General features: G+C 60.7%; 48 protein-coding genes and 2 tRNA genes. 29 read left to right on the forward strand and 21 right to left on the reverse strand.

Annotation, left to right across the window (positions count from 1 at the left end):
• Positions 1-18: 18 nt before the first annotated feature.
• Positions 19-94 (reverse strand) — tRNA-His (locus ACYYKW_RS20235).
• Between the two features lie 32 nt (positions 95-126).
• Positions 127-203: transfer RNA gene (locus ACYYKW_RS20240), tRNA-Arg, on the reverse strand.
• A 275-nt stretch (positions 204-478) separates the two neighbouring features.
• Here ACYYKW_RS20240 and folD point away from each other — a divergent pair.
• Positions 479-1,333: a bifunctional methylenetetrahydrofolate dehydrogenase/methenyltetrahydrofolate cyclohydrolase FolD gene (gene folD / locus ACYYKW_RS20245; protein WP_090284495.1), complete on the forward strand. Its 855-nt coding sequence runs from the start codon at positions 479-481 to the stop codon at positions 1,331-1,333.
• A 229-nt stretch (positions 1,334-1,562) separates the two neighbouring features.
• A complete protein-coding gene (gene pbpG, locus ACYYKW_RS20250; RefSeq protein ID WP_090284497.1) occupies positions 1,563-2,501 on the forward strand; it encodes a D-alanyl-D-alanine endopeptidase in 939 nt (312 codons plus the stop codon).
• A 53-nt stretch (positions 2,502-2,554) separates the two neighbouring features.
• Here pbpG and ACYYKW_RS20255 read toward each other — a convergent pair whose 3' ends face one another.
• The 3 genes from ACYYKW_RS20255 to ACYYKW_RS20265 all read right to left on the reverse strand — a co-directional run bounded on the left by ACYYKW_RS20255 (position 2,555) and on the right by ACYYKW_RS20265 (position 3,738).
• A complete protein-coding gene (locus tag ACYYKW_RS20255; protein WP_464990962.1) occupies positions 2,555-2,761 on the reverse strand; it encodes a hypothetical protein in 207 nt (68 codons plus the stop codon).
• A gap of 11 nt (positions 2,762-2,772) precedes the next feature.
• A complete protein-coding gene (locus ACYYKW_RS20260; protein WP_090284500.1) occupies positions 2,773-2,976 on the reverse strand; it encodes a DUF6021 family protein in 204 nt (67 codons plus the stop codon).
• A 90-nt stretch (positions 2,977-3,066) separates the two neighbouring features.
• Complete coding sequence (locus ACYYKW_RS20265) at positions 3,067-3,738, reverse strand: peptidase C39 family protein (RefSeq protein WP_464990963.1); 672 nt, start codon at positions 3,736-3,738, stop codon at positions 3,067-3,069.
• Between the two features lie 232 nt (positions 3,739-3,970).
• Between ACYYKW_RS20265 and ACYYKW_RS20270 the strand changes: the two genes are divergently transcribed.
• On the forward strand, positions 3,971-4,138 hold the full coding sequence (locus ACYYKW_RS20270) for a hypothetical protein (RefSeq protein WP_172833265.1): 168 nt from the start codon (positions 3,971-3,973) through the stop codon (positions 4,136-4,138).
• Between the two features lie 240 nt (positions 4,139-4,378).
• Here the strand turns inward: ACYYKW_RS20270 and ACYYKW_RS20275 are convergent, their stop codons facing one another.
• Positions 4,379-5,128 carry a TerC family protein gene (locus ACYYKW_RS20275; RefSeq protein ID WP_093100192.1) on the reverse strand — a complete coding sequence of 250 codons (750 nt, stop codon included), beginning with the start codon at positions 5,126-5,128 and terminating at the stop codon, positions 4,379-4,381.
• A gap of 30 nt (positions 5,129-5,158) precedes the next feature.
• Positions 5,159-5,401, reverse strand: a complete 243-nt coding sequence (locus ACYYKW_RS20280; protein ID WP_090284505.1) for a hypothetical protein — start codon at positions 5,399-5,401, stop codon at positions 5,159-5,161.
• A 133-nt stretch (positions 5,402-5,534) separates the two neighbouring features.
• Between ACYYKW_RS20280 and nhaR the strand changes: the two genes are divergently transcribed.
• Positions 5,535-6,434, forward strand: coding sequence for a transcriptional activator NhaR (gene nhaR, locus ACYYKW_RS20285; protein ID WP_090284507.1), 900 nt, complete (start codon positions 5,535-5,537; stop codon positions 6,432-6,434).
• Here the strand turns inward: nhaR and ACYYKW_RS20290 are convergent.
• The gene (locus ACYYKW_RS20290; protein ID WP_093100186.1) at positions 6,429-7,586 is read right to left on the reverse strand and encodes an MFS transporter; all 1,158 of its coding nucleotides are present in this window, start codon (positions 7,584-7,586) and stop codon (positions 6,429-6,431) included. The two genes, nhaR and ACYYKW_RS20290, sit on opposite strands and share 6 nt — an antisense overlap.
• Positions 7,587-7,897: 311 nt before the next feature.
• On the opposite strand from ACYYKW_RS20290, the gene sstT reads away from it, so the two are divergent.
• The gene (gene sstT, locus ACYYKW_RS20295) at positions 7,898-9,130 is read left to right on the forward strand and encodes a serine/threonine transporter SstT (protein ID WP_464990964.1); all 1,233 of its coding nucleotides are present in this window, start codon (positions 7,898-7,900) and stop codon (positions 9,128-9,130) included.
• A gap of 256 nt (positions 9,131-9,386) precedes the next feature.
• Here the strand turns inward: sstT and ACYYKW_RS20300 are convergent, their stop codons facing one another.
• Positions 9,387-9,896, reverse strand: a complete 510-nt coding sequence (locus tag ACYYKW_RS20300; protein ID WP_336355973.1) for a DUF1993 domain-containing protein — start codon at positions 9,894-9,896, stop codon at positions 9,387-9,389.
• 125 nt (positions 9,897-10,021) lie between these two features.
• Between ACYYKW_RS20300 and ACYYKW_RS20305 the strand changes: the two genes are divergently transcribed.
• On the forward strand, positions 10,022-10,666 hold the full coding sequence (locus ACYYKW_RS20305) for a YceH family protein (protein ID WP_093100177.1): 645 nt from the start codon (positions 10,022-10,024) through the stop codon (positions 10,664-10,666).
• 45 nt (positions 10,667-10,711) lie between these two features.
• Here the strand turns inward: ACYYKW_RS20305 and ACYYKW_RS20310 are convergent, their stop codons facing one another.
• Both ACYYKW_RS20310 and ACYYKW_RS20315 read right to left on the reverse strand, forming a co-directional pair.
• A complete protein-coding gene (locus ACYYKW_RS20310; RefSeq protein WP_336355975.1) occupies positions 10,712-11,230 on the reverse strand; it encodes a cupin domain-containing protein in 519 nt (172 codons plus the stop codon).
• Between the two features lie 211 nt (positions 11,231-11,441).
• A complete protein-coding gene (locus ACYYKW_RS20315; RefSeq protein WP_090284517.1) occupies positions 11,442-12,260 on the reverse strand; it encodes a shikimate 5-dehydrogenase in 819 nt (272 codons plus the stop codon).
• A 255-nt stretch (positions 12,261-12,515) separates the two neighbouring features.
• On the opposite strand from ACYYKW_RS20315, the gene ACYYKW_RS20320 reads away from it, so the two are divergent.
• The 3 genes from ACYYKW_RS20320 (at position 12,516) to ACYYKW_RS20330 (ending at position 13,828) form a co-directional block, all read left to right on the forward strand.
• Positions 12,516-12,872: a hypothetical protein gene (locus ACYYKW_RS20320; RefSeq protein WP_090284519.1), complete on the forward strand. Its 357-nt coding sequence runs from the start codon at positions 12,516-12,518 to the stop codon at positions 12,870-12,872.
• A gap of 476 nt (positions 12,873-13,348) precedes the next feature.
• Entirely contained in the window at positions 13,349-13,543 is a 195-nt protein-coding gene (locus ACYYKW_RS20325; protein ID WP_016984641.1) for a hypothetical protein, read from the forward strand.
• 102 nt (positions 13,544-13,645) lie between these two features.
• On the forward strand, positions 13,646-13,828 hold the full coding sequence (locus tag ACYYKW_RS20330) for a hypothetical protein (RefSeq protein WP_090284520.1): 183 nt from the start codon (positions 13,646-13,648) through the stop codon (positions 13,826-13,828).
• Here ACYYKW_RS20330 and ACYYKW_RS20335 read toward each other — a convergent pair.
• Entirely contained in the window at positions 13,825-14,886 is a 1,062-nt protein-coding gene (locus ACYYKW_RS20335; RefSeq protein WP_464990965.1) for an AI-2E family transporter, read from the reverse strand. The genes ACYYKW_RS20330 and ACYYKW_RS20335 overlap by 4 nt on opposite strands.
• A gap of 152 nt (positions 14,887-15,038) precedes the next feature.
• Here ACYYKW_RS20335 and trhP point away from each other — a divergent pair, with 152 nt between their 5' ends.
• Positions 15,039-16,370: a prephenate-dependent tRNA uridine(34) hydroxylase TrhP gene (trhP, locus tag ACYYKW_RS20340; protein ID WP_464990966.1), complete on the forward strand. Its 1,332-nt coding sequence runs from the start codon at positions 15,039-15,041 to the stop codon at positions 16,368-16,370.
• Between the two features lie 81 nt (positions 16,371-16,451).
• On the opposite strand, the gene ACYYKW_RS20345 is transcribed toward trhP, so the two are convergent.
• Both ACYYKW_RS20345 and ACYYKW_RS20350 read right to left on the reverse strand, forming a co-directional pair.
• Positions 16,452-16,682, reverse strand: coding sequence for a hypothetical protein (locus tag ACYYKW_RS20345; protein WP_464990967.1), 231 nt, complete (start codon positions 16,680-16,682; stop codon positions 16,452-16,454).
• A gap of 94 nt (positions 16,683-16,776) precedes the next feature.
• Positions 16,777-17,490 carry a FadR/GntR family transcriptional regulator gene (locus ACYYKW_RS20350; protein WP_093100159.1) on the reverse strand — a complete coding sequence of 238 codons (714 nt, stop codon included), beginning with the start codon at positions 17,488-17,490 and terminating at the stop codon, positions 16,777-16,779.
• 355 nt (positions 17,491-17,845) lie between these two features.
• On the opposite strand from ACYYKW_RS20350, the gene ACYYKW_RS20355 reads away from it, so the two are divergent.
• Both ACYYKW_RS20355 and gudD read left to right on the forward strand, forming a co-directional pair.
• Entirely contained in the window at positions 17,846-19,192 is a 1,347-nt protein-coding gene (locus ACYYKW_RS20355; RefSeq protein WP_464990968.1) for an MFS transporter, read from the forward strand.
• A 24-nt stretch (positions 19,193-19,216) separates the two neighbouring features.
• The gene (gudD, locus tag ACYYKW_RS20360) at positions 19,217-20,560 is read left to right on the forward strand and encodes a glucarate dehydratase (RefSeq protein ID WP_464990969.1); all 1,344 of its coding nucleotides are present in this window, start codon (positions 19,217-19,219) and stop codon (positions 20,558-20,560) included.
• A gap of 151 nt (positions 20,561-20,711) precedes the next feature.
• On the opposite strand, the gene ACYYKW_RS20365 is transcribed toward gudD, so the two are convergent.
• Entirely contained in the window at positions 20,712-21,584 is an 873-nt protein-coding gene (locus tag ACYYKW_RS20365; RefSeq protein ID WP_464990970.1) for a LysR family transcriptional regulator, read from the reverse strand.
• 160 nt (positions 21,585-21,744) lie between these two features.
• Between ACYYKW_RS20365 and ampC the strand changes: the two genes are divergently transcribed.
• Complete coding sequence (gene ampC, locus ACYYKW_RS20370) at positions 21,745-22,911, forward strand: class C beta-lactamase (protein WP_464990971.1); 1,167 nt, start codon at positions 21,745-21,747, stop codon at positions 22,909-22,911.
• A 134-nt stretch (positions 22,912-23,045) separates the two neighbouring features.
• Here ampC and ACYYKW_RS20375 read toward each other — a convergent pair whose 3' ends face one another.
• The 4 genes from ACYYKW_RS20375 to ACYYKW_RS20390 all read right to left on the reverse strand — a co-directional run bounded on the left by ACYYKW_RS20375 (position 23,046) and on the right by ACYYKW_RS20390 (position 26,911).
• Complete coding sequence (locus ACYYKW_RS20375) at positions 23,046-23,612, reverse strand: DUF4174 domain-containing protein (RefSeq protein ID WP_332769434.1); 567 nt, start codon at positions 23,610-23,612, stop codon at positions 23,046-23,048.
• 126 nt (positions 23,613-23,738) lie between these two features.
• A complete protein-coding gene (locus tag ACYYKW_RS20380) occupies positions 23,739-24,524 on the reverse strand; it encodes a sulfite exporter TauE/SafE family protein (protein ID WP_093100145.1) in 786 nt (261 codons plus the stop codon).
• Between the two features lie 229 nt (positions 24,525-24,753).
• Positions 24,754-25,968 carry an MFS transporter gene (locus tag ACYYKW_RS20385; RefSeq protein WP_464990972.1) on the reverse strand — a complete coding sequence of 405 codons (1,215 nt, stop codon included), beginning with the start codon at positions 25,966-25,968 and terminating at the stop codon, positions 24,754-24,756.
• A gap of 193 nt (positions 25,969-26,161) precedes the next feature.
• Positions 26,162-26,911 carry a hypothetical protein gene (locus ACYYKW_RS20390; protein ID WP_464990973.1) on the reverse strand — a complete coding sequence of 250 codons (750 nt, stop codon included), beginning with the start codon at positions 26,909-26,911 and terminating at the stop codon, positions 26,162-26,164.
• Between the two features lie 245 nt (positions 26,912-27,156).
• Between ACYYKW_RS20390 and ACYYKW_RS20395 the strand changes: the two genes are divergently transcribed.
• The 3 genes from ACYYKW_RS20395 (at position 27,157) to ACYYKW_RS20405 (ending at position 29,776) form a co-directional block, all read left to right on the forward strand.
• The gene (locus ACYYKW_RS20395) at positions 27,157-28,305 is read left to right on the forward strand and encodes an aldose epimerase family protein (RefSeq protein WP_464990974.1); all 1,149 of its coding nucleotides are present in this window, start codon (positions 27,157-27,159) and stop codon (positions 28,303-28,305) included.
• 150 nt (positions 28,306-28,455) lie between these two features.
• A complete protein-coding gene (locus ACYYKW_RS20400) occupies positions 28,456-29,277 on the forward strand; it encodes an aldo/keto reductase (RefSeq protein ID WP_434710159.1) in 822 nt (273 codons plus the stop codon).
• A gap of 28 nt (positions 29,278-29,305) precedes the next feature.
• Positions 29,306-29,776: a DUF1810 domain-containing protein gene (locus ACYYKW_RS20405; RefSeq protein ID WP_464990975.1), complete on the forward strand. Its 471-nt coding sequence runs from the start codon at positions 29,306-29,308 to the stop codon at positions 29,774-29,776.
• Here ACYYKW_RS20405 and ACYYKW_RS20410 read toward each other — a convergent pair.
• On the reverse strand, positions 29,741-32,101 hold the full coding sequence (locus ACYYKW_RS20410) for a DNA polymerase II (RefSeq protein ID WP_464990976.1): 2,361 nt from the start codon (positions 32,099-32,101) through the stop codon (positions 29,741-29,743). The genes ACYYKW_RS20405 and ACYYKW_RS20410 overlap by 36 nt on opposite strands.
• A gap of 198 nt (positions 32,102-32,299) precedes the next feature.
• Here ACYYKW_RS20410 and ACYYKW_RS20415 point away from each other — a divergent pair, with 198 nt between their 5' ends.
• Positions 32,300-32,740 carry a CBS domain-containing protein gene (locus ACYYKW_RS20415; protein ID WP_093100130.1) on the forward strand — a complete coding sequence of 147 codons (441 nt, stop codon included), beginning with the start codon at positions 32,300-32,302 and terminating at the stop codon, positions 32,738-32,740.
• 126 nt (positions 32,741-32,866) lie between these two features.
• Here ACYYKW_RS20415 and ACYYKW_RS20420 read toward each other — a convergent pair whose 3' ends face one another.
• Entirely contained in the window at positions 32,867-33,490 is a 624-nt protein-coding gene (locus tag ACYYKW_RS20420) for a glutathione S-transferase N-terminal domain-containing protein (protein WP_203418704.1), read from the reverse strand.
• A gap of 1,091 nt (positions 33,491-34,581) precedes the next feature.
• Between ACYYKW_RS20420 and ACYYKW_RS20425 the strand changes: the two genes are divergently transcribed.
• The 12 genes from ACYYKW_RS20425 to ACYYKW_RS20480 form a co-directional block, all read left to right on the forward strand.
• Entirely contained in the window at positions 34,582-35,406 is an 825-nt protein-coding gene (locus tag ACYYKW_RS20425; RefSeq protein WP_464990977.1) for an energy transducer TonB, read from the forward strand.
• Between the two features lie 63 nt (positions 35,407-35,469).
• Positions 35,470-36,156: a MotA/TolQ/ExbB proton channel family protein gene (locus ACYYKW_RS20430; RefSeq protein WP_394508129.1), complete on the forward strand. Its 687-nt coding sequence runs from the start codon at positions 35,470-35,472 to the stop codon at positions 36,154-36,156.
• Entirely contained in the window at positions 36,156-36,557 is a 402-nt protein-coding gene (locus tag ACYYKW_RS20435) for an ExbD/TolR family protein (protein ID WP_041477201.1), read from the forward strand. Before ACYYKW_RS20430 ends, ACYYKW_RS20435 begins: the two co-directional genes overlap by 1 nt.
• 209 nt (positions 36,558-36,766) lie before the next feature.
• On the forward strand, positions 36,767-39,478 hold the full coding sequence (locus tag ACYYKW_RS20440) for a TonB-dependent receptor (protein WP_464990978.1): 2,712 nt from the start codon (positions 36,767-36,769) through the stop codon (positions 39,476-39,478).
• Positions 39,479-39,628: 150 nt separating this feature from the next.
• On the forward strand, positions 39,629-41,494 hold the full coding sequence (locus ACYYKW_RS20445; protein WP_464990979.1) for an extracellular solute-binding protein: 1,866 nt from the start codon (positions 39,629-39,631) through the stop codon (positions 41,492-41,494).
• A 1-nt stretch (position 41,495) separates the two neighbouring features.
• Positions 41,496-42,560 (forward strand): microcin C ABC transporter permease YejB, encoded by a 1,065-nt coding sequence (locus tag ACYYKW_RS20450; protein WP_464990980.1) that lies wholly within the window; start codon positions 41,496-41,498, stop codon positions 42,558-42,560.
• Complete coding sequence (locus ACYYKW_RS20455) at positions 42,560-43,582, forward strand: ABC transporter permease (RefSeq protein WP_464990981.1); 1,023 nt, start codon at positions 42,560-42,562, stop codon at positions 43,580-43,582. Before ACYYKW_RS20450 ends, ACYYKW_RS20455 begins: the two co-directional genes overlap by 1 nt.
• A 1-nt stretch (position 43,583) precedes the next feature.
• Positions 43,584-45,275 (forward strand): ABC transporter ATP-binding protein, encoded by a 1,692-nt coding sequence (locus ACYYKW_RS20460; RefSeq protein WP_464990982.1) that lies wholly within the window; start codon positions 43,584-43,586, stop codon positions 45,273-45,275.
• 107 nt (positions 45,276-45,382) lie between these two features.
• Positions 45,383-45,904 carry a DUF3455 domain-containing protein gene (locus ACYYKW_RS20465; RefSeq protein ID WP_464990983.1) on the forward strand — a complete coding sequence of 174 codons (522 nt, stop codon included), beginning with the start codon at positions 45,383-45,385 and terminating at the stop codon, positions 45,902-45,904.
• A 154-nt stretch (positions 45,905-46,058) separates the two neighbouring features.
• Complete coding sequence (locus ACYYKW_RS20470; RefSeq protein ID WP_093100115.1) at positions 46,059-46,592, forward strand: sigma-70 family RNA polymerase sigma factor; 534 nt, start codon at positions 46,059-46,061, stop codon at positions 46,590-46,592.
• The gene (locus ACYYKW_RS20475) at positions 46,589-47,281 is read left to right on the forward strand and encodes an anti-sigma factor (RefSeq protein WP_090284568.1); all 693 of its coding nucleotides are present in this window, start codon (positions 46,589-46,591) and stop codon (positions 47,279-47,281) included. Before ACYYKW_RS20470 ends, ACYYKW_RS20475 begins: the two co-directional genes overlap by 4 nt.
• Before the next feature lie 132 nt (positions 47,282-47,413).
• Positions 47,414-47,725 (forward strand): hypothetical protein (locus tag ACYYKW_RS20480; protein ID WP_464990984.1); only part of this gene is annotated, 312 nt, incomplete at its 3' end.

A 47,725-nucleotide genomic window follows, 5' to 3' on the forward strand; every position in this document is an offset into this window, starting at 1 on the left:
CTGGCGCCTTTCGAAATATGGGGTGGACGATGGGGATCGAACCCACGACAACGGGAGTCACAATCCCGTGCTCTACCAACTGAGCTACGCCCACCATATCGCGCTACTTGTGCCAATGCTGCCTAATGGCGCACCCGGCAGGACTCGAACCTGCGACCATCCGCTTAGAAGGCGGATGCTCTATCCAGCTGAGCTACGGGCGCCTTATTAATCTGTACTCTTAAAGGACTACAAACTAAGTGCTTTCCAGTGTCGCAGAACCTCGATTCCGCTTCACCTTCTTAACCAGTGCTAGGCTGTGCCCGACAAGTGCGACGAATAGTATAGAGGGCTCCGAAGGTCGTCAAATCCTTTTTGAAAAAAATTCATTTAATTAAAGGAGTTAGAGGAATTTACTGACCAAGCGCCTTTGCCCTCACCGCTCGACATGCGAGAATGCGCTCTCATTTTTTCCCCTCTCGATGGTTAATCACGCGCAATGACTGCACAACTAATCGACGGCAAATCGATCGCCGCCAGCCTGCGCCAGCAGATCGCCCAACGAGTTGCCGAGCGTCGCCAGCAAGGCCTGCGCACGCCCGGCCTCGCGGTGATCCTGGTCGGCAGCGATCCTGCCTCTCAGGTTTATGTCTCGCACAAGCGTAAAGACTGTGAAGAGGTTGGCTTCCTCTCTCAAGCCTACGACCTGCCCGCCGAAACCACGCAAGTCGCGCTGACCGATCTGATCGATCGCCTCAACGACGACCCGGCAATCGACGGCATCCTGCTACAGCTGCCACTGCCCGAGCATCTCGACGCCTCGAAACTGCTGGAACGCATCCGCCCGGACAAAGACGTCGACGGTTTCCACCCGTATAACGTCGGTCGCCTGGCCCAGCGCATCCCGCTGCTGCGGCCGTGCACACCCAAGGGCATCATGACCCTGCTGGAAAGCACCGGTGCCGATCTGTACGGGATGGACGCCGTGGTCGTTGGCGCGTCCAACATCGTAGGCCGCCCGATGGCGATGGAACTGTTGCTGGCCGGCTGCACCGTCACCGTGACTCACCGCTTCACCAAGGACCTGGCCGGCCATGTCGGCCGCGCCGATCTGGTGGTCGTGGCCGCCGGCAAGCCGGGCCTGGTCAAGGGCGAGTGGATCAAGGAAGGCGCGATCGTGATCGACGTCGGCATCAACCGTCAGGACGACGGCAAACTGGTCGGTGACGTTGTCTACGAAACCGCCCTGCCCCGCGCAGGCTGGATCACACCGGTGCCGGGCGGCGTCGGCCCGATGACCCGTGCCTGCCTGCTGGAAAACACGCTTTATGCGGCAGAAACGCTGCACGCCTGAGTGACATTTTCAGCTTTGAAAAAACCCGCCTTGTGCGGGTTTTTTATTGTTTGAGAAAAAACTGTAACCGTTCGCCGGAAACCCCTCTTTTTACAGGCCTTTTCACGAGATTTTCAGCTCGTTCAAACAACCATCGACAGATCTTCAGCCATACTCCTAGAATGCGACGCTTTGAAGAAATAACCCGTTACAAACTAACGGAATATCCAACCTTTATGAGTTCGCCCGCGTGAAAATTCGTCTTTCGATCCTGAGCCTGTTTTTTGCGTTTACAGGCACATTCATCACGCCAACGATCAACGCTGCGGAAACCACCGCTGCCCCACGCGATGCCTCGACCCTGAAGATCGCCTCCGGCAGCGCCCTGCTCATGGATATGCAGACCAACAAAGTCATCTACTCCAGCAACCCTGACGTGATCGTGCCGATTGCCTCCGTCAGCAAGTTGATGACCGGACTGGTGGTGGTTGAAGCGCGGCAGAACATGGACGAATGGATCAATGTCGATATCAGCAACACCCCGGAAATGAAGGGGGTGTTCTCCCGAGTCAAACTCAAGAGCGAACTGCCGCGCCGCGAAATGCTGCTGATTGCCCTGATGTCCTCGGAAAACCGCGCGGCCGCCAGCCTCGCCCATCACTATCCGGGTGGCTACGCTGCGTTCATCGCGGCAATGAACGCCAAGGCCAAGATGCTGGGCATGACCAGCACACACTTCGTTGAGCCAACGGGGCTGTCGGAACGCAACGTTTCCACCGCACGCGACTTGAGCAAATTGCTGGTCGCAGCACACAAGCACCCGCTGCTGAGCCAGCTCAGTACCACCAAGGAAAAAACCGTCGCCTTCCGCAAGCCCAATTACACCCTGGGTTTTCGCAACACCGACCACCTGGTCAACAAGGCTGACTGGGACATCATGATCACCAAGACCGGCTTCACCAATCCTGCTGGTCATTGCCTGGTGCTGGTGACCCGAATGGCCAACCGCCCGGTGGCGCTGGTGATCCTCGATGCATTCGGCAAGTACACGCATTTTGCAGACGCCAGCCGCATTCGCAGCTGGGTGGAGACCGGTCGCAGCGCGGCGGTGCCGGCAGTCGCGCAGCAGTACAAGGCACAGAAGAATCTCAAGTCGCGCCAGAGCGGCGTGGTTGAAGCGTCCAAATAGCTGTCGCACAGGAAAAAAGCCCCGATTTTCGGGGCTTTTTTTCGTCTGCCAGATCAATCGTTGGGCAGTGGCATCCTGTCGTCATCGGGGATGCCATCGCCCGCAGCTGGATCGCGGGACTGCTCGGGGGTCAGCACATTCGGCCGCGCCAATGGATCACGCATCGGACTGTCCGGATCGAGCACCGGGTCGGCGTCTGACTCGGGCGTGGTAGGCACGCTGTCCGGTTTCTGGTCATCGAAGCTTGAATCGGTACTCATATGCACCTCGCTCAGGGTTTCAGATCGCCCAACGGGTCGTAGGCTTTGCCGGGCTTGCGCTGCGCATCGTCGGGCTTTTCATCCAGCGGAGCCTTCGCGGGGCCGATCGGATCGACTTGCGGATCTTCAAGGTCGGGCGAATCCGGATCAAACCCCAGATCATCGCCAGAGGAATGTTCAGATGAATGTGGGCCTTTCGGGGATGAATCTGCCATGTGCGCCTCCTGGTGCGCCCGCAAAATCACGGGCTCTACGCATAGGAGGCGAGCCGGACGCAGTCGTGCCCGGCAAGTGACGAACGGACCTCAATGTGCCGCCAGCGCCTTGCGCGCCTGCGCCGCTTCGTTTTCCTGACCGGCCTGGGCCAGCGCATCGGCTGCTTTCAGCCAGCGCTGCTGGTCAACGGCTGCAGGGATCTGCGAAGGCTTCTGGATCAGAATGGCCCAGCCGCCGGACTTTTCCAGCGCCGACTCGAAGGCACTGAAACTCATCAGTTGGCGACGGTTCATCCCCGCGCGCAACAGCACGTTCTGCTTGTTGCGATCGTAGCCGGAGAGAATCGCGTAGCGCGGCTCGGCCCAGAACGCCGAACCTTCGCTAAAGCGCACCATCACCGGATAACCGGCAGCCACCTGGGTCAACAGGGCTGGCAGATTACTGTCCAACGGATAGACCAGCATGCCGTACTCGCGGGCGAGGTTTTCCATGTTGCGCTGCAATTTGTCTTCGGCGCCCGGCAACTGCAACGGTTTTTCCAGCAGGCCAGGGGTAATCACGATGCCTTGTTGCGACAACAGACTGGCCAGCACCTGCGGCCCGCTCTGATAGGCTTCGCCACGATAGAACGTGCCGCTCAACTCGACCCGCTCCGGCAGACGCTTGACCTCTGGCGCCACAGTGCCTGCGCAACCGTTCATAACTGCCGCACCGACGGCAATGAGCAGCGCCGCACGCACTCGGGAAAATAGCTGGACCATCATCACTCTCTGTTCAGACGCCGGTCATCGTGTTCCGGCAACGCTGCGATCATAGGGCCGTGACCGCCTGCGGTATAGCCTTTACCCGCAGACGAGGCGATTGCATAGAGCGAACTGATTGGTCGCCAGCGACCTTTGGTCAATAGCCTGAAACACCCCATTGGCTAGACTGTCAGTGAAACAGAGCGAATTGAAAAGTGTGCGCCCGCTGCAGGGCGAAGAGGAGGCACTGATGAGCCTGACCATGACCATCGTGATGTTGATTGCCGGGTGGCTGGCTGTGGCGACTGCCATGTTGTGGGGGGTGTTGCGGATTTCGCGGCGGCATCATCATCCGGTGCAGACTGCGCCAACTGAGAAAAGCGAAGAGCATCGTGGGCGGCATGTGACGGCGCACTGAAGATCAAAAGCCCCTCTCCCTAGCCCTCTCCCGGGGGGAGAGGGAACTGACGGAGCTGTTCTCGCAAGTTATGCCGACCTGCACTATCGAGCCGAACTCATTACTTGAAAAGCCCTCAAATCGGCTCCCTCTCCCTCGGGAGAGGGCTGGGGTGAGGGGCTGGCGTCACATCGCACCACATCAAAGCGAAAAAAAACCGCCTGAGCCCAAAAGCCCAAGCGGTCTTTACGCTGTCAGCACTTACGCTTGCTGCGTAACTTTCTTCTGTTTAGCCCGACGCGACATCATGTTCAACACCTCGATACCCGCCGAGAACGCCATCGCCGCATACACATAACCTTTCGGTACGTGGGCGCCGAAACCTTCGGCGATCAGGGTCATACCGATCATGATCAGGAAGCCCAGGGCCAGCATCACCACGGTCGGGTTGTCGTTGATGAACTTGGCCAGCGGGTCAGCTGCCAGCAGCATCACCAGGACCGACACCACTACCGCAATGATCATGATCGGCAAGTGTTCGGTCATGCCGACAGCGGTAATGATGCTGTCAATCGAAAACACCATGTCGAGCATCAGGATCTGACCGATCGCGGCAGCGAAGCCCAGGGTCACGGTCGAGGTCGCGGTCTTCGGATCTTCCGGAGCCGGGTCCATGCTGTGATGGATCTCGGTGGTGGCTTTCCACACCAGGAACAGACCACCGGCAATCAGGATCATGTCCTTCCAGGAGAACGCATGGCCAAGGATTTCGATCACAGGCTCGGTCAACTGCACGATGAAGGCGATGGTGCTCAACAGCGCCAGACGCAGGATCAACGCCATGCCGATACCGATGCGGCGCGCCTTCTGCCGATGTTGCTCAGGCAGCTTGTTGGTCAGGATCGAAATAAAGATCAGGTTATCGATGCCGAGCACGATTTCCATTACCACCAGTGTGGCCAAAGCAACCCAGGCGGTGGGGCTGGCGGCGAGTTCTAACAGATATTCCATGGGTCAGTCCTGACTCTGTGTAAGACGGGGTTAGATAGTCTTGGAGGAAGATTCGGATTCTTCCGTTTCTTTTTCCGGTGTTTCTTTTTTCTGAATCAAGCCACCAGTGGCATCGCTGAGCGCTTGCTCGGCGGCTTTATGGGTATCGTCGATCGCTTGCTTGGCAGTTTCAGCCGCCGCGCCCATCAATTGCTGGGCGCTTTTTTCGGCCTGGTCGCAGCCTGCCAGAACCAGTAAAGACGCAAACATCAGCGCAGGAAATGTGTATTTCATAATGATTCCTCGAATAAACCAGAGCGGCACGCAGAGCAGCCGTCGATGGCTGGGCATTCTAGGGAGACGAACACTTCAGGAAAATTCGTATTTTTAGCGGCTATACTTCGGTTTTCACGAACTGAAGATCGCCATGCTCAATTACCGTCAACTGCATTACTTCTGGGTTGTCGCCAAGACTGGCAGCATTGTGCGCGCCTGCGAGCAACTGAACCTGACCCCGCAAACCATCAGCGGGCAGATTTCTCTGCTTGAACAGACCTACGGCATCGAGTTGTTTCGTCGTGTCGGTCGACAGCTGGAACTCACCGAAGCCGGGCGCCAGGCCCTGCCCTACGCCGAGCAGATGTTCCAGCTCGGCGGCGAACTCGAGTTGATGCTGCGCGCGCAGCCCAACGAACAGCAGATCCTTTTTCGCGTCGGGGTCGCCGATGTGGTGCCCAAATCCATCGTTTATCGTTTGATCGCGCCGACCATGGAATTGAGCGAACCGCTGCGCATCACCTGCCGCGAAGATAAACTCGAACGCTTGCTGGCGGATCTGGCGATCCAGCGTCTCGATCTGGTGATCTCCGACAGCCCGATGCCTTCGCACCTCGACATCAAGGGCTACAGCCAGAAACTCGGTGAATGCGGGATCAGTTTTTTCGCCACCGCCGAACTGGCCGCGACATACGGTCAGGACTTCCCGCGCAGCCTGCACGGCGCCCCGCTGCTGATTCCCGGCGCGGAGACCGTGGTGCGCAGCCGTTTACAGCGCTGGTTTGCCGAACAGCAGATCCAGCCGCAAATCGTCGGCGAATTCGATGACAGTGCGTTGATGCAGGCGTTCGGCCAATCCGGCAGCGGGATTTTCATTGGTCCGAGCGTGATTGCCGATGAGGTGAAGCGCCAGTACGGCGTCGTATTGATTGGCCAGACCGACGCGGTGACCGAGTCGTTCTATGCCATTTCAGTGGAGCGCAAGGTCAAGCACCCCGGCATCGTGGCGATTACCGAGGGTGCCCGACGCGAGCTGTTTACCACCTTATGAAGCGCAGGCCTCGCGCGGCTTCAAGGTCATGAGGACCATGGCGAGGAATACCGACAGCAGAATGAACCCGGCAGCGGCAAAACCGAGGAAGCCGAGGCCGGCGCTGTCGATGACCCGACCGCCGATCATCGCGCCCAGACCGATGCCCAGATTGGCCCCGGCGATGTTCAGCGAGGCAGCAAAGGCAGGCGCTTCCGGTGCGGCTTTCATCAGCCGCACGTGGCTGACCAGGAACAAGGCGGCTTGGGTCACGCCCCAGATCGCCATCGCCACCGCCAGGCCCAACGGCGAATGAATGTTCGGCACCAGCGAGACCATGCCGGCGATCATGAACGCACAGAACAGTACCGAAGCGCCGAGCGGGTGCCGGTCCACCGCGCGGCCGCCCAATGAGTTGCCGATCAGCCCGACCGCGCCGAAGCCCATAAGGCACCAGCCGACCACGGTGCCGTTGAACCCGGCCAGACGCTCAAGGATGTCGGCCAGATAGGTGTAAGCGGTGAACATGCCGCTGAACACCAGGATCGACAGCAGCACATGGCCGAGCATCAGCGGGCTGCGCAGGATCTTGAACTGCGAACGGAAGCTGACCTGATGCTGATGCAGACTGGTTTTCGGCAAATAGACGAACAGCAGCAGAGCCTTGGCAAACGCGACCACCGCGAGAATCGCAAATGCCGTGCGCCAGCCGAAGGCGTCAGAAATCAACGTGCCGACCGGGATGCCGAACACCGTGGCGCAAACAATGCCGAAACCGATCTTGGCGATTGCTCGACCGGCGAAATCTGGGCCGACGATATCCACCGCCGTCTCGCTGGCCAGCGCCCAGAACACCGGCAACCCCAGCGCCGGAATCAATCGGGCAACGGCCATGACCCAGATATTCGGCGCCAGTGCCGCAACGGTATTGGCCAGACCGAACATGATCAGAATGCTGATGAACAACTTGCGTCGCTCGAAGCGGGCGAAATACGCAGTCAAAAATGGCCCGAACATGGCCACGGTAAAAGCGAATAAAGTCACCAGCAAGCCAGCCTGAGGGATGGTGACTTCGAGATCGCGGGCAATCGCCGGCAACAGGCCGACGATGACGAATTCCGTGGTCAGCACCGTAAATCCGGCGGCGGACAACAGAAGAATAGGCAACAGCATGCGCAACTCCAGCAAAACGACGACACCAGCGTTGGCCTTGAGGCCCGCTGGCGAAATTTGAAAATGAGGATGGCGCAGCTTAACAGAGAGTGCCCCGGCCTGACTTGCACAAACCTGTCTGATTGGCCAAACAAACGGGTGGCAGATCGTCACATGCCTGAGGGACAAGGCCTACGCTGTGATAAAGTCCGCGCCCTGCAAAACGTACAGCCTGTTCAGCGGCCGGTTTTTTTGGCGCTGATGTCGATTCGACACTCGGTTCGTGCCTGCCCACGCAACCTCGCACCCTATAAAAAACAGAGATGCCGTTCATGACCGCCTCATCCCCTTCGCTCCTGCAACGCTTGAAAAATCTCAGCCTGGTGACCCAGATCGTGATCGGCCTGATCGCCGGTATCGCCCTGGCGCTGCTTGCCCCGGAAGCGGCCAAGTCCACCGCGTTCATCGGCAAGGTGTTTGTCTCGGCGTTGAAAGCCGTGGCGCCGATTCTGGTGTTCGTCCTGGTGATGGCCTCGATTGCCAATCACAAGCATGGTCAGGAAACCCACATCCGACCGATCCTGTTCCTGTACCTGCTGGGCACGTTCAGCGCAGCGGTGGTGGCCGTGGTTGCCAGCATGGCGTTCCCGTCCCATTTGGTGCTGTCGACTGAAAACGTCGCGGTCAGCGCACCGGGTGGTATCGGCGAGGTGCTGCAAAGCCTGCTGCTGAGCGTGGTCGATAACCCGGTCAACGCGCTGATGAACGCCAACTTCATCGGCATTCTGGCGTGGGCGATCGGCATGGGCATCGCGATCCGCCATGCCGGCGACACCACCCGTGAAGTGCTGGGCGACCTGTCCAATGGCGTCACGGTCATTGTTCGCGTGGTCATCCGCTTCGCGCCGCTGGGTATTTTCGGTCTGGTCGCGTCGACGCTGGCCACGTCCGGTTTCGGCGCGCTGCTCGGTTACGCGCACCTGCTCGCGGTGCTGCTCGGCTGCATGCTGTTCGTGGCGCTAGTGATGAACCCGCTGATCGTGTTCTGGAAACTGCGCCGCAATCCTTACCCGCTGACCCTCCAATGCCTGCGCGAAAGCGGCATTACCGCGTTTTTCACCCGCAGCTCGGCGGCGAACATTCCGGTCAACCTGGAACTGAGCAAGCGCCTGGGCCTGCATGAGGACACCTACTCGGTGTCAATCCCACTGGGCGCGACCATCAACATGGCTGGCGCGGCGATCACCATCACCGTACTGGCCCTGGCTGCGGTGCACACGCTGGGGATTGCCGTGGACATTCCGACGGCGATCCTGCTCAGCGTGGTCGCGGCGATTTGCGCATGTGGCGCTTCCGGCGTGGCCGGTGGCTCGCTGCTGTTGATTCCGCTGGCGTGCAGCCTGTTCGGCATCCCGAGCGAGATTGCCATGCAGGTGGTGGCGGTCGGTTTCATCATTGGCGTGTTGCAGGATTCGGCGGAGACTGCGCTGAACTCGTCGACTGACGTGCTGTTTACCGCAGCGGCTTGCATGGGGGAAGAAGCGAAGGCGCAGCGTACGGCCTGATATTCACAACTATAAAAAGCCCGCCTCGGTGTGAACCTTGGCGGGCTTTTTTGTGGCTGACATCTTTTGCCCCCTCACCCCAACCCTCTCCCCCAAGGGGGCGAGGGGGAAAGGGAGCCGATCTGTGTGCTGTTCGAAATTAGAGTTCGACTCGATGGATCGGGCCGGCGTATCTCGAACAAACAACTTGGTCAGTCCCCTCTCTTTCCGGGAGAGGGTTAGGCGGGCGGCGTTCCGATGAGGGGCTTTTAAAGGCTTAGAACGCGCCCATGTAATCGCGCTTGCCCACTTCCACACCGTTATGACGCAGCAATGCATACGTTGTGGTGACGTGGAAGAAGAACTGCGGCAAACCATAAGTCAGCAGATACGACTGGCCACTGAAGCGCTTCTCTTTCGGCGTGCCCGGACGGGTGATGATTTCGATGCCTTCCTTGCCATCGATCTGCTCTGGCTTGATCTCGCCGATGAAGGCCAGAACCTTGGCGATCAGGGCTTGCAGCTCGGCGAAGGTGGTTTCGCTGTCGTCGTACTTCGGCAGTTCGACTTCAGCCAGACGCGCCGACACGCCTTTGGCGAAGTCGACGGCGATCTGCACCTGGCGGGTCAGCGGAAACATGTCCGGGTACAGACGCGCTTGCAGGAACGCGTTCGGGTCGATGTTTTTCTCGCTGGCGTGGGCTTCAGCCTTTTTCAGCACATCGCTCAGGGCGTTGAGCATTTGTTGAAAAACCGGGACGGATGCGGCGTACAGGGAAATGGTCATGGCAGTCTCGTGTGATGGCTGGGTGGAACAAGGAGGCGATTATAGCCATGCTTGATGACCACACGGCTTGCCTTTTGTTGGGCAAGGATTAGGCTAGGCGCCTTCGACTGCAGAGGGAACGCGCGATGACCACCGAACCAGAATCCAGCTCCGAACAGCCACGGCTCAATGCCACGGAAATCCGTATCCTCGGTTCGTTGATCGAGAAACAGGCGACCAGCCCGGAAAGCTATCCGCTGACCCTCAATGCGCTGGTGCTGGCCTGCAACCAGAAAACCAGCCGCGAACCGGTGATGAACCTGACTCCGGGCCAGGTCGGCCAGAGCCTGCGCGCCCTTGAAGGTCGCGGTTTTGCCAGGCTGGTGATGGGCAGTCGCGCCGATCGCTGGGAGCACAAGGTCGACAAGGCGCTTGAGCTGGTGCCGGCGCAGGTGATCCTCAGCGGGCTGATGTTTCTGCGCGGCCCGCAGACGGTCAATGAGTTGCTGACCCGCAGCGGCCGCATGCATGAATTCGAAGACGCCGAACAAGTGGTGCATCAGCTCGAGCGCTTGATTGCGCGCGGGCTGGCGGTGCTGATCCCGCGTCAGGCCGGGCAGCGTGAAGACCGTTACAGCCATGCGCTGGGCGATCCGGCGGATATCGAGGCGATCATCGCCGCGCGGCACAATCCCGTAGAGCGCTCGGCCACCGGCGTTTCTGTGGAGCGCATCGAAGAACTCGAAGCACGGATCGCTGCACTGGAAGAACGCCTGGCACGCCTCGAATAATGCACGCGTTCCCTTTGTAGGCCTTCGCCTACAGGGGAGGTGCGTTTATTCACCGTCCCAGTAATCCACCCCATCCGCCTGCCGCGCCACGGCAACAAAACCGGACGGGGTGCCCTCGGCATCAACGCTGAAGTTATCCATCACCGCGTATTTATTCGAATCCGGGTATTCGCAGATCTCGGGTTGCTGCTGCGTGCTGATCGCCAGGTATCGCAACTCGGCCGAACTGGTATTGATGATCTGATGCGCCTGCTCCGGGCCACCCGGTGGACAGGCGATCACATCACCGCTACGGATCGGAAAACGCTCGCCCCCCAGGCGCACCTCGCCCTCCCCGGCCACCACGTAGAACATTTCCTCATTGACCCGATGGCTGTGAAACGGACTGCCGCGCATGCCCGGCGGCAAGGCGTACAGGCGATAGCCAAGTTTTTGCGCGCCCAGTCGCTGGCCGATGCGGGCGAAGCGCTGTTGATAGCGCCCAGCGGTTTCGCCTTGCGGGGCAAGTGCCTCGGGAAGGGGTTCGAGTTCGACCTCGTCGAGGTTGAGGATGGGCGGGTGCATAAGCGGCCTCGGTTTTTATTTTGGTGGTGGGGCAAGTCTTTGCTTGCCGCGCAGGGAGCATAGACGAGGATGTCTGATTTGATACCGCAGCGCGGTCATCGCCAGCAGGCTGGCTCCCACAGGTTGACCAGGTTCCAGCTGAAAAAATGCGATCACATTGTGGGAGCTTGCCTGCAAGCGATGAGGTCCGCCCCGCCACCGCAAGATTCAATCAGCTACGCGCAAACGCCACCGCCGCCGCAAACTGCGCTTCATTCGGGCGCACGCCGGTGTACAGCACAAACTGCTCCAGTGCCTGAATCGCGATGACTTCCAGCCCGGTGATGACCCGTTTACCCTCCGCCCGGGCGCGCACAATCAGCGGTGTTTCCGAGGGAATCGCCACCACATCGAAAACCGTCTGCGCCGCCTTGATGACTTCCGGCTCAAACGCCAGTTGCCCCGCTTCCGGCCCGCCGTCCATCCCTACCGGCGTGACGTTGATCAACATCTGCGGGCGCTCCTCGCCCAGCTCTGCCTGCCAGCGGTAACCCAGCGAGTCCGCCAGCGCACGCCCGGCGCGCTCGTTGCGCGCGACGATCAGGCCGTTCCTGTAACCGCCGTCACGCAAGGCACTGGCCACCGCTTTGGCCATGCCGCCGCTGCCGCGCAGGGCGAAGGTCGAATCCTTGGGCACGGCGTGGCTCTGGAGCAACTGGGCGACGGCGATGTAATCGGTGTTATACGCCTTGAGATGGCCATTAGTGTTGACGATGGTGTTGATCGACTGGATCGCTGCCGCCGACGCATCGAGCTCGTCGACCAGCGCAATGCACGCTTCCTTGAACGGCATCGATACGCCGCACCCGCGAATACCCAACGCGCGAATACCACCGACCGCGCCGGTCAGGTCCTGACTGCTGAAGGCCTTGTAATAGAAATTCAGGCCCAGCTGTTCATACAGATGGTTGTGGAAACGCAGACCAAAATTCCCGGGGCGCCCCGACAGGGACATGCACAGCTGGGTGTCTTTGTTCGGGTTCATCTGCATGAAACTTCTCCTTCAAACGCACTTTCGGATAGACGGGATTAGCCAGCCCCGCGGGCTCTGAACGATCATGGGGCGTGTTTTAGAGGGCTTTCGCGGTGATCGTTCAGTCGGGTAAAGAAACCGCTACAGACCTTACACAAAATTTACCCAGCGGCTGTGCTGATTTTGCCGATTTCACTGTCTCAGATGTATCCCCGAGACAACTATGGGCCTGGTGCAGGCCCTGCCGCCGGGTCGAAGAACCGAGGATTTATCATGATTCGTAAACTTCCCATTATGGCTTTGTTGATCGGCGCGCTCGCGGTCACGGGTCAGGCAGAAGCGGGTGGTGGCCACGGCTGGCAAGGCCCTGCAGTGTTTGGCGCGATCGTCGGCTCGGCCATCATCGGCTCGGCGCTGATCAATCAGGATCGGCCGGTGTATGTGCAGCAACCGGTTTACGTGCAGCCACAGCCGGTTTATGTGCAGCAGCCGCCGCCACCGGTTTATTACCAGCCGGCGCCGGTGTATGTGCAGCAACCGGTTTACGTGCAGCCCGCTCCCGTTTATTACGGCCCGCCTCGCGGGTATTACGGTCGGCCGCATGGGTATTACGGCGGTCCGCGCTGGTAACCGGAACACGGAGCCCCGCTTTTGAAGCGGGGCTTTTTTGTGGGGAATCGTTTAAAGCGTGAGATTGGCTCTGGATTTGCGGTGAATCCAACCCTCACCCCAGCCCTCTCCCAGAGGGAGAGGGAGCCGATCTCGGTTGGCTTCCAAGCTTGCGTACGACTCGGTATTTCACCTCAGCGTACCTCTCACATCCACCGCGATCAGTCCCCTCTCCCTCTGGGAGAGGGCTAGGCGGGCGGCGTTCCGATGAGGGCTTTTGATCTTGAGCGACGCACCTGCGATATTCGACCATTCGTCGCCCAACGTCTGAAAAAATCTCGCCAAGGTCGCTGCGAGAACAGTTTATGCAGCTAAAGTCGGCATGATTGACTCGACCGTCATGGGCATTTCCACGAAACGGTCATGGTTTTGTCATGACGGAGCCGCAATCTGAATCCGTCCGTAAACAACAGGTTGATAACAACAAGGACGACGATATGCCAACACAAAACCCGCACCGCATTGTCGGTCTGTGCACCTCGAGCAAGGTGTACAGCGCGCTGACCGAACTCAAGCATCTGGAAGGTCACCGCTGCGCCAAGTTTCTTTCGCTGCTCGCGGAGAATCTGGTGCACAAGGGCTTGCTCAACGAGCGCGAAGTCATGCACATGCTCGATCAAGTGGTCGATTGAGACAGCCCTCAACGGCGTCAATGACCACTATCGAAAGCGTTGATTGTCCGTAGAAGCGGCGAATCTCTAAGGTAGCTCCATTGTTGAATGGAGGTACAGGTCATGGCTCAGGTTCAAATCATGTCGGTGGTCGGCAGCGCGGTTCCCGCTTCGCTCAGGGCGTCGGGGTTGCTCGCCTGCTGGTATCTGATGCGCGACGGCGAGGCGATCAGTGGTCCGCTCACCTCGTTACCCGCCGCACAGGCCTTGTCGCAGAAGATTGTCAGCGCGTCGTTCAACGCTTAAGGCAGTTGCACCTTGGGTTTGGTCTCGACGAACAGCGCCCAGCTCGACAGGAACAGCGCGGCGATCAACGGGCCGATGACGAAGCCGTTGAGGCCGAACACCGCGAGGCCGCCCAAGGTCGAGATCAGGATCATGTAATCGGGCATTTTCGTGTCCTTGCCCACCAGAATCGGGCGCAGGACGTTGTCGACCAGGCCGATCACGAAGACCCCGAACAGGCCCAGCACCACGCCTTGCCAGATCATCCCGCTGAGCAGGAAGTACACCGCCACCGGCGCCCAGACGATCCCCGCGCCGACCGCTGGCAGCAATGACAGAAACGCCATCAGCACCGCCCAGAGCAATGCGCTGGGAATGTCGAGAAACCAGAAAATCGCCCCGCCCAGCGCACCTTGCGTCACGGCGACGAGCACGTTGCCTTTGACGGTCGCACGCACCACACGGTTGAATTTCAGCTGCAGCCGACGCTTGTGGTTTTCCTCCAGCGGCACCGCGGTGCGCATCTTGCGCGCCAGCTCGGGACCGTCACGCAGGAAGAAAAACAGCAGGTACAGCATGATGAAAAAGCTCACCACGAATTCAAAGGTGCCCTGGCCGAAACTGAACGCCTGAGTCGCCAGCACCTGGCTGCCCTGCATGGCGGCCTTGACGATTTTCTCGCGCAGGCTGTCGAGTTCGCCCACGCCAAAGCGGTCGAGCAGCTGCTGAAAGTACGGCGGCAGGCTGTGCTTGAACTGCGCCAGATAAGCGGCAATGTCCAGCTCACCGCTTTCAATGTTCTTGTAAACCGTCGCCCCTTCCTGCACCAGCAGAATGCTGACGATGATCACCGGCAGAATCGCGATGACCAGGCACAGGCTCAACGAGCACAACGACGTCAGGTTGCGCGGCCAGCCGAACTTGATTTGCAGCCTGCGCTGCACCGGCGCAAACAGAATGCCGAGAATCACTGCCCAGAACACCGCGCCATAGAACGGCAGCAGGATCCAGATGAAGGCTACAGTGACCAGCACCAGCAGCACTGTCAGGGATTTGAATTGAAGACTCTTTTCGTTCATGTCCGGTCCATGTCTGTCAGGCGTCACGCACGCCCCGAACCTTAGTCACCCGCGACGTGCGCGAGTGCCCTGTTTATTCGTTGAGCATAGATCCAGATCAATAAACCCTCGCTGCGCCTCGCTTACCCTGCCGCGCTTTTGCGACCGCCATCATGAACTCGACCCGCAGCGCCCCCGAACTGCTCGCCCCCGCGGGCACCCTGAAAAACATGCGTTACGCCTTCGCCTACGGCGCCGATGCGGTGTACGCCGGCCAGCCGCGTTACAGTCTGCGCGTGCGCAACAATGAATTCGATCATGCCAATCTGGCGCTGGGCATCCGTGAGGCGCAGGCGCAGGGCAAGCGCTTCTACGTGGTGGTCAACATCGCCCCGCACAACGCCAAGCTGAAGACCTTTCTCAAGGATCTGGCGCCGGTGATCGAGATGGCGCCGGATGCGCTGATCATGTCCGATCCGGGGCTGATCATGCTGGTGCGCCGGCATTTTCCGCAGATGCCGATTCACTTGTCGGTTCAGGCCAACACGGTGAACTGGGCGAGCGTCGAGTTCTGGCAGGAGCAAGGCGTCAGCCGGGTCATCTTGTCGAGGGAATTGTCGCTGGAAGAAATCGGCGAAATCCGCGAACAAGTGCCCAGCACGGAGCTGGAAGTGTTCGTCCACGGCGCGCTGTGCATGGCCTATTCCGGACGCTGCCTGCTCTCCGGTTACCTGAACAAGCGTGACGCCAATCAGGGCACTTGCACCAATGCCTGTCGCTGGAAATACTCGGCGCAGCAGGCCACGGAAAATCAGCTTGGCGAGATCGTGCAGACCTTCCAGCCCGAGCCGACGCTGGGCCTCGGCGCGCCCACCGATCAGGTGTTCCTGTTGCAGGAAGGCAACCGTCCCGACGAACTGATGCCGGCCTTCGAAGACGAGCATGGCACTTACATCATGAACGCCAAGGACCTGCGCGCCGTGCAGCATGTCGAGCGCCTGACACGCATGGGCGTGCATTCACTGAAAATCGAAGGCCGGACCAAATCGCATTTCTATTGCGCCCGCACCACCCAGGTCTATCGCCGCGCCATCGACGATGCAGTCGCCGGCCGCCCATTCGATCGCAGCTTGATGAGCGACCTCGAATCACTGGCCCAGCGCGGCTACACCGAAGGCTTTCTGCGCCGGCATGTGCATGATGAATATCAGAACTATCAGCACGGCAGCTCGGTGTCAGAGCGTCAGCAGTTCGTCGGCGAACTGACCGGCGAACGGCGTGAACGCCTGGCTGAGGTCAAGGTGAAGAACCGCTTTGCCTTGGGCGATCATCTGGAACTGATGACGCCCAAGGGCAACTTCCATTTTGATCTGCACGAACTGCAGAACCTCAAGGGCGAGGCCATCGACGTGGCGCCGGGAGATGGCCACACGGTCTATCTGCCGATACCGGATGCGCTGGATCTGCGCTTCGGCTTGTTGATGCGCGATATCCACACGACCTGAGATCCGTAAGCGGACTCACGCCCTTGTGGGAGCGAGCCTGCTCGCGAAGAGGCCAGCCAATCCAACACAAACGCCCAGGACTCAGCGCCGATCATCCGACAACGGCGTCGGCTCGTCCGCCGGCGGCACGTCCTCATCAGCGGCAGGATCTTTCCAGTCTTCCGGTCGGTCGCCGTCGCTCAAGGGATCACGCCCCGGGTCCATGCCCGGCGGCGCGTCGTGATCGCTCAGGGTCGGCTCGTCGGTGCCGGGAATGCGGTGGGTCTGGTCGGTGGGCGCAATGCCGCCCGGGAACAGCGAATCGTCAGCCATGGTGCACCTCACAAATACAGCGCCGGAACGTCCGGGGTGTCTTGGTTGGAGACGGGAAAAGTGGGTAGCGTGCGACGCAGCAGACCAGCGGCATTCAACCTTGCGCGGAAAAGCGATCGCGGCTGTTGGTCAGGTGCAGCCACATCGCCGCCCGCGCCGCTTCCGGGTCCTGGCGCTTGATCGCGTTCAAAATCGCTTCATGCTCCAGATTGGCCAGTTGCCCGAGCTTGCTTAGATCTGCCGCGCCCCGCTCGGCAGCGTTGAGACGGGTGCGCGGAATCATCGCGCTGCCCAGGTGCTGCATGATCTCGCTGAAGCACACGTTACCGGTGGCCTCGGCGATCAACAGGTGAAAGCGCCGATCCGCCTCCACGCAACTGTCGTTGTTGTCCAGCAGCCGCTGATAGTCATCCAGCGCCTGGCGCATCTGCAGCAGTTGCTGCTCGCTGCGCCGTTGCGCCGCCAATGCCGCCGCCTGGGTTTCCAGGCCGAGGCGCAGTTCGAGCATGCTGCGCACGCCCAGCGCGGTGTCGACATTCAAGCGCAAGCCCTGCTCTGGCGCGCGCTCGATGACGAACGTGCCGATGCCGTGGCGAGTTTCCACCAGCCCTGACGCCTGCAATTTGGAAATCGCCTCACGCACCACCGTGCGGCTGACGCCGTGCTCCTGAACGATGGAGTTCTCCGACGGCAGCTTGTCACCCGGCGTCATCTGGCCGAGCAGAATGCTCTGGGTGAGCTTTTCCACCAGGTCATGCGCCAGGTTGTGCGCACGTTTGCGGGCGGGGGCGTCGAAGTCTTCTTGCATGGTCGAGTCCGGTGATCGGGGCTTGCCGATCGTAGCACCGCGCGTGACGTTGGCGGGACTGATTTTGGCCCTCTAACGCAGCTAGCTTGTATGACAACAACAAAAGTCATCCGAAACACACATCAAATCTTTCGTCACCCAGTCGCTCTTTGCAAAGACAAACAGCGACGCGCCCGCCACGCGAAAGCCAACAAATACGGCGCAGACGAAGCAAAAAGCATAAAAACCTGCTTCTCAAGACGAAATTAATCACCCCACCCCACTTGTAGGACAAAAATTTCAAGTTGTATGATGTCTAGCAACAACGCAGCACCCAGACCTACCCGCATAAAAATAATCAGTGGGAGAAAACCAAGTGAAAACCTCCGTCTCGGGGATGACCGAGGGTGTCGATCCGACGCTCGCCTCGGCCATCTCGAAAGTCAAACGCCACGTCCTGCCGCTCTTCGTGATCATGTTCATCGTCAATTACATTGACCGGGTGAACATCGGTTTCGTCCGCACCCACATGGAAACCGACCTGGGCATTGGCGCCGCTGCCTACGGCTTCGGCGCCGGGCTGTTCTTCATCGGTTACGCGCTGTTCGAAGTCCCTTCCAACATGCTCTTGCAGAAAGTCGGCGCGCGTATCTGGCTGACCCGCATCATGTTCACCTGGGGCCTGGTCGCCGCCGGCATGGCGTTCATCCAGAACGAAACCCACTTCTATATCCTGCGGTTCCTCCTCGGTGTGGCTGAGGCCGGTTTCTTCCCCGGGGTGATCTATTACTTCACCCGCTGGCTGCCCGGTGCCGAGCGCGGCAAGGCGATTGCGATTTTCCTCAGTGGCTCAGCCGTGGCTTCGTTGATCTCCGGGCCGCTGTCCGGCCTGCTCCTGCAAATCAACGGTCTGGGCATGCACGGCTGGCAGTGGATGTATTTCATCGAAGGGATGTTCTCGGTGTGCCTGTGCGTGTTCGTCTGGTTCTGGCTCGACGCCAAGCCCCACGATGCGAAATGGCTGACCCGCGCCGAACAGGACGCCCTGGTCACGGCCATTGACGACGAGCAAAAGGCCCGCGAAGCGGCGACACCGATTCGCCCGTCGCTGGGCAAATTGCTCAAGGACCGGCAGATCATTCTGTTCTGCCTGATCTACTTCTTCATTCAGTTGACCATCTACGCGGCAACGTTCTGGCTGCCGAGCATCATCAAGAAAATGGGTGAGTTGAGCGACGTGCAGGTCGGCCTGTTCAACTCGATTCCGTGGCTGCTGTCGATTGTCGGCATGTATGCGTTCGCCACGCTCTCGGCGAAGTGGAAACACCAGCAGGCGTGGGTCGCCACCGCGCTGCTGATCGCTGCGGCGGGGATGTTCATGTCCACCACCGGCGGGCCGATTTTCGCTTTCGTGGCGATCTGCTTCGCGGCGCTGGGGTTCAAGTCGGCATCGTCGCTGTTCTGGCCGATTCCACAGGCTTATCTGGATGCCCGCATCGCCGCAGCGGTGATCGCGCTGATCAACTCGGTGGGCAACCTGGGCGGCTTCGTGGCGCCGACCACCTTCGGCTTGCTCGAAGAACACACCGGTTCGATTCAGGGCGGCCTCTATGGTCTGGCCGCGACCTCGATCATCGCCGCGATCATCGTCTTCGCCGCACGCACCACACCGAAACCTGCTGCTGAAAACGCCGTGGCCGATGCCGCGCCGAAACACGCCTGAATTCGTCTGCAAAGGAAAACAACAATGAGCGTACACGACACCGCCAAAGCCCCGATCATCACCGACATGCAGGTCATTCCGGTGGCCGGTCACGATGGCATGCTGCTCAATCTGAGCGGCGCCCACGGGCCGTTTTTCACCCGCAACATCGTCATTCTCAAGGACAACGCCGGCCACACCGGCGTCGGTGAAGTGCCCGGTGGCGAGCGCATTCGCCAGACCCTGGAAGACGCGCGCAATCTGGTGGTCGGCAGCCCGATCGGCACCTACCAGAAAATCCTCAACCAGGTGCGCCAGACCTTCGCCGATCGCGATGCCGGCGGCCGTGGTCTGCAGACCTTCGACTTGCGCATCACCATCCACGCCGTCACTGGCCTTGAAGCCGCCCTGCTCGACCTGCTCGGTCAGCATCTGGACGTGCCAGTGGCGGCACTGCTCGGCGAAGGCCAGCAGCGTGACGAAGTGAAGATGCTTGGCTATCTGTTCTACGTCGGCGATCAGCGTGAAACCGACCTCGCCTATCGCAGCGAACCGGAGGCCGACAACGACTGGTTCCGCGTCCGTCACGAAAAAGCCATGACCGCTGAAGCCGTGGTGCGTCTGGCCGAAGCGGCACATGCCAGGTACGGTTTCAAGGACTTCAAACTCAAGGGCGGCGTGCTCAGCGGCGATGCCGAAATCGAAGCGGTCACCGCCCTCGCCGAGCGTTTCCCCGAGGCGCGCATAACGCTCGATCCGAACGGCGCCTGGTCGCTGAAAGAAGCGATTCGTCTCTGCCGCGATCAGCATCACGTACTCGCCTACGCCGAAGACCCGTGCGGTGCGGAGAACGGTTATTCCGGCCGCGAAGTGATGGCTGAATTCCGTCGTGCCACTGGCCTGAAAACCGCGACCAACATGATCGCCACCGACTGGCGCGAAATGGGCCACGCGATCCAGTTGCAATCAGTGGACATTCCGCTGGCCGACCCGCATTTCTGGACCATGCAGGGTTCGGTGCGCGTCGCGCAGATGTGCCACGAATGGGGCCTGACCTGGGGCTCGCATTCCAACAACCACTTCGACATCTCGCTGGCGATGTTCACCCACGTCGCCGCTGCCGCGCCGGGCGACATCACCGCCATCGACACCCACTGGATCTGGCAGGATGGCCAGCGCCTGACCAAGGCGCCGCTGCAGATTGTCGATGGTCTCGTGCAGGTGCCGAAAAGACCGGGACTGGGTGTGGAACTGGACATGGATCAAGTGGCCAAGGCCCACGAACTCTACAAAGGCATGGGCCTCGGCGCGCGGGATGACAGCGTGGCGATGCAGTTTTTGATTCCGGGCTGGAAGTTCGATAACAAGCGGCCGTGTCTGGTGCGTTGAACGGGAACCCTGGGTTGAGCAAGATCTTTGAGTTTGACAGATGAACCTGTGGGAGCTGGCTTGCCAGCGATTGCGGTGGGCCTGCCAGCATCAATGTTGGCCAGGCCGGCCCCTTCGCTGGCAAGCCAGCTCCCACAGGGAATAATGGGAGTCAGGCAGAAATGTGTAACAGCCAGTTTTTGAACGCCATCATCGCCGCCGACTCAGGGCGCGACTGCAATCGCGTCAGCCAATAGCTGCCGGTGGTGATCTCGATCGCAAACGGCTGGCAAATCACCTCCGCCGCAAGTTGCCGAGCGAACATCAGTGGCGGCGCCAACGCCACGCCACCACCCTGAATGGCAGCTTCCATCATCGCCAATGACGAATCGAACATGATGCTCTGCGGCGGCGCTGCATGAGTTGCCAAACCGGCAGCTTGAAACCATTGCGGCCACTCATCGGTGCGATAGGAGCGCAGCAAGGTCTGCTGCAAAAGATCCGCTGGCGCATGCAGCTGTCGAGCGATGTCCGGCACGCACAGTACCGACAGCGGCGCATCGAGCAAACGCGTCGCCTCGATGCCATGCCACGCCCCCGCACCGAAGCGAATCGCGTAATCCAGCCCTTCCGCCGCGACGTCCACGCGGTTGTTATGGGTCGACAGCCGTAAATCAATGAGCGGATGTTTCGCCCGGAAGTTCGCCAGCCTCGGCAACAGCCAACCCACGGCGAACGTGCCGACTGCGCCGACGGTCAACGTTTCGCGATACTGCCCGCCGGCGAGGCGTTCGAGGATCTGTGCGATGTGATCGAAAGAGGTGTTCAGCACCGGCAGCAGGGTTTCACCTTCACTGGTCAGCATCAGCCCGCGGGGCAGGCGTTTGAACAGGCTGACACCCAGCTGCGCCTCAAGGCTTTTGACCTGATGGCTGACCGCCGCTTGCGTCACGCACAATTCCACGGCGGCGCGAGTGAAGCTCAAATGACGCGCCGAGGCTTCAAAAGCGCGCAGCGCGTTCAGCGGCAATTGCGGTCGAATCATGCCCCACCCCAAATTTTTCTAATGGCTCGTGCGAGTTTTCATCGTTTGTCGTTGGCCGCCAAGCTGACTAGATTGGCGGCGCTGATCAGTGACCTAACGAAAATATCGTCCGCAGTGTAGCGGGATAACAACATCAACACTCATGGAGAGTGGTTCATTCATGTCATCCATCACTTCAACTAAAGCCTTGTCCTGCGCAGCGTTCAGCCTGTTTTTCGGCTCCACGGCCTGCCTCGCCGCCGTACCTGACGATGCGCAACTGCAAGCACTGGTCAGCGCAACGGTGACGCCGATCATGCAGCAGCAGAACATCGCCGGCCTGACCGTAGCGCTGACGGTCGATGGCAAGGCGCATTACTTTAACTACGGCGTCGCCGCCAAGGAAACCGGGCAACAGGTCAGCGAGAACACCCTGTTCGAAATCGGCTCGATAAGCAAAACCTTCACCGCCACCCTCGCAGGTTTCGCGCAAGCCACCGGCAAACTGGACCTGTCGACCAAGGCCAGCACACTCTGGCCTGAACTGAAGGGCAGCGCGTTTGACAACATCAGCGTGCTGCAACTGGGCACCTATAGCGCCGGTGGCTTGCCGCTGCAATTCCCGACCAACGCGGATTCGCCTGAGACCATGCTCGGCTATTTTCAGCAGTGGAAACCGACCTGGCCGGCCGGCAGCCATCGCCAGTATTCCAATCCGAGCCTGGGCCTGTTCGGCTATCTGACGGCAAAAAGCCTTGGCCAACCGTTCGATCAAGCCATGACGCAAACCCTGCTGCCGAAACTCGGTTTGCAGCACACCTGGCTCAGCGTCCCCGCCGAACAAATGAGCCTGTACGCGCAAGGCTATGACAAGGACGACAAACCTGTCCGTGTGCGCCCCGGCGCCCTCGACCTGCAAGCCTACGCGGTGAAAACCAGTGCCGTGGACCTGCTGCGTTACGTGCAAGCCAACCTCAAACCTGAAACCCTGGCGTCCCCCCTGCCCCAAACCATCGCCAACACCCACACCGGTTACTACCGCGTCGGCGACATGACCCAAGGCCTGGGCTGGGAAATGTACCCCTACCCGATCAGCCTCGAACGCCTGCTCGCCGGCAACTCCACGGAAATGGCCATGCAGGCGCATAAGGTGCAATGGCTGAATCCACCGCAGCCACAACCGGAAAACCTGCTGATCAACAAGACCGGTTCTACCGCAGGTTTTGGCGCGTACGTGGCGTTTGTACCGAATAAAGGCGTCGGCATTGCGATCATGGCCAACAAGAACTTTCCGATTGCGGAGCGGGTGAAGATTGCGCACAGGATTATCAGTGCGGTAGCTGACTGAGCAGGGAAAAAATCGTGGGAGCGAGCCTCCTCGCGAATCCCGGTGTGTCAGCCACCGATGAGGTGACTGATAGACCGCAATCGCGAGCAGGCTCGCTCCCACAGGGGATAGGGTTTATTCAGTTGAGTGCGTGATCAGTCGTCCGGCATTTGCGGCGGCTTGCTCGGTTTTGCAGGCTTGCTCGGCTTGGCGCCTTTCGCGCCTTTGGCAGGCTCCGGTTCGGCAGCGGCCGGGGCGGCCTGCGCGGCCGCGGCGGCTTCTTTTTCAGCCATGGGCATGGCGTCGATGGTTTCGAAAATTTTCGCCAGGCTCAAAGCTTTGGCTTCGTCACCGGAGGCAGAGAGTTTGGTCTCGCCGTCCTTGCCCACCAGGAACACTTTCGGATACGCCCCGGCACCCAGCTTGAGCGAGCGCAGCAGCGCCATGGTGTCCTGCTGGCCCAGGTCCTTGCCGTCGAGTTGGCCGGACATATTGAGGATGGTGTAGACCTTGATGTTGCGGTCGGTGACGCCCTTTTTGTTGGCCGGGTCGTCCAGCGATTTTTTCAGGCTGACCCACACCGGGTCGACGGTGCTTTGTGCGATGACGATCAGCGGTCGGGCGCGGCCAACATCCCCGGCCAGCGGCGAATCGCTGTCGGCGGCGAACAAGGGACCGGCCATCGCCAGCAAGAATGTCAGGGTCAGTGACCTGATGAGCATGCGCATCTCCTTTTGATATCCACGCTCTACTGATTGCGCATCGCGGCGATTGTTCCGGTGCAGTCGGGCAAATATGTTTCGCCTTTACCGAAGCTTAGGACAGGCACGACATTGCGCAACCGTGGATCAAAACGCCAACTTGTACCCGATCAACACCAGCATCGTCGCCAGGCACGGGCGCAGGACTTCGTCGGAGATGCGCCCGGTCAGGTGGCTGCCGAGCCAGATGCCGGGCAGCGAGCCGACCAGCAGAAAGCCGAGGACGCCCCAGTCCATGTTGCCCATGCTCGCGTGGCCGAGGCCGGCGACGAGGGTCAGGGGGACGGCGTGGGCGATTTCGGTACCGACCAGGCGGCGGGTTGGCAGCAACGGGTAGAGGATGAACAAGGCGACCGTGCCGAGGGCGCCGGCGCCGATCGAGGTCAGCGCGACCATGGTGCCGAGGATCAGACCGGTGATCACCGTCATCACATTGAGGCGCGAGCCGCTGGGGTTGTAGTTGCCGCCAGCGCGTTTGTGAGCAAATTCGAGCAGGCGCTTTTTGAAGAAGATCGCCAGCGCAGTGGCGAACAGCACGAAGCCCAGCGCCTGCTTAATGATGGCGTTCATCGCCTCGGGCGCGGTGTGCAGGGTGCTGAGAAACCACAGGGTCATGGCCACTGCCGGCACGCTGCCGAGGGTCAGCCAGCCAGTGATGGCCCAGTCGATGTTCTTGTTTTTCCTGTGGACGAGGACGCCGCTGGATTTGGTAATGGCGGCGTACAGCAGGTCGGTGCCCACTGCGGTTGCCGGGTTGATGCCGAACCACAGCAGGATCGGCGTCATCAACGAACCACCGCCGACACCGGTCATGCCGACGATAAAACCCACCACCAGCCCGGCAATCACCAAGCCGAAATTTGCCAATTCCATTAAACCGTCCAGAAAAACGACAGGAAAAATCTGGCCCGCAGCATAGCGATTTTTCTTATAACCACATATATCGATGCGGTCTATCGTTATGCCAAATCCAAATTCATCGGGATCCCCTGTAGGCCTTCGCCTGCTCGCGATAGCGGTGGGTCAGTTGAATCAATGTTGACTGACAAAGCGCTATCGCGAGCAGGCGAAGGCCTACAGAGAATTGCGGTGATTTCGAGAATCAATGCAGCCGCCGCCCCGCCTTGAAGCTGTTGGTTCTATCGCACCACACCGTGGCCAACGCAATGAGCGACAGGATCAGCAGCGCCCACGGAAACGACATGGCCCCGGCCCGGTCCAGCAACACGCCGCCAAACAGGCCGCCGCCGGCAATCGCGACGTTCCATGAGGTAGTGAGCATCGCCTGCACCACGTCGACGTGATCGCCTGCCGAGTCCGCTGCCGAAGTCAGCAGCAACGTCGCCGAACCGCCGAACGACAGGCCCCACACCGCCATGCAGGCATACACAACCAGCGCTGACGGTGCGGCCAGCGCCAGCACCAGTGCGGTCAAGGCGAACAGCGCGAGACTGATCAGGGTCAGCTTGCGCAACCAGCGATCGACCAGCAGGCCGATGATCCAGATGCCCACCAGCGAGCACAGACCGAACACCAGCAGTACCAGATCGACCCGGTCGGCCAGACCGGCCTGGCTCAGAAACGGCGCGATGTACGTGTACAGAATGTTGTGCCCGAGCATCCACGTCAGCACCACGAACAGCACCGGTCGCACACCCGGCAAGCGCAACGATTCGAGCAAGGGCAGGCGCTCGTCGCTGGCCTGGCCCGGCCGATCCGGCACGGCGATGACGATCCACGCCGCCAACACCAGCGCCAGCGCCGACATGATCCCGAACGAGGCGCGCCAGCCGATCAGATTGCCCAGCCAGGTCCCGGCCGGCGTACCCAGCGACAGCGCCACCGGGGTGCCGAGCATGGCAATCGCCAGCGCCCGCCCCTGCTGATGCACTGGCACGATGCCACGCGCGTAACCGGCCATGATTCCCCATGACAGCCCCGCCGCCATCCCGGCGAGGAAACGCGACGCCAGCGTCAGGCCGTAATGAGTAGAAAACGTGGTCACCGTGTTGAACAGCAGGAAGCCGCCCACCGTCATCAACAACACCCGCCGCCGTGGCCAGCCGCGCGTGGCCACGGTGAGCGGAATCGCCGCGACGATCGAACCGAGCGCATACAGCGTGACCAGTTGCCCAGCGAGCACTTCGCTGACGTTGAGGCCCGCGCCGATTTGCGGCAGCAGCCCGGCCGGCAGGGTTTCAGTGAGGATGGCAATGAAACCGGTCATGGCGAATGCCAGCAACGCGGCGATGGGCAGTTTGTCGGCGCGGACGCCGGGGTCGATGCGGCTGAAATCGGCGCTTGCGGGGTCGGTCATGACGGATGCAGCTCCTTTTTGGATCAATCGAGGCAAGCGATTGTATACAAAATTTATTGCCGCGACGCCATCCCTGTGGGAGCTGGCTTGCCAGCGATGGCGGTGAATCAGGCACTGAATATATTGACTGACCCGGCCCCATCGCTGGCAAGCCAGCTCCCACAGGGTTTGATGTGTAGGCTCATCACCGCGCTCACTGCACCGGCAAGAAATTCAAAAACAGCAAACTCTGCGCGTAATTCAGGCCGATCCTGCGATAGCGCTCGTCGAGCATCTGCGTCAGCAGATCCAGACGCGCCACAATCTTGCTGAACTCGGTGGCGAAACTCAGGTTGCTGCCCTCCTCCGAGATCTCATTGGAGAACAGCAGCGGCTGGCCTTCCTTGTTCTGCCGCTGCGACAGGATCCACATGGCCTTCTCGATGTTGCGCGCGGAATTGTGAACGAAGGTCGGGTTGATCGCGTCAGTCATATAGAACTCGGTGCGATTGCCGTGCGCGGTGACGAGCATGCTGCCGATCGCGTAGATGAAGGCGCCGACGCGGTCGCCGAGAAATTCCGGGCTCATTGCGTAGCTCAGCGCGGCGAGGTCCTTGCGCCCGCCTAGCACCGGCAGCGGTTGTTGCTGTTCGACGGCCAGGCGCACTTGTCTGACCGCGGTGTTGATGTTGAGGAAACCCGATTTGCGCAGTTCTTCGGGGTTGCGCAGGTACAGCTTGCCCATCAAGCGATAGAGGCTGTTGAGGTTGTCGCGCATCGCCAGCGTGGCCATGCGGTCGACGCTGGTCTGCAGAAATTCCTGCGGCTGGCCCTCACGCATCTGGGTGATGAAGCCGTTGCCGTTCTGGTGGCTGCAACCGCTGACAAGCAGCGACGACAGGCAAGCCAACAGCAGGCACGGGCGACGGAACAGAGGGACGATCAGGGCAAAAGCGCTCGGCATGAATTCTCGAACTGGCACATTCCGGTGCGACGGGAGTCATCGCATCCTGGCCATGGATAGAGCCGCCGATTGCGAAAAAGTGCAGTGCCCGGTCTGTGAACCGACCTTCGGCAAATTACATACGATCAATTAGTCGGACTTTATATTTGAATTTGCGCTTATGTCGGCTATAAATCCTCTGTTAATTTTCCAATAGCATGACTAATTGCAGATTTCAAAAACAACAACAAAAAGGAAGGTCAACCATGCTTCAATCCCGTCACCTGCTTTCCGGCCTCGGACTGTCCCTGATGATCACTACCCTTTGCGCCAACGCGGCGGGCCTGACCGCCGAACACAAAGCCTTCGGCAAGACCAATGACGGCACCCCCGTCGAGCAATACATTCTGCGCAACAGCCACGGCATGCAGGCCACCGTCATCACGTACGGCGCGACCCTGCAATCGCTGAAAGTCGCCGACAAGCATGGCAAGTTCGACGACGTGGTGCTCGGGTTTGACGATGTCCAGGGCTACCAGAAAGGCACCGCGTATTTCGGCGCAACCATCGGCCGCTTCGGCAATCGCTTGGCCGACGGCGCCTTCGAACTGGACGGCAAGCGCTATCAAGTGCCGCAGAACGACAAGACCAATGCGCTGCACGGCGGCACGCAGGGCTTCGACAAAAAAGTCTGGAAGGCCAAGGAAACCAAGGACAAGGATTCGGTCGGCGTAACCCTCACCTATCTGTCGGCGGATGGCGAAATGGGTTTCCCCGGCAACCTCACCACCGAGGTGACCTACCGCCTGACCGATGCCAACGAGCTGCGCATCGATTACAAGGCGAGCACCGATAAACCGACGGTGTTGAACCTGACCAACCACAGCTACTTCAACCTCGCCGGCGCCGGCAATGGCGACATTCTCAAACAGGTCGCTACGATCAACGCCAGCCATTACACCCCAGTCACCGCCAAGCTGATTCCGACCGGTGAACTGGCGCCCGTTGCGGGTACGCCGATGGACTTCACCCAGCCGACACCGATCGGCACGCACATCAAGGCTGACCATCCGCAACTGAAATTCGCCGAGCCGAAACAGGGCGGCTTCGACTTCAACTGGGCGCTGGACACCAAGGGCGATATCAGCAAAGTCGCCACCGAAGTCAGCGATCCGCAATCTGGCCGGCATTTGCAGCTATTCACTACAGAGCCGGGCGTGCAGTTCTACACCAGCAACTTCCTCGACGGCACGGTCAAGGGCAAGGGCGGCAAGGTGTATCCGCACTGGGGCGCGTTCACTCTCGAGACCCAGCACTACCCGGACTCGCCGAATCAGCCGAACTTCCCGAGCACCCGCCTCGACCCGGGCCAGACTTATACCCAGAGCGTCGTGCTGAAGTTCTCCGCCAAGTAACCCCTGCCGATCATTCCCACGCTCCCGCGTGGGCATGCAGCCCGGGACGCTCTGCGTCCCTTCTCGAGCCAGAACGCAGAGCGTGGGAACGATCTGGACTATCCTGCTGCCCCATTAAAGGAATCGACACACTCACATAAGGAGGTTTGCATGCGTACCCTCGAGTTGGCCGGCGTGCAGGTGCCGGTGATTGGCCAGGGCACGTGGCGCATGGGTGAGGACCGCTCGGCGCACAAGCGTGAAGTGACGGCGCTGCGCAGCGGCATCGAGCTGGGCATGACCCTGATCGACACCGCCGAAATGTACGCCGAGGGCGGTGCGGAAACGGTGGTAGGCGAGGCCATCACCGGCCTTCGCGATCAGGTGTTTCTGGTCAGCAAGGTCTACCCGCACAACGCCAGCCGCAAAGGCATCCCGCAAGCCTGCGAGCGCAGCCTGCGCCGGCTCGACACCGATTACATTGACCTCTACCTGTTGCACTGGCGCGGCCAATATCCGCTGGAAGAAACCGTCGAAGCGTTCGAACGCCTACGCGAGGACGGCAAAATCGGCCGCTGGGGCGTGTCGAATTTCGACGTCGACGACCTCGAAGAACTCTCCAGTTCGCAATGCGCGACCAATCAGGTGCTCTACAACCTCGAAGAACGCGGGATCGAATTCGATTTGTTGCCGTGGTGCCAGCACCAGCGCATGCCGCTGATGGCCTATTGTCCGATCGGCCAGGGCGGCGCCATGCTGGCCGAGCCGGTGCTCAAAGACATTGCCGCTCGTCATGGCGTAACCCCGGCACAGGTTTCGCTGGCGTGGATTCTGCGTCAGGATGGGCTGATTGCGATTCCCAAGGCTGTGCACCCGGAGCATGTGCAACTCAATGCCCAGGCCGCGCAGCTGCAACTGGAGGCCGGGGATCTGGCGGCGCTGGACCAGGTATTTCAAGCGCCACAACGCAAGCAGCGGCTGGCCATGGTCTGAGCCGCTGCCGACTGGCGAGGGCTTCGCGATGAGAAGCACGGATCAGCACGACCCGTTCAACCTGCAACGTTTCATCCAGGCGCAGGACCCGGTGTTCGACCGCGTCCAGCGCGAACTCGAGACGGGCCGCAAGCGTAGCCACTGGATGTGGTTTGTCTTCCCGCAATTCGCCGGGCTGGGCGGCAGTGAGATGGCGCGACGCTTCGCCATTGGCTCGGCCGAAGAAGCGCAGGCTTATTTGGCGCACGCCGTGCTCGGCGAACGATTGCGCACCTGCACGCAATGGGTGCTGGCCGTGCGGGAGCGCTCGATCAATGAGATTTTCGGCCACCCGGACGATTTGAAATTCCATTCCTCAATGACGCTGTTCGCCCAGTTCGCTGGTGCGGACAGCGTGTTCGATCAGGCGCTGGAACGGTACTTCCACGGCATTCTCGATGAGTGGACGCTGCAACTGCTCGACTCAAAACAGGCCCAGTTGCCCGCCGATCAGGGTTGAGAAATCGTCATCGACGAACGGCAGAATCGCATCCGCCACCGGTTGCAGCTGGCGGGTGATGTAGTGGTCGTAATCGATGGCGGCGCGGCGCACTTCCAGCGGTTCCGGGCCGGCCAGCGTGATCACGTAACTGATCCAGCCGCCGTTCTGGTATTGCCGCGGACGCCCGTGTTCGGCGTTGTAGTCATCGGCAAGGCGCGCCGCACGCACATGGGGCGGCACGTTGCGTTCGTAATCGTCGAGGGTGCGGCGCAGGCGCTTGCGATAGACCAGACGCTCGTCGAACTCACCTGCCAGCGTCTTGCGCACGTAGTCGCGCACGTAATCGTGATATGGCTTGCGCTGAAAAATCCGCTGATACAGCTCCTGCTGAAATTGCCGGGCCAACAGCGACCAGTCGGTGCGTACGGTTTCCAGGCCCTTGTAGACCATTTCCTCGCTGCCATCGCCGCGGACGACGAGGCCGGCATAGCGTTTCTTGCTGCCCTCCTCCGCGCCGCGAATGGTCGGCATCAGAAAGCGTTTGTAATGAATCTCGAACTGCAATTCCAGCGCACTTTCCAGCCCATATTCCTCGCGCACATGCTCACGCCACCAGTCGTTGACGTGCCGGACCAGTGCATGGCCGATCTGCGCCGCCTCCTCCTGGCCGTGCGGGCGGCGCAGCCAGACGAAGGTCGAGTCGGTGTCGCCATAGATCACCGCGTGGCCCTGCGCTTCGATCAACTGGCGCGTGCGCAGCATGATTTCGTGGCCACGCAAGGTGATCGATGACGCCAGCCGCGTATCGAAAAAACGGCAACCGCTGGAGCCGAGCACGCCGTAGAAGGCGTTCATGATGATCTTCAGCGCTTGCGACAGCGGCGCGTTGTGCTCGCGCTTGGCGGTCTCGCGGCCCTCGGCCACCCGCGACACGATGGACGGCAGGCAGTGCCGCGTGCGTGAGAAGCGTGCGCCGCGAAAGCCCGGCACCGAATCGGCGTCGTCCGGGTGCTGCAGGCCCTCGATCAAGCCCACCGGGTCGATCAGAAACGTGCGAATGATCGACGGATACAGGCTTTTATAATCGAGCACCAGCACCGATTCGTAGAGCCCCGGCTGCGAGTCCATGACAAAGCCGCCGGGGCTGGCCTGCGGCGGATTGGTGCCCAGATTCGGCGCTACGAAACCCTGACGGTGCATCCGTGGCATGTACAGATGCGTGAACGCAGCCACCGAGCCACCGCTGCGATCCGCCGGCAGGCCGGTGACGCTGGCGCGTTCGAGCAAAAAGGTCAGCAGTTCGGTCTTGGCAAAGATCCGCGTGACCAGTTCGCAGTCCTTGAGGTTGTACTTGGCCAGCGCCGGTTTGTCCTCGGCGAACATGCGGTTGATTTCGTCCATGCGCTGGTACGGATTGTCGATGGCCTTGCCTTCGCCGAGCAAAGTCTGCGCGACGTTTTCCAGGCTGAACGACGGAAAGCTCCAGGTCGCCGACCGCAGCGCTTCGATGCCATCGATGATCAACCGCCCCGCCGCCGAGGCGAAATAGTGATTGCGGCTGCCGTGCTCGCGCCACTGCATCTCTTCACCGCCACGGCCGATTTTCAGCGGCACACCGAGGCGTCGCGCGTGTTGGTGGAGGATGCGCAAATCGAATTGCACGACGTTCCAGCCGATGATTGCGTCGGGGTCGTGCTGCGCGAACCACTCGTTGAGCTTTTTCAGAATCAGCGTGCGCGAATCGCAATATTCCAGATCGAAGTCGACGATGCTGGCGTCACCGTTCGGCGCGCCGAGCATGTACACCTGGCGCTGACCGCAGCCTTGCAGCGCGATCGAGTACAGCTCGCCGGTTTCTGTGGTTTCGATGTCCAGCGACACCAGCCGCAGCGTCGGGCGATAGGCGGGATCGGGTTTGAGCTGGGCATTGAGCAACACGCCGTCGGCATCGGCTGTACCGCTGAATACCACCGGCGCGGTGATGAAACGCTCCATCAGATAGCGCTCCGGCGGGCGCACATCGGCTTCAAACACATCGACGCCAGCGCGGCTCAATGCGGATTCCAGGCGCATCAACTGACCGTGCTGCTGACAATACAAACCCAGCACCGGACGATGCTCGAAATCCTGCAGGGCCAGCGGACGCAGTTCGACGTTCTTTTCGTCGTGCAACAAGCGCTCGGCCGCTTCGCGCTGCTCGGCGGGAATGAACGCCACCGACGGCTGATGCGGCAAGCGCACACGGCGCGGCCCGGCGTCGGTCGCCAGCCAGAACTCGACTTCGGTGCCGGCCGGCGTATCGCGCCAATGCCGGGTCAGGACGAAGCCCTGCGGTAAATCCACCACTGCAACCTCGGAATCTGGATAGACCGGCATTCTACCCGGCATTGCTTGAAATGACCTTGGCGATAAATCAGCGCTTGAACCGCAAAAAACCCGGTAAATGGCGGTTTTTGCACGCTATCTGCCGCTTTGCCACCTTGCCCTGCGCGGCTGCGTCTACGATGCTTGGTGAACAACGACAACACCTGAGTAACCGCCATGAAGACCGTCGCCCAACTGCTCAAGCTCAAAGATCAGAAAAACCAGGAAGTGCACCAGATCAAACCCGATCACATGGTGCTTGAAGCGCTGATGAAGATGGCCGAGAAAAACGTCGGCGCCCTGCTGGTGGTGGAAGACGACAAGGTGGTCGGCATCATCAGTGAGAGGGACTATGCGCGCAAACTGGTGCTCAAGGGCCGCTCATCGGTGGGCACACCGGTCAGCGACATCATGGTCAAGGACGTGATCACCGTGGACACCAAACAGACCGTCGACACCTGCCTGGGCATCATGTCCGACAAACGCCTGCGTCACTTGCCCGTGGTCGAGGACGGCCAGTTGATCGGCCTGCTGTCGATCGGCGACCTGGTCAAGGAAGCGATTGCCGAACAGGCCGAGCTGATCAAACAGCTGGAGCAATACATCCGCGGGGAATAAATCTCAAGGCACCGCCCCCCTGAAGGAATGAGCCTGCTCGCGATAGCGGTCTGTCAGCTAAAAACTGGGTGACTGACAGACCGCTATCGCGAGCAGGCTCACTCCTACAGGGGTTTCGTGGTGGGCTCAGGTTGGCCAGTGTCGCGCAAACACCGGCGCCAGCACCGGGTGGCGGTCGATGCGTTGCAGCCAGGCGTAGAACCCCGGTCGCGTCTGGCGTAGATGCTCGCGGCTACCCTCCCAGCGCGTCACTACCGCCGCCAGCACATCCAGCGCCCCCGGCGTCTCGTCGTCCAGGTACAGCTCGGCGGAAAACTGGTCGGCAAACAATTCCCAACTGAAGTGCAGACGCTGGCGCGCGCCGGCGATCAGGTTCTGCCGTGCGCCTTCGTCGGGCGTGATCAGCCAGCGCTCGGGGTAATCGATGATGCCGATGGCCGCGTAGCAGTTACTGACGATGTAGGCGAGGCCGCGAATCGCCTGATCACGATCCGCCGCCTCGGCGGGCAACAGACCGGATTGGGGAAACGTCAGACCCAAGTGAATCAGAATCGCCGCGCTCTCGGTCATCGCGCTGCCGTCGGGCAGTTGCAACGTCGGAATCTGTTTCAGCGGATTGAGTTTGGCCAACGCCTCGGCGGCCTCCGCGCTGGCTTCGTTATCAATGAAGCGGTAAGCAATCTGGCATAACTCCAGTGCCGCCTCGATCGCCGCGGCGCCGGAATTCTTGTGCCCATAAAGTTGGTACATAGCCAATCCCCCGAAAAAACCTTTGCCACAGCGTAGATGCCTGTGGCCCGGGTGTAGAAATAATCTGCCGGTGTAACGGTTCTGGCACGGTTTTCCCATGCACTGCCGACTTGCGAATTCACATCTCGCACAACAGCGCTGGCGGTGCCCATCCCGCACCAAGAGCAATCATCGAACGCTATCCGCGTTCTTGTAAGGTGCGATACCGAACCAAAAGTTCGCGTATCCAGGCTGGCAACAAGGAGTTCACCGCGTGAATCTTCAACCGTTCTGCCGCATCACTCGCCACTACTATTTGTGCGCTCCAGGCCTGGTTCATCCGAACAGCCGCCCTGCTTACTTTATTACCTGAGTTCAACTGCACGTCGCTGTCGGCCATCCATTGTTCGCCGACAGCGAGGTGCTATTTACTTTTTAAATATGACTTGGCTGTTCACGGCGCTAATCGGTGCAATTACAGGATTGTTGGACAATAACTTCCCGACAACTGTGATTTGCACCAAAGGCGTTCCAGCCGAATAACTTGAACACCACCAGAACATCGGTTTCCGTTAAACAAGAACAAGGAAAACAACCCGTGACCCGCTAGAACACTGACCCGCACCAAATCGGTCCCTCACGCACCAGCACGTGCACGGACAGGCAGTCGCGCAACCGCTCTGTTTCGCTATTTCGCGGGATAAAGCGTCAAGCCCGACTCGCCTCTGAAAAAGCCCCGCTCGACGGGGTAACGGCTCACTGCGCGCCATGACAAACGCTTGGTCATGACAAAACTTATATAAATGCGACATGCGTAACACCCATGAAATAACTGCGCTACGTTGCAGCAATATCTGGCACAACGGTTGCAATATGTAACAGGCATGAGACACCCAGAAGTGACTGGAGCAACAGAACAACAACCATCGAATGGCTAATGAACAATCGAAGTCGAATGGCACTGAGCCAGTAAGTTTGCACAAGCCCGGTTAATTGGATAGTTCCACTATCGGCTTCTGCACACCTTGAAAAAAGTTGCATTCACCCACTCGAACATTCACCCGATGTTCGGACGGCGGCTTATTGCCCTTCATCTACCCGAGGGAGCTTTAATGAACGATGCGGTAAAGCACAAAACCCTGCCGGGGCCGTTGCGGGAAGCGCCGGTCCCGCCGCCAACGGGCAGGCCGGCCTTCACAGCCAATACCTCACGACCCGGCGGTCTGAAAAAACAGCAGATGGTCTTGCTGGTGGCCGTGTCGGCGCTGATACACGGGGCTGCCTGGTGGTTTCTCCAGCAGTCCCGAACCGAGCCATTACCGACGCCGCCGCAGATTCCGGAAATGACCGTCGAGCTGACCAGCCCGACGCCACCGGCACCGCCGACTCCGGAACCGCCACCCCCGCCGCCTCCGCCACCACCGCCCGAGCCTGAGCAACCGGTGGAAGACGAAGACGCGGTCAAGCCACCGCCCAAACCGATGGAAAAGCCCAAGCCGATCGAAAAACCGAAACCGGTCGAGAAGCCCAAACCGGTGAAAAAAGTCGAGCCCGCGAAAGCGCCGCCGGCCTCGCCGCAGCCGGCAGCCCCCGCTGCCCCGGCGACACCGAGCGCGCCGCCGGCACCGGCCGCTGCGCCCGCGCCAGTGAAAGAGTCGGCAGCGATTTCCGGCCTCGCCAGCCTTGGCAATCCACCGCCGGAATACCCGTCGCTGGCATTGCGGCGCAATTGGGAAGGCAGCGTGGTGTTGCGCATTCAAGTGTTGGCCAACGGTCGTGCGGGTTCGGTGACGGTGACCAAATCCAGCGGCAAGCCACAACTGGATGACGCCGCAGTCGCTGCGGTGAAGAACTGGAAGTTCATTCCGGCCAAGCGCGGTGACACGCCGATCGACGGCTTCGCTACCCAGACCATCGATTTCAAATTGCCGCAGTGACGGCACAACCGACTCATAACTGATTAACGCAAGCGAGGTGTAACCATGAACGATTTGTCTTCGATGATTGTCCCCGGTGTCCTCTGGGGCCTGGTGCTGTTTTCCGTGGTCAGTTGGGCGATCCTGCTGGTCAAGTCGGCGCAGTACCTGCGCCAGAAAGCGCAGAACAAACAGTTCACCAAAGCCTTCTGGAGCGCGCCGGACCTGCTCACCGCCGCCGAACATGCCAGCCAGTACCCGGGTTCGCTGGCGCGCATCGCCAGCAGCGGTTTCGAGGCGTTGCTGGTGGAAGATTCGCCGCGCACCACGCAACAACTGGCGCACACCATCAACCGCTCGGATCGCCTGGAACGCAACCTGCGCCAACAGATCCAGAAGGAGCGCCGCTCGCTGGAAAACGGTCAGGCGATTCTCGCCAGCATCGGCAGCACCGCGCCGTTCATCGGCCTGTTCGGTACGGTGTGGGGCATCATGGAAGCGCTGAAAAGCATCGGCGAAACCGGTTCGGCCAGCCTTGAAGCGGTCGCCGGCCCCATCGGTCACGCACTGATCGCCACCGGTGTGGGTATCGCTGTCGCGGTGCCGGCAGTGCTGATCTACAACTTCTTTCTGCGGCGCCTGAAGCTCGCCTCGGCGGACATGGATGACTTCGCTCACGACTTCGACGCCCTCGCCTCGCGCAGCGCGTTTTCCATCAGCCGTCAGGCCATCGCCAGCAAAACCACCAGCGCCGTGCGGGAGGCCAGCTGATGTCTTTCTCGACTCAAGACAGCGATGAAGTGCTCAGCGAAATGAACGTCACGCCGCTGGTCGACGTGATGCTCGTGCTGCTGGTGGTGTTCATCGTCACCGCGCCGCTGATGACCAACGCAATCAAGGTCAACCTGCCGAAAACCGACGCCGTTGCCCCCGCCGAAAAGAAAGACCCGGTGGTGGTCAGCGTCGATCAGGACGGCAAGTTTTACCTGGCCAAGACCGAACTCGCCCCCGAGTCCCTGGAAGCCAGCCTCAAGGAGGTCAAGGCCAAGGACGCCGATGTCCGCGTGCAGTTGCAGGCCGACGCCGCCGTCAATTACGGCCAGGTGGCGAAAGCCATGGCGTCCATCGAACGCTCGGGCATCAGCAAGATATCGGTGATGACCACCCACTGAATGCGGTGCTGCGCGCGGCTTGAAAGACGCGCGCCGCACCGCTGAACGAATCCCGTCGTAATCGGCCGACCGAAAAAACGCCACGCGTGTTCGGAGGGGATCGGCTTGCTTGAAGAAAGTGGTTTTCCGCACGCGGTATCACCGGTAGCGGAGCAATGAGCGGCTCACAAGGCCATTTCGATAACGTCTGATAAAAGTCGGAAACAACCATGCTGATGAACACTCCACGCTTCACGCTCAAACCCTTGGTGGCCACGATCTCTCGCCATCGTTTCGTTCCGCTGTACCTGGTGGCCATGGGGGTGGGCGCCGGCACCGTGCAAGCGGCCGAGGACGACAATGCCAGCGTCCCGGCGGCGGCCGCGGTCGTCGCGCCCACCACGCAACTGCAACGGGTGGAAGTGACCGGTTCGGCGATTCGTCGGGTCGATGCAGAAACGGCGGTGCCGATCACCATTCTCAAGGCCGATGAGCTGCGCAAACAGGGCGTGACCACCACCGCCGAACTGGTCCAGCGCATCACCGGCAGCCAGTCGATCAACAACAGTGCCGGCTCCGTGGGCGCCGCCACGGGCGGTGCCTCGTTCGCCGACATGCGCGGCATCGGCGCGAACAAGACGCTGGTGCTGCTCAACGGCCGACGCCTGGCCAACAACGCCTTGTCGGGCACCAACTCGGCGGGCGGCGCGGTGGATCTGAACATGATCCCGTTTGCCGCCATCGAGCGCGTGGAAGTGCTGCGCGACGGCGCCTCGGCGCTGTACGGCACCGATGCGATCGGCGGCGTGATCAACTTCATCACCAAGAAGTCCCTCACCGACGGCGCGTTGACGCTCGGCGGCGAAACCCCGACCCACAGCGGCGGTGGGGCGACCAAAGACATGAGCGCCAGTTGGGGTTACGGCGATCTGGAAGAAGACCGCTTCAACGTGCTCGGCGTGTTCAACTACAACAAGCAGCAGAACCTCGACGCCAACGACCGCTCCTTCGCCACCGACTACGCCCCCGGCCGCGGTCTCGATCAGACCTCCGGCACTGCGTTCCCCGGCAACTACAGTCAGAACGGCAACGCCACCAACCCGTTGGCCGCCAGCAACTGCAACGGTCCCAACCTGATCGCCCGCGACGGCTTGTGCCGCTTCAGCACCCGTGAATTCATCGACCTGGTGCCGCAGACCGAGAAGACTTCGTTCTTCGGCAAGACCACCGGCAAGCTCGGCGACGATCACAACGTCAACCTCGAATATTTCTGGTCGCGCAACAACAACGCCACCGCCATCGGCCCGGCACCATTGACCGGTCTGAGCCTGGATTCGTCGTCGCCCTACTACCCCGGCAACGGCATCACCCCGGCGCCGACCGAGTTCGCTCTCGACCCGACGCAACCGGTCGACGTCAACTGGCGTGAAACCGCCGCCGGCCCGCGCGAATCGAAGGACCAAAACACCAGTCAGCGCTTTCTGCTGAGCTTCGATGGTCTGGTGGCCGGCTGGGATTACAACGTCGGCGCCTCGTACAACCAGAACAAAATCGTCTCCAGCGTCACCAGTGGTTATGTCAGCGATCAGGCGATGATCAACGGCCTCGCCAGCGGTTTGCTCAACCCGTTCGGTCCGCAGTCGGCGGCTGGTCAGCAATACATCGATAACGCGGCGTATCACGGCGCCTATTCCACGGCTGTGGGGCGCGTGGCCGGGTTCGACGGGCGCATCAGCCGCGAGATCGGCGACTGGTTCGGCGCCGGCCCGTCCGGTCTGGCCTTGGGTGGCGAGTACCGCAAAGAGAAATTCCACCAGGACTTCGAACAATTTGCCGGCGACATCCAGAGCCTCGGTATCGACCCGGCCGGCAGCGTCGAGGGTGACCGCAGCGTCAAAGCCGCCTACGCCGAAATCAACGTGCCGGTGCTCGACAGCCTCGAACTGTCCGCCGCCGTGCGTCACGACAAGTACAGCGACTTCGGCAGCACCACCAACCCGAAATACTCGTTCCGTTATCAGCCATTGAAAGAGCTGGTGGTGCGTGGCGCCTACAGTGAAGGCTTCCGTGCGCCGTCGCTTTACGAGTTGTATTCGCCGCGCAGCATCACCTACACCCAGGGCTACTACAACGACCCGGTGCTGTGTACCGGCGGCGTGGTGCAACCGGGCGGCAACGGTGGCCGCGATTGCGGTCAGCAGTTCCTCAACCAGATTGGCGGCAACGAAGACCTGGCCCCGGAAAAGGCGCGCAACGTGACGCTGGGCTTCGTCTATCAGCCGATCAGCAACCTGTCGGTGGGCCTGGATTTCTGGTGGATTCACATTTCCAACCAGATCCAGCCGTTCCCGGAATCCACCGTATTCGATCAGGCCGGTTCCTATCAGGATCGCTTCGTGCGTAACGCCGACGGCACACTCGATTACATCGTTACCGGCAACGCCAACCTCGGCATCGTCGAAACCAACGGCGTCGATGTGTCGCTCGACTATCGCTTTCCCAATACGCCGTACGGTCAGTTTGGCCTGGGCCTGCAAGGCACTTATGTCGACGAGTACGACTTCCAGAGCACCATCAAAGGCCCGTTCACTGACAAGGTTGGCGACTTTCAGGGTGACGGCGTAATCGCGCGCTGGAAGCACAACCTCACCGGCAGCTGGAGCCTGGGCGCGGCGCGGGCAGCGCTGACCAACCGCTTCACCACCGGTTACAACGACTACGACCGCGACACCCATTCGCGCGTGGCTTCGTATTCGGTGTGGGACCTGTCGGCCGGCTACACCTTCAACAAAGTGCTGGATGTCGATGCCGGGATGAAGAACGTCTTCGACCGCAACCCGCCGTTCTCCAACCAGGCCTACAACTTCCAGAGCGGCTATGACCCGCGCTACACCGACCCGCTGGGACGCACCTTGTTTGCGCGCATGACTTACCACTTCTAAAGAACGAGCACCGCAAAACCCTGTGGGAGCTGGCTTGCCAGCGATGGCGGTTTGTCAGTGAATTGAATGTTGACTGACTCACCGCTATCGCTGGCAAGCCAGCTCCCACAAGGGTTCCGTGACCATTCAGGGATTTTGGGGAGTGACTTCATGAGATTCATGCGCAACATCGCCGCCCTGCTGTTCGGCAGTGCGTTGCTGTGCTCCGGCACCTCGGCGCTGGCCGCCGGCAGCCATGCGCTGACGGTGTACGGCGAGGCGCCGAAGTATCCGGCGAATTTCCAGCATTTCGATTTCGTCGATCCCAAGGCGCCCAAGGGCGGTTCGCTCAGCCGCGCGTCGATGGAGATCGGCCAGTACAACTACATCACCCCGTATGCCGATCAGGGCATTTCCGTGGTGCAGGTCAACGACTGGGTGTATGCGCCGCTGGCGTTCCGCTCGCTCGATGAGCCCTACACCGTTTACGGCCTGGTCGCCGAGCAGATCGAGCGCGATCCCGACGGGCTCTGGGTGCGTTTCACCCTCAACCCGAAGGCGCGTTTTGCCGACGGCACGCCGATCACCGCCGAAGATGTGCGCTACACCTTCAACCTGCTGATGACCAAGGGCAGCCTCAGTTATCGCCAGCAGTACGCCGATGTGCAGGAGGTGCTGATCGAAGGCCCGCAGCAAGTGCGGTTCACCTTCAAGAACAACCTCAACCGCACGCTGGCGCTGGATCTGGCGACGATGCGCGTGGTGCCCGAACATTGGTGGAAAACCCGTGACTTCGCCAATGGCGGCGGTTTCGAGCCGCCGCTGGGCAGCGGCCCGTACCGGGTGAGCAAGGTCGACGCCGGGCGCAGTATCAGTTTCCAGCGCGACCCGGACTGGTGGGGCAAGGACCTGCCGGTCAGTCGCGGGATGTACAACTTCGACACGCTGACGGTGAATTTCTACGGTGACACCGACGTCGCTCGGCAGTTGTTGCAGGCCGGGGCGTTCGACTACAACCGCGAGTTTTCCTCATCGGGTTACGTCGTCGGCTACGACAGCCCGGCCCTGCGCGACGGGCGTCTGCAGCAAGCAATCCTCGCCCCGGAAAAACCTACCGCCGCGCAAGGCTTCGTGTTCAACCTGCAAAACCCGATCTTCAAGGATCGCCGCGTGCGTCAGGCGATCAGCCTGCTGTGGGATTTCGAATGGACCAACAAGCAGATGATGCGGGGCTTCTACGTGCGTCAGAACAGCTTCTGGCCGAAGAGTGAAATGGCCGCCACCGCCCTGCCCGACGCCGAGGAATTGCAGATCCTCGAACCGCTGCGCGGCAAGGTCCCCGATGAGGTTTTCACTACGGTGTATGAGGCGCCGAAAACCGACGGCAGCGGCTACATCCGCGACAAGCAATTGCAAGCGCTGAAGCTGCTCGCCGAAGCCGGCTGGACGCCGCAACACAATCGCCTGGTCAACGCTGCCGGTGAGCCGCTGGAATTTACCTTTCTTGACGGTCAGGGCGGCTTCGATCGCATGCTGCTGCCGTTCAAACGCACCCTCGCGCAGATCGGCATCACCCTCAATCTGCGGCGCATCGATTCGGCGCAATACGTCAACCGTCTCAACGCCCGCGACTACGACATGATCGTCACCAGTTTCCCGCGCAGTGGCGATCCGATCGTCTCCCCCGGCCGCGAGTTGTACAGCCTGTACGCCTCGCAAAGTGCCACGCAGGTCGGCAGTTCGAACTCGATGGTGCTGGCCGATCCGGCGGTCGATCAGTTGATCGACGGGCTGGTCCAGGCCAACAGCCGCCAAGCCATGGTGCATTACGCCCGCGCCCTCGACCGGGTGCTGCAATGGGGTTACTACATGATTCCCAACTACTACTCCAAAGGCACGCCGACGGTGTATCAGAACCGCTTTGGCATGCCGGCCGTGCAACCGGCGTACGACGAAGGCCTCAACACCTGGTGGGAAGTCTCGGCCAAGCCGCTGACCACCCAGCAGATGCGCGCTCAGCTCGCGGGAGGCCAGTGACATGTTGCGTTATCTGAGTCGTCGCTTGCTGCTGATCATCCCCACACTGCTGTGCATTCTGGTGGTGAATTTTTTGATCGTACAGGCCGCGCCGGGTGGACCGGTGGAACAAGCCATTGCCCGTCTGCAAGGTTTTGGCGGCCACAGCATGGGTGGCGCTGGTGAGGTCGCGGCGGTGGGTGGCGCGGGCCGCAGCAGCCGCGGCCTGGACCCGGCGCTGATCGAAGAAATCAAACACCATTACGGCTTCGACAAACCGCTGCACGAACGCCTGTGGCTGATGCTGACAAACTACGCGCAGCTGGACCTGGGCAGCAGTTTTTTTCGCGGCGCCAAGGTCACTGACCTGATCGTGCAGAAGCTGCCGGTGTCACTGTCGCTGGGCTTGTGGGCGACGCTGATCACTTACCTCATTTCAATCCCGTTGGGCATTCGCAAGGCAATCAGAAACGGCAGCGCGTTTGATGTCTGGAGCAGCACGGCAATCATCATCGGCTATGCGATGCCAGCGTTTCTGTTTGCCATCCTGCTGATCGTGGTGTTCGCCGGTGGCAGCTACGTCAACTGGTTTCCAGTGCAGGGGCTGGTCTCGGACGACTTCGACCAACTGAGCACGCTGGGCAAGCTCGGCGATTACCTCTGGCATCTGGTGCTGCCGGTCACCGCGCTGGTGATAGGCGGCTTCGCCACCCTGACGATTCTGACCAAGAACAGCTTTCTCAACGAGATCAGCCGCCAGTACGTGATCACCGCGCGGGCCAAAGGCCTGACCGAGCGCCGCGTGCTCTACGGCCATGTGTTTCGCAACGCCATGCTTTTGGTGGCGGCCGGGGTGCCGTCGGCGCTGATCGAGGTGTTCTTCGCCGGCTCGCTGCTGATCGAAACCATCTTCAACCTCGACGGCCTCGGGCGCATGAGCTACGAAGCGGCGGTGTCGCGCGACTATCCGGTGGTGTTCGGCGCGCTGTTTCTGTTCACCCTGTTCGGCCTGTTGATCAAGCTGATCGGCGACCTCTGTTACACCCTGCTCGATCCGCGCATCGACTTCTCGGCGAGGACTGCCTGATGTTCACACTGTCTCCTCTGGGCCGGCGCCGTGTCGCGCAATTCAAGGCCAACCGCCGTGGACGCTGGTCGCTGTGGCTGTTTATCGGCTTGTGCCTGATTTGCCTGGGTGGCGAGTTGATCGCCAATGACAAGCCGCTGGTGATCCGTTATCACGACGCTTTTTACTTGCCGATCCTCAGCGATTACCTCGAAACCGATTTCGGTGGCGAGCTGCCGTTTCAGCCGGATTACGCCAGCAATTACGTACACAAATTGATTGAGGATCAGGGCGGCTGGATGCTGTTTCCGCCGATCCCGTTCAGCTACGACACGGTCAATTACGACCTTGCGGAACCGGCACCCAGTCCGCCCTCGGCGAGCAATTGGCTGGGCACCGATGATCAGGCCCGCGATGTGTTGGCGCGGGTGATTTTCGGTACGCGGATTTCGATTCTGTTTGCGTTGATCCTCACCGCCATCAGCGCGCTGATCGGCATCGTTGCCGGCGCGCTGCAAGGCTATTACGGCGGTTGGGTCGACCTGCTCGGGCAACGTGTGCTGGAGATCTGGTCGGGGCTGCCGGTGCTGTACCTGCTGATCATTCTGTCCGGTTTCGTCTCGCCGAGTTTCTGGTGGTTGCTGGGGATCATGGCGCTGTTTTCCTGGCTGGCGCTGGTCGATGTGGTGCGCGCCGAGTTCCTCCGTGGGCGCAATCTGGAATACGTCAAAGCCGCGCGGGCACTGGGCCTGACCGATAACGAACTGATGCGTCGGCACATCCTGCCCAACGCGATGACCTCCACCCTCACCTACCTGCCGTTCATTCTCACCGGTGCCATCGCCACCCTGACCGCGCTGGATTTTCTCGGTTTCGGCATGCCGGCCGGCACCGCCTCGCTGGGCGAGCTGATCGGTCAGGCCAAGCGCAATCTGCAGGCACCGTGGCTGGGGCTGACGGCGTTTTTCGCCTTGGCGTTGATTTTGTCCTTGTTGGTTTTTATTGGTGAGGCCTGCCGTGACGCGTTCGATCCCCGGAGCTGACATGACTGACAACCTGATTGAAATTCGCGACCTGCGCGTGGCGTTCGCCGGGCAGCCCGTGGTGCACGGGGTCAACCTCGATATTCGCCGTGGCGAGTGCCTGGCATTGGTCGGTGAATCCGGCTCGGGCAAATCGGTGACGGCGCATTCGATCCTGCGCTTGCTGCCGGGCAAGAACCTCAGCAGCAGTGGCTCGATCCGCTACAACGGCGTGGATTTGCTGCACGCCAGCGAGCAGCAGATGCGTGGTTTGCGCGGCAATCGCATCGCGATGATCTTTCAAGAGCCAATGACCTCGCTCAACCCGCTGCACACGGTGCAACGGCAAATCAGCGAAGTGCTGGAAACCCACAAAGGCCTCAAGGGCCGCGCGGCTCGCGCACGCACGCTGGAGCTGTTGGAACTGGTCGGCATTCGCCAGCCGTTGCAGCGTTTGAAGGCCTATCCGCATCAGCTCTCCGGCGGTCAGCGGCAACGGGTGATGATCGCCATGGCGCTGGCCAACGAGCCGGAGTTGTTGATCGCCGATGAGCCGACCACGGCGCTGGATGTCACGGTGCAGCAGAAGATCCTCGAACTGCTGATCGAGTTGCAGCAACGCCTCGGCATGTCGTTGCTGCTGATCAGCCACGACCTCAATCTGGTGCGGCGCATCGCGCAGCGCGTGTGCGTGATGCGTCACGGCGAGATCGTTGAACAGGCCGACTGCGCAACGTTGTTCAACGCGCCGCAGCATCCATACAGCCGCCTGCTGATCGAGGCCGAGCCGAGCGGCGCGCCGGTGCCGAGTCAGTACGAGCACAACCTGCTTGAGGTTGATGATCTGAAGGTCTGGTTTCCTCTGCCCAAGGCATTGTTCAGCCGCCAGCAGGACTACATCAAAGCGGTGGACGGGGTCAGTTTCACCCTGCACCGCGGCAAGACTCTGGGAATTGTCGGCGAGTCGGGTTCGGGCAAGTCGACCTTGGGTCAGGCGATCCTGCGTCTGGTCGAATCCGAGGGCAACATCCGTTTCGGCAACAAGCAATTGAGCCTGCTCAACCAGCGCTTGATGCGGCCGTTGCGGCGGCAGATTCAGGTGGTGTTTCAGGACCCGTTCGGCAGCCTCAGCCCGCGCATGTCGGTGCAGCAGATCATTGCCGAGGGCTTGCTGACCCATGGCATCGGTACAGAAGCCGAACGTGAAGCCGCGGTGATCCGCGTGCTTGAAGAGGTCGGCCTCGACCCGCAAAGCCGTCATCGCTATCCCCATGAGTTTTCCGGCGGCCAGCGCCAACGCATTTCCATCGCCCGCGCACTGGTGCTGGAACCGGCGCTGATCCTGCTCGACGAACCGACCTCGGCGCTGGACCGCACCGTGCAAAAGCAGGTGGTGGAATTGTTGCGGCAATTGCAGATCAAGCACGGGCTGACGTATCTGTTCATCAGCCATGATCTGGCAGTGGTGCATGCGCTGGCGCATGACTTGATGGTGATCAAGGATGGCAAGGTCGTTGAACAAGGATCGTCGCAGGAGATTTTCGCGGCGCCACAACATCCCTACACCCAGGAACTCCTCAACGCCTCGGGCTTGAAGCCCGCTGAAGACTCCTGTGGGAGCTGGCTTGCCAGCGATGGCGTCGTGTCAGGTGACATTACCGCCTCTGACCCACCGCTATCGCTGGCAAGCCAGCTCCCACAAGTTACAAGGTGAGCAAATAAATTTTCAGGCACTGCATCCAATCGCCGCCGCCACGGGTAGTCCCTGTAACAGCCCACTCTTGTGCTGTCAGCGCTCTACCCTTTTCGGAGAATCATCGGATGAACATCACCCAGCTGATTGGCTTCACCGGTTTGCTCGCCGTCTCCTCGACGACCTTTGCCCAGAGCAGTTATCCCGACACCATCAAAGTGCCGGACGGCCACAAGATCGCCCTGGAAACCACCGGCGTCGGCGAGATCACTTATGAATGCCGCGACAAGCCGAACAGGGCCGGTCAGACCGAGTGGATCTTCGTCGGCCCGAAAGCCGTGCTCAATGACCGCAGCGGCCAGCAAGTTGGCACCTACTTCGGCCCGCCGGCGACCTGGCAGGCCAAGGACGGTTCGAAAGTCACCGGCACGCAATTAGCGGTGGCGCCTTCGAGTCCGGGCAACCTGCCTTATCAACTGGTCAAGGCCAACCCGGCTGAAGGCAAAGGCGCGATGAGCGGCGTGAGCTACATCCAGCGCGTCGCACTCAAGGGCGGCGTGGCCCCGGCCAGCGCCTGCACGACGGCGAACAAGGGCAAGCAGGAAGTGGTGAAATATCAGGCGGATTACATCTTCTGGGCGGCGAGCTGATTTTCTTCCTGCGCCGCATACCCTGTGGGAGCGGGCTTGCCCGCGATTCCGGTGGGTCAGTGAAATCCTTTCTGCTGACACGACGCCATCGCGGGCAAGCCCGCTCCCACAGGGCTTTGTGGTGTTTGCTCGAATGTCAGCTAGATTGCACACCATGCCTTTAGCCGAATCCGATTTCGATTACCAAGACCGTCTCGCTGCCTGTGCCCGCGGCGAGCGTGCGGCTCTGCGCGATTTGTATGTGCAGGAAGGCCCGCGCCTGCTCGGCGTGGCCAAGCGGCTGGTGCGCGACACCGCACTGGCGGAGGACATCGTTCATGAAGCATTCATCAAGATCTGGAACGGCGCGGCGGGGTTTGACCCGGCGCGCGGTTCGGCGCGTGGCTGGATGTTCAGCGTGACCCGCCATCTGGCGCTGAACCTGTTGCGCGATCACGGTCGCGAAACATCGTTCAGTGCCGAGCACGAAGTGGCGGCCGAGGATGACGGCTTCGATGCCGCCGCACATTCGGCGCGCATCCACCGTTGCCTGGAACAGCTGGAGCCGCAGCGGCGCACCTGCATTGTGCATGCGTATGTCGACGGCTACAGCCACGCGCAGATTTCGGCGCGCCTCGGCACGCCGCTGGGCACCGTCAAAGCGTGGCTCAAGCGCAGCCTCAATGCGTTGCGGGAGTGCATGGGATGACCGGCGAATCGGCGCAGGAACGTGATGAACTGGCCAGCGAATACGTGCTCGGCACGCTGTCGTTCGAACAGCGAATCGAGGTGCAGCGACGCTTGCCCAACGACCCCGAGCTGCGTGCGGCGGTGGATGCCTGGGAGCGGCGCCTGCTGGAGCTGACCGATCTGGCCGAACCGCAGCAACCGTCGGCCCTGCTGTGGCCGCGCATCGAACGCAGCCTCAATCGCCTCGCGGAAAAAGCGCCTGCAACGTTGTGGTGGAATCGGCTGCCGCTGTGGCGCGGCTTGAGTGCGGCCGGGCTGGCGGCAACCCTGGTTTTGGGTTCGATTCTGCTGACCCAGACCCCGCCGAAACCGAGCTATCTGGTGGTGCTGGTGGCGCCGCAGGACAAGGCTCCGGGCTGGGTGATCCAGGCCAGCAACTCGCGCGAGATTCAGTTGATTCCGCTCGGCGTGGTCGAAGTACCGGCAGACAAGGCCCTGGAATTCTGGACCAAAGCGGACGGCTGGCAAGGGCCGGTGTCGCTGGGGCTGGTCAAACCGGGTGAGGCCTTGTCGGTGCCGCTGGATAAACTGCCGCCGCTGCAACCGAACCAGTTGTTCGAGCTGACGCTGGAGGGCGCCAATGGCTCGCCGATCGGCAAACCGACCGGGCCGATCCAGGCGATCGGCCGCGCGGTGAAGGTGCTTTAAGGCTCTATCCTGCGGGTTGCCGCTACCATCATCGGCGTCGATGTTCACCATCACGGCAATGAAGTTCTCAGAAAAAATTCCGGGCGTAACATCAGCTCCATACCAACCAACAACACCCCGGAGCACACCATCATGAAACGCCAGACTCTTCTCAGCATCGCTTTCTCGGTTTTCGCAGTTAACGCTTTCGCCGCTACCCCGGCCCACACAATGATCGCCGCTGACGGCTCGGACAAATTGATCGAAAGCCGTCTGGCTGAAGGTGGCTCGGATCGTCTGATCGAACGCCGCGTCGCTGAAGGCGGTTCGGATCGCCTGATCGAACGCCGCGTTGCTGAAGGTGGTTCGGATCGTCTGATCGAACGTCGCGTTGCTGAAGGTGGCTCGGATCGTCTGATCGAACGTCGCGTTGCTGAAGGTGGCTCGGATCGTCTGATCGAACGT

This window comes from Pseudomonas sp. 15C, assembly GCF_055484735.1.

Coding starts and splice junctions, on each gene's coding strand:
- folD (WP_090284495.1), top strand. CDS start 479: ATGACTGCACAACTAATCGACGGCAAATCGATCGCCGCCAGCCTGCGC.
- ACYYKW_RS20255 (WP_464990962.1), bottom strand. CDS start 2,761: ATGAGTACCGATTCAAGCTTCGATGACCAGAAACCGGACAGCGTGCCT.
- ACYYKW_RS20260 (WP_090284500.1), bottom strand. CDS start 2,976: ATGGCAGATTCATCCCCGAAAGGCCCACATTCATCTGAACATTCCTCT.
- ACYYKW_RS20265 (WP_464990963.1), bottom strand. CDS start 3,738: ATGGTCCAGCTATTTTCCCGAGTGCGTGCGGCGCTGCTCATTGCCGTC.
- ACYYKW_RS20270 (WP_172833265.1), top strand. CDS start 3,971: ATGAGCCTGACCATGACCATCGTGATGTTGATTGCCGGGTGGCTGGCT.
- ACYYKW_RS20275 (WP_093100192.1), bottom strand. CDS start 5,128: ATGGAATATCTGTTAGAACTCGCCGCCAGCCCCACCGCCTGGGTTGCT.
- ACYYKW_RS20280 (WP_090284505.1), bottom strand. CDS start 5,401: ATGAAATACACATTTCCTGCGCTGATGTTTGCGTCTTTACTGGTTCTG.
- nhaR (WP_090284507.1), top strand. CDS start 5,535: ATGCTCAATTACCGTCAACTGCATTACTTCTGGGTTGTCGCCAAGACT.
- ACYYKW_RS20290 (WP_093100186.1), bottom strand. CDS start 7,586: ATGCTGTTGCCTATTCTTCTGTTGTCCGCCGCCGGATTTACGGTGCTG.
- sstT (WP_464990964.1), top strand. CDS start 7,898: ATGACCGCCTCATCCCCTTCGCTCCTGCAACGCTTGAAAAATCTCAGC.
- ACYYKW_RS20300 (WP_336355973.1), bottom strand. CDS start 9,896: ATGACCATTTCCCTGTACGCCGCATCCGTCCCGGTTTTTCAACAAATG.
- ACYYKW_RS20305 (WP_093100177.1), top strand. CDS start 10,022: ATGACCACCGAACCAGAATCCAGCTCCGAACAGCCACGGCTCAATGCC.
- ACYYKW_RS20310 (WP_336355975.1), bottom strand. CDS start 11,230: ATGCACCCGCCCATCCTCAACCTCGACGAGGTCGAACTCGAACCCCTT.
- ACYYKW_RS20315 (WP_090284517.1), bottom strand. CDS start 12,260: ATGCAGATGAACCCGAACAAAGACACCCAGCTGTGCATGTCCCTGTCG.
- ACYYKW_RS20320 (WP_090284519.1), top strand. CDS start 12,516: ATGATTCGTAAACTTCCCATTATGGCTTTGTTGATCGGCGCGCTCGCG.
- ACYYKW_RS20325 (WP_016984641.1), top strand. CDS start 13,349: ATGCCAACACAAAACCCGCACCGCATTGTCGGTCTGTGCACCTCGAGC.
- ACYYKW_RS20330 (WP_090284520.1), top strand. CDS start 13,646: ATGGCTCAGGTTCAAATCATGTCGGTGGTCGGCAGCGCGGTTCCCGCT.
- ACYYKW_RS20335 (WP_464990965.1), bottom strand. CDS start 14,886: ATGAACGAAAAGAGTCTTCAATTCAAATCCCTGACAGTGCTGCTGGTG.
- trhP (WP_464990966.1), top strand. CDS start 15,039: ATGAACTCGACCCGCAGCGCCCCCGAACTGCTCGCCCCCGCGGGCACC.
- ACYYKW_RS20345 (WP_464990967.1), bottom strand. CDS start 16,682: ATGGCTGACGATTCGCTGTTCCCGGGCGGCATTGCGCCCACCGACCAG.
- ACYYKW_RS20350 (WP_093100159.1), bottom strand. CDS start 17,490: ATGCAAGAAGACTTCGACGCCCCCGCCCGCAAACGTGCGCACAACCTG.
- gudD (WP_464990969.1), top strand. CDS start 19,217: ATGAGCGTACACGACACCGCCAAAGCCCCGATCATCACCGACATGCAG.
- ACYYKW_RS20365 (WP_464990970.1), bottom strand. CDS start 21,584: ATGATTCGACCGCAATTGCCGCTGAACGCGCTGCGCGCTTTTGAAGCC.
- ampC (WP_464990971.1), top strand. CDS start 21,745: ATGTCATCCATCACTTCAACTAAAGCCTTGTCCTGCGCAGCGTTCAGC.
- ACYYKW_RS20375 (WP_332769434.1), bottom strand. CDS start 23,612: ATGCTCATCAGGTCACTGACCCTGACATTCTTGCTGGCGATGGCCGGT.
- ACYYKW_RS20380 (WP_093100145.1), bottom strand. CDS start 24,524: ATGGAATTGGCAAATTTCGGCTTGGTGATTGCCGGGCTGGTGGTGGGT.
- ACYYKW_RS20385 (WP_464990972.1), bottom strand. CDS start 25,968: ATGACCGACCCCGCAAGCGCCGATTTCAGCCGCATCGACCCCGGCGTC.
- ACYYKW_RS20390 (WP_464990973.1), bottom strand. CDS start 26,911: ATGCCGAGCGCTTTTGCCCTGATCGTCCCTCTGTTCCGTCGCCCGTGC.
- ACYYKW_RS20395 (WP_464990974.1), top strand. CDS start 27,157: ATGCTTCAATCCCGTCACCTGCTTTCCGGCCTCGGACTGTCCCTGATG.
- ACYYKW_RS20400 (WP_434710159.1), top strand. CDS start 28,456: ATGCGTACCCTCGAGTTGGCCGGCGTGCAGGTGCCGGTGATTGGCCAG.
- ACYYKW_RS20405 (WP_464990975.1), top strand. CDS start 29,306: ATGAGAAGCACGGATCAGCACGACCCGTTCAACCTGCAACGTTTCATC.
- ACYYKW_RS20415 (WP_093100130.1), top strand. CDS start 32,300: ATGAAGACCGTCGCCCAACTGCTCAAGCTCAAAGATCAGAAAAACCAG.
- ACYYKW_RS20420 (WP_203418704.1), bottom strand. CDS start 33,490: ATGTACCAACTTTATGGGCACAAGAATTCCGGCGCCGCGGCGATCGAG.
- ACYYKW_RS20425 (WP_464990977.1), top strand. CDS start 34,582: ATGAACGATGCGGTAAAGCACAAAACCCTGCCGGGGCCGTTGCGGGAA.
- ACYYKW_RS20430 (WP_394508129.1), top strand. CDS start 35,470: ATGATTGTCCCCGGTGTCCTCTGGGGCCTGGTGCTGTTTTCCGTGGTC.
- ACYYKW_RS20435 (WP_041477201.1), top strand. CDS start 36,156: ATGTCTTTCTCGACTCAAGACAGCGATGAAGTGCTCAGCGAAATGAAC.
- ACYYKW_RS20440 (WP_464990978.1), top strand. CDS start 36,767: ATGCTGATGAACACTCCACGCTTCACGCTCAAACCCTTGGTGGCCACG.
- ACYYKW_RS20445 (WP_464990979.1), top strand. CDS start 39,629: ATGAGATTCATGCGCAACATCGCCGCCCTGCTGTTCGGCAGTGCGTTG.
- ACYYKW_RS20450 (WP_464990980.1), top strand. CDS start 41,496: ATGTTGCGTTATCTGAGTCGTCGCTTGCTGCTGATCATCCCCACACTG.
- ACYYKW_RS20455 (WP_464990981.1), top strand. CDS start 42,560: ATGTTCACACTGTCTCCTCTGGGCCGGCGCCGTGTCGCGCAATTCAAG.
- ACYYKW_RS20460 (WP_464990982.1), top strand. CDS start 43,584: ATGACTGACAACCTGATTGAAATTCGCGACCTGCGCGTGGCGTTCGCC.
- ACYYKW_RS20465 (WP_464990983.1), top strand. CDS start 45,383: ATGAACATCACCCAGCTGATTGGCTTCACCGGTTTGCTCGCCGTCTCC.
- ACYYKW_RS20470 (WP_093100115.1), top strand. CDS start 46,059: ATGCCTTTAGCCGAATCCGATTTCGATTACCAAGACCGTCTCGCTGCC.
- ACYYKW_RS20475 (WP_090284568.1), top strand. CDS start 46,589: ATGACCGGCGAATCGGCGCAGGAACGTGATGAACTGGCCAGCGAATAC.